The 56655-nt window shown below is 70.4% G+C and carries 54 protein-coding genes (2 of these 54 running past the window's edge); 30 read left to right on the forward strand and 24 right to left on the reverse strand.

Annotation, left to right across the window (positions count from 1 at the left end; all coding sequences use genetic code 11):
• Positions 1-280, forward strand: partial view of an amino acid adenylation domain-containing protein gene (locus AB0I43_RS30870; protein WP_357433053.1) — the final stretch only. It extends 15491 nt beyond the left edge of the window; only the last 280 of its 15771 coding nucleotides appear in the window; its start codon lies beyond the left edge, outside the window; the stop codon is at positions 278-280.
• An 11-nt stretch (positions 281-291) separates the two neighbouring features.
• Here the strand turns inward: AB0I43_RS30870 and AB0I43_RS30875 are convergent, their stop codons facing one another.
• Both AB0I43_RS30875 and AB0I43_RS30880 read right to left on the reverse strand, forming a co-directional pair.
• A complete protein-coding gene (locus tag AB0I43_RS30875) occupies positions 292-750 on the reverse strand; it encodes a type II toxin-antitoxin system VapC family toxin (protein ID WP_356971374.1) in 459 nt (152 codons plus the stop codon).
• Positions 740-1009 carry a type II toxin-antitoxin system prevent-host-death family antitoxin gene (locus AB0I43_RS30880; RefSeq protein WP_356971372.1) on the reverse strand — a complete coding sequence of 90 codons (270 nt, stop codon included), beginning with the start codon at positions 1007-1009 and terminating at the stop codon, positions 740-742. The genes AB0I43_RS30875 and AB0I43_RS30880 overlap by 11 nt, the downstream gene beginning before the upstream one ends.
• Positions 1010-1230: 221 nt before the next feature.
• On the opposite strand from AB0I43_RS30880, the gene AB0I43_RS30885 reads away from it, so the two are divergent.
• Complete coding sequence (locus AB0I43_RS30885) at positions 1231-1671, forward strand: Fur family transcriptional regulator (RefSeq protein WP_356971370.1); 441 nt, start codon at positions 1231-1233, stop codon at positions 1669-1671.
• 38 nt (positions 1672-1709) lie between these two features.
• On the forward strand, positions 1710-3938 hold the full coding sequence (gene katG / locus AB0I43_RS30890; RefSeq protein ID WP_356971368.1) for a catalase/peroxidase HPI: 2229 nt from the start codon (positions 1710-1712) through the stop codon (positions 3936-3938).
• A 64-nt stretch (positions 3939-4002) separates the two neighbouring features.
• On the opposite strand, the gene AB0I43_RS30895 is transcribed toward katG, so the two are convergent.
• The gene (locus tag AB0I43_RS30895; protein WP_356971367.1) at positions 4003-4350 is read right to left on the reverse strand and encodes a DoxX family protein; all 348 of its coding nucleotides are present in this window, start codon (positions 4348-4350) and stop codon (positions 4003-4005) included.
• Between the two features lie 183 nt (positions 4351-4533).
• Here AB0I43_RS30895 and AB0I43_RS30900 point away from each other — a divergent pair, with 183 nt between their 5' ends.
• The 3 genes from AB0I43_RS30900 to AB0I43_RS30910 all read left to right on the forward strand — a co-directional run bounded on the left by AB0I43_RS30900 (position 4534) and on the right by AB0I43_RS30910 (position 6821).
• A complete protein-coding gene (locus AB0I43_RS30900) occupies positions 4534-5124 on the forward strand; it encodes a TIGR03086 family metal-binding protein (RefSeq protein ID WP_356971366.1) in 591 nt (196 codons plus the stop codon).
• 64 nt (positions 5125-5188) lie between these two features.
• Positions 5189-5905 carry a hypothetical protein gene (locus AB0I43_RS30905; protein WP_356971365.1) on the forward strand — a complete coding sequence of 239 codons (717 nt, stop codon included), beginning with the start codon at positions 5189-5191 and terminating at the stop codon, positions 5903-5905.
• Between the two features lie 88 nt (positions 5906-5993).
• Positions 5994-6821 (forward strand): SGNH/GDSL hydrolase family protein, encoded by an 828-nt coding sequence (locus AB0I43_RS30910; RefSeq protein WP_356971364.1) that lies wholly within the window; start codon positions 5994-5996, stop codon positions 6819-6821.
• 9 nt (positions 6822-6830) lie between these two features.
• On the opposite strand, the gene AB0I43_RS30915 is transcribed toward AB0I43_RS30910, so the two are convergent.
• Complete coding sequence (locus AB0I43_RS30915) at positions 6831-7259, reverse strand: MarR family transcriptional regulator (RefSeq protein ID WP_356971363.1); 429 nt, start codon at positions 7257-7259, stop codon at positions 6831-6833.
• A gap of 104 nt (positions 7260-7363) precedes the next feature.
• Here AB0I43_RS30915 and AB0I43_RS30920 point away from each other — a divergent pair, with 104 nt between their 5' ends.
• Entirely contained in the window at positions 7364-7972 is a 609-nt protein-coding gene (locus tag AB0I43_RS30920) for a TIGR03086 family metal-binding protein (protein WP_356971362.1), read from the forward strand.
• 27 nt (positions 7973-7999) lie between these two features.
• Here the strand turns inward: AB0I43_RS30920 and AB0I43_RS30925 are convergent, their stop codons facing one another.
• Together AB0I43_RS30925 and AB0I43_RS30930 are read right to left on the reverse strand one after the other, a co-directional pair.
• Positions 8000-8938, reverse strand: a complete 939-nt coding sequence (locus tag AB0I43_RS30925; RefSeq protein ID WP_357433054.1) for a hypothetical protein — start codon at positions 8936-8938, stop codon at positions 8000-8002.
• A 107-nt stretch (positions 8939-9045) separates the two neighbouring features.
• On the reverse strand, positions 9046-11088 hold the full coding sequence (locus AB0I43_RS30930; protein WP_356971360.1) for a M3 family metallopeptidase: 2043 nt from the start codon (positions 11086-11088) through the stop codon (positions 9046-9048).
• Positions 11089-11206: 118 nt separating this feature from the next.
• Here AB0I43_RS30930 and AB0I43_RS30935 point away from each other — a divergent pair, with 118 nt between their 5' ends.
• Positions 11207-12556 carry a M20/M25/M40 family metallo-hydrolase gene (locus AB0I43_RS30935; RefSeq protein ID WP_356971359.1) on the forward strand — a complete coding sequence of 450 codons (1350 nt, stop codon included), beginning with the start codon at positions 11207-11209 and terminating at the stop codon, positions 12554-12556.
• On the forward strand, positions 12553-14058 hold the full coding sequence (locus AB0I43_RS30940) for a YfcC family protein (RefSeq protein WP_356971357.1): 1506 nt from the start codon (positions 12553-12555) through the stop codon (positions 14056-14058). Before AB0I43_RS30935 ends, AB0I43_RS30940 begins: the two co-directional genes overlap by 4 nt.
• On the opposite strand, the gene AB0I43_RS30945 is transcribed toward AB0I43_RS30940, so the two are convergent.
• Positions 13996-15765: a DUF3556 domain-containing protein gene (locus AB0I43_RS30945; protein WP_356971356.1), complete on the reverse strand. Its 1770-nt coding sequence runs from the start codon at positions 15763-15765 to the stop codon at positions 13996-13998. The genes AB0I43_RS30940 and AB0I43_RS30945 overlap by 63 nt on opposite strands.
• Positions 15766-15950: 185 nt before the next feature.
• On the opposite strand from AB0I43_RS30945, the gene AB0I43_RS30950 reads away from it, so the two are divergent.
• The 7 genes from AB0I43_RS30950 (at position 15951) to AB0I43_RS30980 (ending at position 21251) form a co-directional block, all read left to right on the forward strand.
• Positions 15951-17198 carry a VWA domain-containing protein gene (locus AB0I43_RS30950; protein ID WP_356971355.1) on the forward strand — a complete coding sequence of 416 codons (1248 nt, stop codon included), beginning with the start codon at positions 15951-15953 and terminating at the stop codon, positions 17196-17198.
• A 7-nt stretch (positions 17199-17205) separates the two neighbouring features.
• Entirely contained in the window at positions 17206-17463 is a 258-nt protein-coding gene (locus AB0I43_RS30955; RefSeq protein WP_356971353.1) for a hypothetical protein, read from the forward strand.
• 148 nt (positions 17464-17611) lie between these two features.
• Positions 17612-18550 carry a metal ABC transporter substrate-binding protein gene (locus AB0I43_RS30960; protein WP_356971351.1) on the forward strand — a complete coding sequence of 313 codons (939 nt, stop codon included), beginning with the start codon at positions 17612-17614 and terminating at the stop codon, positions 18548-18550.
• The gene (locus AB0I43_RS30965; protein ID WP_356971349.1) at positions 18547-19302 is read left to right on the forward strand and encodes a metal ABC transporter ATP-binding protein; all 756 of its coding nucleotides are present in this window, start codon (positions 18547-18549) and stop codon (positions 19300-19302) included. Before AB0I43_RS30960 ends, AB0I43_RS30965 begins: the two co-directional genes overlap by 4 nt.
• Before the next feature lie 2 nt (positions 19303-19304).
• Positions 19305-20177, forward strand: coding sequence for a metal ABC transporter permease (locus AB0I43_RS30970; protein ID WP_356971347.1), 873 nt, complete (start codon positions 19305-19307; stop codon positions 20175-20177).
• Positions 20178-20218: 41 nt separating this feature from the next.
• On the forward strand, positions 20219-20617 hold the full coding sequence (locus tag AB0I43_RS30975; protein ID WP_356971345.1) for a hypothetical protein: 399 nt from the start codon (positions 20219-20221) through the stop codon (positions 20615-20617).
• 28 nt (positions 20618-20645) lie between these two features.
• Positions 20646-21251, forward strand: a complete 606-nt coding sequence (locus AB0I43_RS30980) for a response regulator transcription factor (protein ID WP_356971344.1) — start codon at positions 20646-20648, stop codon at positions 21249-21251.
• On the opposite strand, the gene AB0I43_RS30985 is transcribed toward AB0I43_RS30980, so the two are convergent.
• Positions 21167-23032 carry a histidine kinase gene (locus tag AB0I43_RS30985; protein WP_357433055.1) on the reverse strand — a complete coding sequence of 622 codons (1866 nt, stop codon included), beginning with the start codon at positions 23030-23032 and terminating at the stop codon, positions 21167-21169. The two genes, AB0I43_RS30980 and AB0I43_RS30985, sit on opposite strands and share 85 nt — an antisense overlap.
• Before the next feature lie 124 nt (positions 23033-23156).
• On the opposite strand from AB0I43_RS30985, the gene AB0I43_RS30990 reads away from it, so the two are divergent.
• A complete protein-coding gene (locus AB0I43_RS30990; RefSeq protein WP_356971340.1) occupies positions 23157-23609 on the forward strand; it encodes a DUF1801 domain-containing protein in 453 nt (150 codons plus the stop codon).
• 5 nt (positions 23610-23614) lie between these two features.
• Here AB0I43_RS30990 and AB0I43_RS30995 read toward each other — a convergent pair whose 3' ends face one another.
• The gene (locus AB0I43_RS30995) at positions 23615-24205 is read right to left on the reverse strand and encodes a phosphoribosylanthranilate isomerase (protein WP_356971338.1); all 591 of its coding nucleotides are present in this window, start codon (positions 24203-24205) and stop codon (positions 23615-23617) included.
• Between the two features lie 135 nt (positions 24206-24340).
• Between AB0I43_RS30995 and AB0I43_RS31000 the strand changes: the two genes are divergently transcribed.
• Together AB0I43_RS31000 and AB0I43_RS31005 are read left to right on the forward strand one after the other, a co-directional pair.
• Positions 24341-25300 (forward strand): EamA family transporter, encoded by a 960-nt coding sequence (locus AB0I43_RS31000; protein ID WP_356971336.1) that lies wholly within the window; start codon positions 24341-24343, stop codon positions 25298-25300.
• Positions 25297-25803, forward strand: a complete 507-nt coding sequence (locus tag AB0I43_RS31005) for an RICIN domain-containing protein (RefSeq protein WP_356971334.1) — start codon at positions 25297-25299, stop codon at positions 25801-25803. Before AB0I43_RS31000 ends, AB0I43_RS31005 begins: the two co-directional genes overlap by 4 nt.
• Here the strand turns inward: AB0I43_RS31005 and AB0I43_RS31010 are convergent.
• Positions 25778-26440, reverse strand: a complete 663-nt coding sequence (locus AB0I43_RS31010) for a class I SAM-dependent methyltransferase (RefSeq protein ID WP_356971333.1) — start codon at positions 26438-26440, stop codon at positions 25778-25780. The genes AB0I43_RS31005 and AB0I43_RS31010 overlap by 26 nt on opposite strands.
• 84 nt (positions 26441-26524) lie before the next feature.
• On the opposite strand from AB0I43_RS31010, the gene AB0I43_RS31015 reads away from it, so the two are divergent.
• On the forward strand, positions 26525-26821 hold the full coding sequence (locus tag AB0I43_RS31015) for a hypothetical protein (protein ID WP_356971331.1): 297 nt from the start codon (positions 26525-26527) through the stop codon (positions 26819-26821).
• A gap of 48 nt (positions 26822-26869) precedes the next feature.
• Complete coding sequence (locus tag AB0I43_RS31020; RefSeq protein WP_356971329.1) at positions 26870-27811, forward strand: oxidoreductase; 942 nt, start codon at positions 26870-26872, stop codon at positions 27809-27811.
• 81 nt (positions 27812-27892) lie between these two features.
• Here AB0I43_RS31020 and AB0I43_RS31025 read toward each other — a convergent pair whose 3' ends face one another.
• Together AB0I43_RS31025 and AB0I43_RS31030 are read right to left on the reverse strand one after the other, a co-directional pair.
• Positions 27893-28102, reverse strand: coding sequence for a hypothetical protein (locus AB0I43_RS31025; protein WP_356971328.1), 210 nt, complete (start codon positions 28100-28102; stop codon positions 27893-27895).
• Positions 28103-28232: 130 nt separating this feature from the next.
• A complete protein-coding gene (locus AB0I43_RS31030; protein ID WP_356971327.1) occupies positions 28233-30215 on the reverse strand; it encodes an ATP-binding protein in 1983 nt (660 codons plus the stop codon).
• Positions 30216-30573: 358 nt separating this feature from the next.
• Between AB0I43_RS31030 and AB0I43_RS31035 the strand changes: the two genes are divergently transcribed.
• The 5 genes from AB0I43_RS31035 to AB0I43_RS31055 are packed head-to-tail and all read left to right on the forward strand — an operon-like array spanning position 30574 to position 38651.
• Positions 30574-34263, forward strand: coding sequence for a nitrate reductase subunit alpha (locus AB0I43_RS31035; RefSeq protein WP_356971449.1), 3690 nt, complete (start codon positions 30574-30576; stop codon positions 34261-34263).
• A complete protein-coding gene (narH, locus tag AB0I43_RS31040; protein ID WP_356971325.1) occupies positions 34263-35861 on the forward strand; it encodes a nitrate reductase subunit beta in 1599 nt (532 codons plus the stop codon). The genes AB0I43_RS31035 and narH overlap by 1 nt, the downstream gene beginning before the upstream one ends.
• Positions 35858-36490 (forward strand): nitrate reductase molybdenum cofactor assembly chaperone, encoded by a 633-nt coding sequence (gene narJ, locus AB0I43_RS31045; RefSeq protein WP_356971324.1) that lies wholly within the window; start codon positions 35858-35860, stop codon positions 36488-36490. Before narH ends, narJ begins: the two co-directional genes overlap by 4 nt.
• Positions 36487-37218, forward strand: a complete 732-nt coding sequence (gene narI / locus AB0I43_RS31050; protein ID WP_356971322.1) for a respiratory nitrate reductase subunit gamma — start codon at positions 36487-36489, stop codon at positions 37216-37218. The genes narJ and narI overlap by 4 nt, the downstream gene beginning before the upstream one ends.
• The gene (locus AB0I43_RS31055; protein ID WP_356971320.1) at positions 37215-38651 is read left to right on the forward strand and encodes a sugar porter family MFS transporter; all 1437 of its coding nucleotides are present in this window, start codon (positions 37215-37217) and stop codon (positions 38649-38651) included. The genes narI and AB0I43_RS31055 overlap by 4 nt, the downstream gene beginning before the upstream one ends.
• 7 nt (positions 38652-38658) lie before the next feature.
• Here the strand turns inward: AB0I43_RS31055 and AB0I43_RS31060 are convergent, their stop codons facing one another.
• Positions 38659-39708: a glucose 1-dehydrogenase gene (locus AB0I43_RS31060; RefSeq protein WP_356971318.1), complete on the reverse strand. Its 1050-nt coding sequence runs from the start codon at positions 39706-39708 to the stop codon at positions 38659-38661.
• Between the two features lie 184 nt (positions 39709-39892).
• Between AB0I43_RS31060 and AB0I43_RS31065 the strand changes: the two genes are divergently transcribed.
• Positions 39893-40417, forward strand: coding sequence for a gluconokinase (locus AB0I43_RS31065; protein ID WP_356971317.1), 525 nt, complete (start codon positions 39893-39895; stop codon positions 40415-40417).
• Between the two features lie 48 nt (positions 40418-40465).
• Here AB0I43_RS31065 and AB0I43_RS31070 read toward each other — a convergent pair whose 3' ends face one another.
• Both AB0I43_RS31070 and AB0I43_RS31075 read right to left on the reverse strand, forming a co-directional pair.
• Positions 40466-41116, reverse strand: coding sequence for an NAD(P)-binding oxidoreductase (locus AB0I43_RS31070; protein ID WP_356971315.1), 651 nt, complete (start codon positions 41114-41116; stop codon positions 40466-40468).
• Between the two features lie 49 nt (positions 41117-41165).
• Positions 41166-42662: a serine/threonine-protein kinase gene (locus AB0I43_RS31075; RefSeq protein ID WP_356971313.1), complete on the reverse strand. Its 1497-nt coding sequence runs from the start codon at positions 42660-42662 to the stop codon at positions 41166-41168.
• A gap of 193 nt (positions 42663-42855) precedes the next feature.
• On the opposite strand from AB0I43_RS31075, the gene AB0I43_RS31080 reads away from it, so the two are divergent.
• Entirely contained in the window at positions 42856-43923 is a 1068-nt protein-coding gene (locus AB0I43_RS31080) for an alpha/beta fold hydrolase (protein ID WP_356971311.1), read from the forward strand.
• A 55-nt stretch (positions 43924-43978) separates the two neighbouring features.
• Here AB0I43_RS31080 and AB0I43_RS31085 read toward each other — a convergent pair whose 3' ends face one another.
• From AB0I43_RS31085 to AB0I43_RS31095, 3 genes are all read right to left on the reverse strand, one after another.
• A complete protein-coding gene (locus tag AB0I43_RS31085) occupies positions 43979-45172 on the reverse strand; it encodes a lipase family protein (RefSeq protein ID WP_356971309.1) in 1194 nt (397 codons plus the stop codon).
• Positions 45173-45183: 11 nt separating this feature from the next.
• The gene (locus AB0I43_RS31090) at positions 45184-46104 is read right to left on the reverse strand and encodes a class I SAM-dependent methyltransferase (protein WP_356971308.1); all 921 of its coding nucleotides are present in this window, start codon (positions 46102-46104) and stop codon (positions 45184-45186) included.
• 180 nt (positions 46105-46284) lie between these two features.
• Positions 46285-46632 carry a hypothetical protein gene (locus tag AB0I43_RS31095; protein ID WP_356971306.1) on the reverse strand — a complete coding sequence of 116 codons (348 nt, stop codon included), beginning with the start codon at positions 46630-46632 and terminating at the stop codon, positions 46285-46287.
• A 171-nt stretch (positions 46633-46803) separates the two neighbouring features.
• On the opposite strand from AB0I43_RS31095, the gene AB0I43_RS31100 reads away from it, so the two are divergent.
• Positions 46804-48186: a hypothetical protein gene (locus AB0I43_RS31100; RefSeq protein ID WP_356971305.1), complete on the forward strand. Its 1383-nt coding sequence runs from the start codon at positions 46804-46806 to the stop codon at positions 48184-48186.
• 3 nt (positions 48187-48189) lie between these two features.
• Here AB0I43_RS31100 and AB0I43_RS31105 read toward each other — a convergent pair whose 3' ends face one another.
• The 4 genes from AB0I43_RS31105 to AB0I43_RS31120 form a co-directional block, all read right to left on the reverse strand.
• Entirely contained in the window at positions 48190-48891 is a 702-nt protein-coding gene (locus AB0I43_RS31105) for a DUF2993 domain-containing protein (protein WP_356971303.1), read from the reverse strand.
• Between the two features lie 76 nt (positions 48892-48967).
• A complete protein-coding gene (locus AB0I43_RS31110) occupies positions 48968-49528 on the reverse strand; it encodes an EF-hand domain-containing protein (protein WP_356971302.1) in 561 nt (186 codons plus the stop codon).
• A gap of 86 nt (positions 49529-49614) precedes the next feature.
• Positions 49615-50925: a lipase family protein gene (locus AB0I43_RS31115; protein ID WP_356971300.1), complete on the reverse strand. Its 1311-nt coding sequence runs from the start codon at positions 50923-50925 to the stop codon at positions 49615-49617.
• A gap of 125 nt (positions 50926-51050) precedes the next feature.
• The gene (locus tag AB0I43_RS31120; RefSeq protein ID WP_356971299.1) at positions 51051-52199 is read right to left on the reverse strand and encodes an alpha/beta fold hydrolase; all 1149 of its coding nucleotides are present in this window, start codon (positions 52197-52199) and stop codon (positions 51051-51053) included.
• A 235-nt stretch (positions 52200-52434) separates the two neighbouring features.
• On the opposite strand from AB0I43_RS31120, the gene AB0I43_RS31125 reads away from it, so the two are divergent.
• Positions 52435-53673 carry a helix-turn-helix domain-containing protein gene (locus tag AB0I43_RS31125; protein WP_356971297.1) on the forward strand — a complete coding sequence of 413 codons (1239 nt, stop codon included), beginning with the start codon at positions 52435-52437 and terminating at the stop codon, positions 53671-53673.
• Positions 53674-53679: 6 nt separating this feature from the next.
• Here AB0I43_RS31125 and AB0I43_RS31130 read toward each other — a convergent pair whose 3' ends face one another.
• Together AB0I43_RS31130 and AB0I43_RS31135 are read right to left on the reverse strand one after the other, a co-directional pair.
• A complete protein-coding gene (locus AB0I43_RS31130) occupies positions 53680-55302 on the reverse strand; it encodes a BCCT family transporter (protein WP_356971296.1) in 1623 nt (540 codons plus the stop codon).
• Positions 55303-55406: 104 nt separating this feature from the next.
• Positions 55407-56655, reverse strand: partial view of an MFS transporter gene (locus AB0I43_RS31135; protein ID WP_356971295.1) — the 3' portion only. 182 nt of this gene lie beyond the right edge of the window; the window shows 1249 of its 1431 coding nt (coding positions 183-1431); the start codon falls outside the window, past its right edge; the stop codon is at positions 55407-55409.

Genomic DNA, 56655 nt, shown 5'->3' on the forward strand with positions numbered 1-56655 from the left:
CGCCTCCTTCGGCCGCGCCCGTATCGACCGCGTCCTCACCGCCGCCACCACGGCCCTCACCCTCGCCGCCGCCTACCACCCCCGCCACTTCGACGGCGACCTGGTCTTCTTCACCGCCGCCGCCGACACCCCCGCCACCCCACCCAACGCCGCCACCTGGACCCCCGTCATCTCCGGCGCCGTCCACGACCACCCCCTCCCCACCACCCACTGGCACATGACCACCCCCCGTTCCCTGCACCGCATAGCCCAGGTCCTGCACGAATCCTGGCTCCCCTAAGACGCTTCGGGTCAGCGGGCGGCCGGACCAGCCGGCCGCGGCACGGCAACCACGGTCAGCAAACCGTCCAACCCGCGGAAGTCGTCCGGATTGGTGGTGTACAGCGGAAGGTCCTCCGCGACGGCGGTGGCGGCGATCATCAGATCCGCGATTCGGCGGCGCGGTTTGCGACCGACACTGATGACGCTCGCGCAGACTCGGCCGTAAATCCGCGCGGCCTCTGGACCGAACGGGATCGGGTCGAACTCGTTCTCCGCCCGCTGGAGAACATCCAGCCTGCGTGCGCGCTCGACATGTTCGTCGTATTCGGCCTGTTCGTCGTTGCGTCGTACCTCGTGCGGCCCGGCCGAGAGCTCAGCCAACGTGATGGCGCTGATGGCCATCGCCGCGGGAAGCAGCTCCGGATCGATCCAACGGCGCAGGATCATGATGTTGGTATCGAGCAAACCCTGATCGTGCTCACCGGTCATAGGGGTCGCTCTCTTCCTGGTCCGCGGTGACGTCCTGATCTGCGCGGAAGGCGTCGATGGAGATGTCAGGCGCACTCCGCGACATCGCCGCGAACTCCGCCCGGGAAACGAACCGTCGGCGACGGCGTAGCGGAACGAGTTCAGCGATCTGATGCCCGTCCCGCGTGACAGTGAACGCCTGACCCTGCTGAACCGCGTCCATGATCTCCTTGGAACGATTCCGCAGGTCGCGCTGGGTGATCTCGGGTTGTGCGGCCATCTGTCCACACTAACCGCATGTGCCATGCGGTGCCACCGTGTAGCACTGGGTGGGGCGGCAGGCCCGGTAGTGTCCGCGCGGAGTTCTACCGCACAGTGAATAGTTCCGCAGCACAATCAGGGTGCCGGCAATTGGCCGTCGGGTTAGGGTCGACCCCCGGTCAGCGATCACTTTCAGCGAATAACGAGCGTTCTAGACTTGAATGAGTCATAATTAGGAACGTGTCCACCAATTCGGAGTTCGAGCGAATGCTGCGTGCGGCCGGACTGCGCGTCACGGCCCCGCGCCTGGCTGTGCTGAACGTGGTGCACAACCAGCCCCATGCCGATACCGATTCCATCCTGGGCCTCGTGCGCGAGTCCCTCGGCGCGGTGTCGCACCAGGCCGTCTACGACGTCCTGCGCGCACTCACCGCCGCCAAGCTGCTGCGCCGCATCCAGCCCATGGGCTCGGTGGCGCGCTACGAGACCAGGGTGGGCGACAACCATCACCACGTCGTGTGCCGGTCCTGCGGCGCCATCGCCGACGTCGACTGCGCGGTCGGCGACGCGCCCTGCCTGACCGCCTCCGACAACAACGGCTTCGTCCTGGACGAAGCCGAGGTCATCTACTGGGGCGTCTGCCCCGACTGCGCGGCATCCGAGTCGCGCACGCTTGCGTGAATACACAGCCCAACCCCCATCTCGAAAGGAAAGTTGCTGTGGCACAAGAACACCCGCCCATCGCCGAAGCCAACACCGAACCCGCGGAGGGTGGCTGCCCGGTCGGGCACGGTCGTCAGAAATACCCGACCGAGGGCGGCAGCAGCAACCGGGAGTGGTGGCCCGAACAGCTCAACCTGAAGATCCTGCAGAAGAACCCGGCGGTGGCGAACCCGCTGGGCGAGGACTTCGACTACGCCGCCGCCTTCCAGACCCTGGATCTGGCCGCCGTCAAGCAGGACATCGTCGAGGTGATGACCACCTCGCAGGACTGGTGGCCCGCCGACTTCGGCCACTACGGCCCGTTCTTCGTCCGGATGGCCTGGCACGCGGCCGGCACCTATCGCGTCAACGACGGGCGCGGTGGAGCCGGCGCCGGCATGCAGCGCTTCGCGCCGCTGAACAGCTGGCCCGACAACGCCAGCCTGGACAAGGCCCGCCGCCTGCTCTGGCCGGTCAAGAAGAAGTACGGCAAGAAGCTGTCCTGGGCCGACCTCATCGTCTTCGCCGGCAATGTCGCGATCGAGGACATGGGCCTGCCCACCTTCGGCTTCGGCGGCGGCCGCGTCGATCAGTGGGAGCCCGAGGAGGACGTGTACTGGGGCCCCGAGCGGGAATGGCTCGGCGACGAGCGCTACACCGGCAAGCGTGATCTGGAGAAGCCGCTCGGCGCGGTCCAGATGGGCCTGATCTACGTGAATCCGGAAGGCCCCAACGCCAACCCGGACCCGTTGCTGGCGGCCACCGACATTCGCGAGACCTTCGCGCGCATGGCGATGAACGACGAGGAGACCGCGGCGCTGATCGTCGGCGGCCACACCTTCGGCAAGACCCACGGCGCCGGCCCGGCCGATCACGTCGGCCCCGAGCCGGAAGCCGCTCCGCTGGAGGAGCAGGGCCTGGGCTGGAAGAGCTCCTTCGGCACCGGCGTCGGCAAGGACGCCATCACCAGCGGCCTCGAGGTCACCTGGACGCCGACCCCGACCAAGTGGGACAACACCTTCCTCGAGGTCCTCTACGGCAACGAGTGGGAGCTCACCAAGAGCCCCGCCGGTGCGCACCAGTGGACCCCGAAGGGCAGCGACTCCCCGGTGCCGGACGCCTTCGAGGCGGGCAAGACCCGGCAGGCGGGCATGCTCACCACCGACCTCTCGATGCGCGTGGATCCGATCTACGAGCGGATCACCCGCCGCTGGCTGGAGCACCCGGAGGAGCTGTCGGAGGCCTTCGCCAAGGCCTGGTACAAGCTGACCCACCGCGACATGGGCCCCAAGGTCCGCTACCTCGGCGCGCTGGTGCCCGAGCAGACCCTGCTCTGGCAGGATCCGATCCCGGATCGGGATTACGACCTGATCGATTCCGCCGACGCGGCCGCGCTCAAGCAGCGCATCCTGGAGTCGGGTCTGTCGGTGGCGCAGCTGGTTTCGACCGCGTGGGCGGCGGCGTCCTCCTTCCGCGGCAGCGACAAGCGCGGCGGCGCCAACGGCGGCCGCCTGCGGTTGCAGCCGCAGCGCGGCTGGGAGGTCAACGAGCCCGATCAGCTGACGCTGGTCATCCCGGTGCTGGAGTCGATCCAGGAGGCGTTCAACGCCGAGCAGACCGGCGGCAAGCGGGTCTCCTTCGCCGATCTGGTGGTGCTGGCCGGCAACGCCGCGGTCGAAAAGGCCGCCGCCGACGCGGGTTACTCGGTCGAGGTGCCCTTCACCGCGGGCCGCACCGACGCCACCCAGGAGCAGACCGATGTGGAGTCCTTCGCGGCGATGGAGCCCAGCGCCGACGGCTTCCGCAACTACCTCGGCAAGGGCACCCGCCTCTCCGCCGAGTACCTGCTGATCGACAAGGCGAACCTGCTCACCCTGTCCGCCCCGGAGCTGACCGTCCTGGTCGGCGGCCTGCGGGTGCTGGGCGCGAACCACAAGCAGTCCGCGCACGGCGTCTTCACCGACACCCCGGGTCAGCTGACGAACGACTTCTTCGTCAACCTGCTCGACATGGGCACCGAGTGGAAGCCGGCCCCGGCCGAGGACGGCACCTACTTCGGTACCGACCGCGCCACCGGCAAGGACCGCTGGACCGGCACCCGCGTGGATCTGGTCTTCGGCTCGAACTCGCAGCTGCGCGCACTGGCCGAGGTCTACGCCGAGGACGATTCGAAGCAGAAGTTCGTCGACGACTTCGTCGCCGCCTGGTCCAAGGTGATGGATCTGGATCGCTTCGACGTCGCCTGATCCGGCCCGAACAGCACAGCACCCCGCGCACCGATTCGGTGCGCGGGGTGCTGTTTTCGTAGGTCTAGGCCGCGACGCCCAAGCCCAGCGCGACCGCGACCGGTGCCAGGTAGAGCACCGGGAACGCCACCGTCTTGTACGAGTGCGCGCGCAGCACGGCGACCACCGCGCCCAGGAAGTACAGGATCAGGCCGATCGCCGCGGCCACCCCGATCGCGGGCAGGAACAGACCGGCCAGCAGTCCGACGGCGCCGGCGGCCTTGGCCAGCCCGAGCGGCGTCCACCACGACCGCGGCACGCCGTACTCGACGAGCGGGTCGACGACGAAGGGGGCCCGGCGCAGCAGCGACACCGCCGAGAAGCCGACCCAGGCGGCAGCGGCGATGGTGACGAGGACGTAAGCGGTGTGCATGGCGGTCTCGGTTCTCTCGGTCGGCCCGTTGGCCGGGTTCGCCTGAGTGACGACGCAGCCCGGCCAGGTGTGACATCGGCGGGCGGAAACTTTCTCTGAATTTCTATTGGAATGAAGCATTCCGTTCTGTTAGAGTAGAGTCAACACGCCACAGAGTGTGGTTCCCGAAGAGAGGCGAGACCGATGAGCGAGAACACCGTGACCGACTGGACCGTCCTGAACGAGGCGCACGCCGCGCTGCTGACCGTCGTGCGCGGGCTGACCGCCGCCGATCTGGACCGCAAGACGCCGTGCGCGGAATGGACTGTGACGCAGGTGATTCAGCACGCCGCGGGCGACCAGCTCGCCTATGTCGCCGCCCTGGGCGCGGGCGAGGGCCCGGCCGAGAACCCGTTCGCGCCGTCCGGCACGCTGACCGGATCGCCCGCCGAGCTGGTCGAGCCCGCGGTCGCCGCGGCCGCCGCGGCCTGGGCGGCAGTGCCCGCCGACGCCCAGGCGGTCGCGGTCCCGCTGCCGCCGCACACGATGACCGCCGAGCTCGGCGCCGGCGCGTGCGCGCTCGACGCGGCCGTGCACGCCTGGGATCTCGCGGTGGCCTCCGGCCAGTCCTCGCCGCTCACGCCGGAGCTGGCCGCGCGGCTGCTGCCGGTCGCGCACGCCATCGCCGATCCGCTGCGCGGCTTCGCCTTCGCGGATGCGCTGAGCGGCAACGGCTCCGACGAGGTCGGCGCGCTGCTGCGCTACCTCGGCCGCGATCCGCACTGGCAGGGCTGAGGAATTCGGTCGGTCCGGGCCAGTCGGGTAGGTCGTGCCGGAAGTTTGCTACATAATTGCTGGCATGTGCCTCTCGATCAGTCGTCGCGGTCTGCTCGGTCACGCCGGAGCCGTCATGGGGCTCGGAATCCTCACGGCCGCCGGGAGATCGGAGGCGCAGCCGGCTACGCCGGAGGCGCCGAAGCCCGGGCAGACGACAGCGCTGGCGGTCACCGCCGCCGGCGGCACGCTGGTGGTGAATCTGCCGCCGCCCCTGCCGCCGTTGCGGTTCACCGGGACCCGGGTGGTGCGGGTGCTCGACGGCGGAACGGATTTCGTGAGCCTGCGGGTCACCGACTTCCACGCGGAGGCGGCGCATCCGCTGTTCGGAAAGGTCACGCTGAGACAGCCGGAGGTCGACCCGGGTCCGCAGAGCGTCCTCGCGCTGTCCCCGAGCCGCCTCGGCCTGATCGAAACCTGGCACCAGCACCTGAGAGTCACCTTCGAGCGGTGCGGCGACTGCCCCGGCCCCTTCCGTTTCCAGACCCTCGAACCCGCCGAATGGACCGCCGAACTCCAGCAGTTCCCGCCGTCCGCGCTGAGCACCGGCCGCGACGGGAAATCCGCCGGCGGCGCGCACTATCGCATGACCCGCCCGATCCGCCTCGGCCGGCTGTCACCCGCCGCCGTCGCGCACGCCTCCTGCGACCAGTGCGCCCTCCAATCCCCGCTGCCGAGTGGCGCTTCGGAGTACGCCCGCATAGAGAACCTCGACTTCGCTCAGGGTCGCGTGCCGAACTGACCGCCACCGGTGATCCGGCCGCGGGGGTTGTGCGCCCCGCGTGCGGATGTGATCCTGACCCGGGGTGGGCTGAGGCGGAGGAGTTCTCGTGAAGGTGCAGCACTGCTTGCCGGTTCTGGCGATCGCCGCGGTGATGACGGTCTCGTGCCCGGCCCAGGCGGCCGGGCAACCGTATGTGGCGCTCGGGGATTCCTATGCCGCGGGTGTCGGGATTCCGACCGTCATCGATCAGGGCTGCGACCGATCCGATCGCAACTATCCGCATCTGGTCGCCGCCGGGCGCGGGTATCAGCTCACCGATGTCACCTGCGGCGGGGCCACCACCTCCGATGTCGCCGCGATCCAGATGGCGGCGGTCACCCCGGCCACCGAGGTGGTCACACTCGGGATCTCGGGCAACGACATCGGCTTCGGCGAGATCGTGCGCAGCTGCGTGATCCTGCTGGGCGGCGCCGGATGCCGCAACGAGTATCCGGACATGCCGGAACGAATCGCCAAGGCGGGCGCCGCCGTCGGCAACCTGCTCGACACCATCCGCGAGCGTGCGCCCAAGGCGCGGATCCTGCTGGTCGGCTACCCGAAGATCGTTCCGGACGACGAGAACAGCTGCACCGGCGTGCAGCCGTTCGCGGCCGAGGATCTGGCGTGGGCGCGCGACACCGTGATCGAGGGCCTCAACGCCATGCTCCAGGGGCACGCCGGCGACCGCGTGACCTACGTCGACACCCAGGCCGCCACCACCGGTCACGACATGTGCCGCCCCGCCGCCCAGCGCTGGATCAACGGCGCCCAGGTGGAATCCGGCAGCAACGGCCGCACCATCCATCCCAACAGCGCAGGGCACGAGGCCATGGCCGGTCAGGTCCTGGCCCGCCTGAGCGACCCCGGCGTCCCCACCGGCAGTTTCGGCTCCTGAGCCCTGCCTCTAAGGGCTCACGTGGGCCGCGAGGGTGCGCAGTGCGCGCAGGAAGGCTTTGCGGTCCGCGGGGGTGAGCTGTTCGAGTAGTTCGTTCTCCTGCTGCTGGATTTCGCGCTGTGCACGGTCGCGGACGGCGCGTCCGTCCGCTGTCAGGGCGACCAGGTTGACCCGGCGGTCGGCCGGATCCGGGCGGCGTTCGATCAGGCCGCGGTGCTGCAATTCGTCCAGCACGCCGATGATCCGGGTCTTGTCCGCGCCGATCGCCTTCGCCAGGGCGGCCTGGGTGTGCACGGGCTCGCGGCCGAGCCCGAGCAGGACCGCGTAGCCCCACATGGTCAGCCGGTGGCGCTCGAGGATCGGAATTTCCGCCGCCATGAGCGCCCGGCCCAGCGGCGCGATCATCGCGGCCAGATCGGGGCGGCGGGTTGGCTCCATGGCTAGAAAATACCGTTCGGACAGATAGTAAGCAGTTGCATATCGTACGCATGCGCGTACGATTGGGTGGGTCGGCGACCGACGCCGAGAGCGAGAGGATCACCATGACAACAGCTTCCGAGGCCCGGACCGACCTGCGGGCCCTGCACGCGCGCGTCATCCAGGTCAGCATCGATGTGATCGACGAGGTCGGCGCGGCGGACCTGGCCAGACCCACCCCGTGCGCGGACTGGACGCTGCACGGCCTGCTCACCCACCTGATCGCCCAGCACTACGGCTTCGCCGCCGCCGCCCGCGGCGAGGACGACCTGCGCCGGTGGAAAACGCGCCCGCTCGGCCCCGATCCGGCCGCCGACTACCGCGCCGCCGCCGGCCATCTGCTCGCCGCCTTCGCCGAGCCGGACGTCCCGTCCCGCGAGTTCCCGCTCCCGGAATTCGGTCCCGGCGTCCGCGTGCCCGGCGCGCAGGCGATCGGCTTCCACTTCGTCGACTACGTGGTCCATTCCTGGGACGTGGCAAAGACTCTGGGCTTCCCCGTGCACTTCGACGCCGAGGTGCTCGCCGTCGCCCACGAGGTCGCGGCGGCGGTGCCCGGCGGCGAGCTGCGCCGCGCGCCGGGTGCGGCGTTCGGTCCGGTGGTGCCCTGGCCCGACGGCGTCGGCCTCGACGCCGTCGTGGCCGTGCTCGGTCGCGAACCCGGCTGGACGCCCTGAGCGCCCGTCTCGCCGAGGCGCGCTCGATCAGGGAGTGGCGGTGCGTGCGTTCGGGTCGAAGCCGCCGGGGATCTCGAAGATCGCACCTGTGAAGGTCGCGGCGAAGAGCCGGCCCGCCGCGAAACCGCCACCGCCGCGGCCATAGCTGACCACGCTGGTCAGCGGGCCGGAGGTGCCGAGCAGGCAGCTCTGGCCCGGGGCGTCGATGCGGATGACCTGGCCGGAGACGTTCAGCGGCACCACCGGGCGGTCCAGTGAATCCAGGGTCAGCCCGTCCGGCGCTTCGGAGCCGAGTTCGAGCAGGGACTGCGGCGCGTCCGGCCGGTCGACCGGAATGCGGCTCACCCCGGGGTTGACGAAGGTCCGCGAGACGTAGAGGTAGCGGTCGTCGGCGCCGAGCACCGCGCCGTTGGCGCTGGGCAGCGCCGTCCAGTCCGCCTGCACCACGCCGCCGGGGTAGACCCGGCCGATCAGGCTGCCGAAATCGTTGGTGGCGTAGACGATGCCGTCGGCGGCCACGTCCATGCCGTCGGCCGCGCTGAGCCCGGCCGCGAACGGCGTCATCGCGCCGGTGTCGGGATCGAGCCGGACGATGCCCGCGTGCCGGATCGTGTCGCCGATCAGGACGCGCGGATCCGCGCCGTAGCCGACCAGCAGCGCGCCGTCCGGGCTCCAGGCCAGCGCGCCACCGCCGCCGCTGGGCACCGTCGCGATCGGCACGGCGGGCGCGCCCGGCGCGTCGATGCGGAAGACGCGGCCGGTGAGAATATCGGTGGTGTAGGCCCGTCCGAGCGGGTCGACGGTCAGGCCCTCCAGGGCCGCGCCGGGGACGGCGGCGACCTGGACGGTGGGCTGCCCACCGCCCGGGCAGGCCGGGGCGGCACTCGCGGCCGGCGCCACGGCCGTGCCGAGGACGGCGAAAGCCGTGGCGGCCAGTACGGTTCCCACCTTGCCGATGGTTGTCATTGCCTACCTCGCTGTCAGGCGGTCCGATGTGCCCCTCCGACCACGCCGCCAAGATAGCCGACCACCCGGCCGCCTCCGAGGGAACTCGCTGAAGGCGGCGGTTTCGGTCAGTTCGCGGCGGTCAGCCCGCGCCGCCGCAGCAGCGGCCCGATGTCGGGGGCGCGGCCGCGGAAGGATTCGAATGCCGCCATCGGGTCCACGGCGCCGCCGCGCGAGAGCAGGGCGGCCCGGAACGCGGCCCCCTTCTCGCGGATCGTGGCGGCGCCGTCCTCGAACCAGTCGACCGTGTCGGCGTCGAGCACCTCGCTCCAGATGTAGGAGTAGTAGCCGGCCGAATATCCGCCGGAGAAGATGTGCGCGAAGTAGCCGGTGCGGTAGCGCGGCGGGATCACCTCCACGGCGACACCGGCTTTGCGCAGCGCCGCCTCCTCGAACGCGGCGGCGTCGGTCTCGACCGGCGCGGTGATCCGGTGCCAGGCCCAGTCCAGCAGGGTCGCGGCCAGGTACTCGACGGTGCGGAAGCCCTCGCCGAACTGTTCGGCCGCCGCCATCCGCTCGATCAGCTCCACCGGGATCGGCGCACCGGTCTCGGTGTGCCGGGCGTAATTGGCCAGGATCTCCGGGCGGGCCATCCACATCTCGTTCACCTGGGACGGGAACTCCACGAAGTCGCGCGGCACCTCGGTGCCGGAGAAGCTGGGAAAGCGCACATCCGAGAACAGCCCGTGCAGGGCGTGGCCGAACTCGTGGAACAGGGTGCGCACGTTGTCCCAGGTGAGCAGGGCCGGTTCGCCGGGGGCGGGCTTGGTGATGTTGAGGTTGTTGACCACCACGGCCTTGGTGCCGAAAAGCCCCGACTGGCTGACCAATTCGTTCATCCAGGCGCCGCCGCGCTTGGACGGGCGGGCGAAGAAGTCGCCGAGGAACAGGCCGAGTTCGCTGCCGTCGGCGTCGAACACCTCGAAGACCCGCACCTCGGGGTGGTACCCGGCCAGGTCTTTCCGTTCGGTCAGGGTGATGCCGTAGACCTGTTCGGCGGCGTAGAACACCCCGTCGCGGAGCACGCGTTCCAGCTCCAGGTAGGGGCGCAACGCGTCGGCGTCGAACGAGAAGCGTTCGGCCCGGATCTTTTCCGACCAGTACAGCCAATCCCAGGCGCGCAGCTCGCCCGCCTCGGGGTCGGCCGCGGCCATCGCCGCCGCCAGTTCGGCCTGCTCGCGTTCGGCGTTGGCGACCGCGGGCGGCACCAGCCGCCCGAGCAACTCCGCCACGGCCTCGGTGGTCTCGGCGGTCTGCTCGGCGACGACGTAACTGGCGTGATCGGCGTAGCCGAGAAGCGCGGCGCGCTCGGCGCGCAAGCCGGTGATCCGCACGGCGAGCGCGGCATTGGGCTGCGGGGGCAGGCCGCGCTCGAGGGAGGCGCTCAGCACCCGTTGCCGCACGGCGCGATCGGCCAGTTCGGCGAGGATCGGCTGGTTGGAGACATTCTGCAGGCTCAGCGCCCACTTGCCGGCGTGCCCGCGGGACTCGGCGTTCCCGGCCGCGGCGGTGATCGCCGCGGGGCTCAGCCCGGCCAGCTCGCCGGCGGTGTCGAGCAGCACCGTCGCGGCGTTCATGGCGGCCAGATTGTTCTGGCCGAATTCCGTGGCCGCCGTCGCCAATTCGGCGTTGAGCTCGCGCAACCGGGCCTGCCCGGCGGCGTCGAGGCGCGCGCCCGCGCGCAGGAAGCGGGTGTGGTGCTCCTCCAGCAGCCGCAGTTCCTCGGGCTCCAGGCCGAGGTCGAAGCGTTCGCCGTGCAGCGCCGCGATCCGGGCGAAGAGCTCCGGGTTCAGCAGGATGGCATCGCGATGCGCGGCCAGCCGCGGGGAGATCTCGGCCTCGATGGCGTCGGTGCCCGGCGTGGAATCCGAGCCCGCGACATTGAAGAAGACGTTCGTGACCCGGGTCAGCATGGTGCCCGAACGTTCCAGCGCCACCACCGTGTCGGCGAAGCTCGGCGCGCCCTCGGTGCTGGTGATGGCGGCGATCTCGGCCAGCTGCTCGCTCATGCCGCGCTGGAAGGCGGGCAGGTAGTGCTCCTCGCGGATCTCCGCGAACGGCGGCAGCTGGTAGGGGAGCGCGGAGGGCTCGAAGAACGGATTGCTGGTCACCCTTCGAACTCTAGGCCGGAAACGGGCCCGCGTGCGGTGGACCTGCATTCGGGTCTCGCTTGGATAAAGGTGGCCAGCAAATAACTGATCTCCGGGTGCCGGGTGGTTGCATGGCCCCATGACTTCGAGCGGGAACCTGTCCGGCCGTGTCGACGGTTTGCGGCCCGAGCTGACCGATCTGTTGAAACAGCTGGTGGCGATCCCGTCCATCGCGTTTCCGGGCTATCCGCCCGAGAATGTCCAGCGCGCACACGACTTCGTAGCCGATCAGTTGCGAATGTCCGGTGTCGAGGATCTGCGAGTGCTGGACCTGCCGGACACCGCCCCGGTCGTCTACGGCCGCATCCCGGCTCCGCCCGGCGCGCCGACCGTGCTGCTGTACGGGCACTACGACGTCCAGCCCGCGGGCGACGAATCGCTCTGGCGCACGCCGCCGTTCACGCCCACCGAGCGGGACGGCGCGCTCTACGGCCGCGGCGCGGCCGACTGCAAGGCCAACGTGATCGCGCACCTCGGCGCGCTGCGCGCGCACGGCGGCAAACCCCCGGTCGGCATCACCGTCGTCATCGAGGGCCAGGAGGAGTACGGCTCGGCCCTCGACGATTACCCGGCCGCGCATCCCGAACTGTTCCAGGCCGACGCCCTGCTGATCTGCGACGCGGGCAATATCCGCGCGGGCACTCCTACGCTGACCACCGCGCTGCGCGGCGTCGCCGACGTCTTCGTGGAGGTCCGCACCCTCGCCGCGCCGGTGCACTCGGGCCAATTCGGCGGCGCGGCACCGGACGCGCTGCTCGCGTTGCTGGCCGCGCTGAGCACCCTGCACGACGCCGAGGGCAATGTCGCGGTCCCGGGCCTGCGCCGCGACACCTGGACCGGCGCGGACTTCACCGCCGCCGAATTCGCCCGGATGACCGGCATGGCGCCCGGCATGCCGCTGCTGGGCACCGGGCCGATCGGCGAACGCATCTGGTACGGGCCCGCCATCACCGTCATCGGCCTGGACGCGCCGCCGACCGCGACCGCGGCCTCGGCGGTGGTGCCCTACGCCAAGGCGGCACTGAACGTGCGGGTGCACCCGGATCAAGATCCCGTCGAGGGACAGCGCGCCGTCATCGAGCATCTGGAACGGGTGCGGCCCTACGGCATCGAGTTGCAGGTCACCGGCGGCGAGGTCGGCGCCGGCTACTCCGCCGCGACCACCGGCCCGGCCTACGCGGCGATGCGCGAGGCCATGCGGCGCGCCTGGGGCGCGGAGGTCGTCGACTCCGCCATGGGCGGCTCGATTCCGCTCACCAACGCCCTCGCCGCGGCCAACCCGCGGGCCGAGATCCTGCTGCTCGGCGCCGAAGACGCCGAGTGCAACCTGCACGGCTACAACGAGCGCGTGCTGCTGGACGAGTTGTGCAGGGTCGCGCTGGCCGAGGCCGAGTTCTTCCAGCTCTTCGCCGAGCGGGCGGGCCGATGAACGCGGCGGTGACGGCCGAGCCGGAACAGCGGAAGCACTGGTTTCCCTCGACCTACACGATCCTGGCGGGCGTGACGCTGGCGGTCTGGCTGCTGGCGTTCCTCATTCCGCCGGGCGCGTACCGAACCGACGATCGCGGCCGGCCCGTGGCGGGCAGCTACCACCGGCTGGAAGAGACGAAGTCCTTCGGCGCCCGGCTGCGCGATCTGTTCCTCGCGCCGGTCAACGGGCTCTACGGGATTCAGGATCCGCAGACCGGTCAGGTCGGCCCGGATCTGACCGGTGAGCTCTACGGCGCGGCCGCGGTGTTCCTGTTCGTGCTCGCCGTGGGCGCGTTCATCACCGTCGCCTTCGCCACCGGCGCGCTCGATCGCGGCATCGGCCGCCTCTCCTACCGCCTGCGCCACCGCAGCCTGCTGCTGATCGTCGGGATCATGGTGGTGTTCGCGATCGCCGGCACCATCGAGGGTTTCGCCGAGGAGACCCTCGGGTTCTACGCGCTGCTGGTGCCGCTGACCCTGGCGCTGGGCTACGACCGGATGACCGCCGCCGGCATGATCATCTGCGGCGCGGGCGTGGGCGTGCTGTGCTCGACGGTGAACCCGTTCGCCACCGGCACCGCCTCCTCGGCGGCCGAGATCCCGCTCGGCCAGGGCATCGTGCTGCGCGTGGCCATGCTGGTGGTGCTCACCGCCGCCACCATCGCCTACGTGCTCTGGTACGCCCGGCGGGTCGGATCCGATCCGGCCAAGTCCTGGTCGGGCTGGCTGCCCGGCGACCGGGACGTGCAAGCCGAAGAGCACGAACCGGATCCGCTGACCGGACGGCAGCGGACGGTGCTGTGGCTGGTGGTGCTCACCTTCGCCTTCATGATCTTCGCGATCATTCCGTGGGCCGAGGTGATCAGCGGGCCGGACGCGAAATCCTATCTCTGGCAGCTGGATTGGTTCTTTCCCGAATTGACCGCCCTGTTCCTGGTGGCGGCGGTGGTGATCGGCTTGGTCGGGGGCCTGGGGGAGACGCTGATGACCGAGTCGCTCGGCAAGGGTTTCGGCGACTTCGTCGGCGCGGGCATCGTGATCGTGCTGGCGCGCGGCGTCACCGTCATCATGAACAACACCCAGATCACCGCCACGGTGCTGCACGCCTTGGAGGGCGTGGTCCGGGGCAACTCCTCGGCGGTCTTCGCGGTGGTGGTCTACCTGGTGAATATCCCGCTGGCGCTGCTGATCCCGTCCACCTCCGGGCACGCGACGCTGGCCATGCCGGTGATGGCGCCGCTGGCCGACTTCGCGAACGTGCCGCGCTCGCTGGTGGTCACGGCCTGGCAGTCGGCTTCGGGGTGGGCCAATCTGGTCACGCCCACCACGGCCGTGGTCACCGGCGGCCTGGCGCTGGCGAAGGTGCGCTACGACCGCTACGTCAAGTTCGTCGCGCCGCTACTGGGCATCCTGTTCGTCCTGACCTGCGTGTTCCTGGTGGGCGGGGCGCTGCTCGGATAGCACGCGCACCGGCACGTCGTCCTCCCAGGGCTGGCGGGTCACCATGTCGGCGACCCGCACCTCGCCGTGCTCGAATTCGCCGGTGGCGGCGTCGACCAGGCGGTAGCGCTGGGTGGGCCGATGGATGGGCTGGGCGTCGAGCAGCACCACCCGCACCTCGCCCGGTTCGAACCGGCAGCGCCGCTGCATGGCGGCGATGAGCTGTTCGTTGTGCAGGTGCCCGTCGCCGAAGTTCCAGCCGACGGCGGTGCTGCACAGGCGTTCACCGTCGGTGAGCACGTAGTCGCTCTCGCGGCCGTCGGCCATGGCCCGGTGCACCAGCGTGAACAGCGCGCGGCCGTGGGTGTTCATGGCGCGGAAGGCGTATCCCATGAACATCGGGATCTCCATGCGGTCCTTGCCGTAGAAGCGTTCCAGCTGCGCCTGCGGCATGCTGGCGATGGCGACGATGTGCTGCTCGATCTTCGCGGCGGCCGACGGCTTGACGCACCACAGGGTGGTGTCCCAGTTGCCGGCGTAGTAGCGCATGCCGGGCAGGAAGGAGATCTTGCGCGGGAACAGGTTTCCCGCGATCACGATGCCCGCGATCAGCAGGAACAGCAGGGCCACCGGCACCGGGTGGAGCAGATCGCCCAGACCCGAATCGGCGTGGGCGACGAACAGGGTCAGCAGCCCGAAGATCATGAAGACGTTCCACTCCAGCGGCACGCCCATCGGGATCGCGGTCAGGATCGCCAGGTGCAGCAGCACCAGCAGCACGGCCGCGACGGCGGTCGCCCGCCCGCCGGAGCTGAACAACAGCACCACCGGCGTGATCAGCTCGACGGCCGTGGCGCTGTGCGCGACGACCCGGGACCAGCGGCCGGGCCGCAGGTCGTCCGGGAAGTTCTCGAAGAACTTGCGCTTCATCGGCTTCCAGCGCACCACCGGGCTGTTCGACATCATCGTCGAGATCACGAACGGGAAGTGCTTGTTCAGCTTCGAGGTCGCCGCGCCCATCCAGATCACCACGAACACCACCTTCGCGGCGACGATCATGTCGGCGCCGAACAGGAAGGTGACGGTGAGCGTGGCGTACACCTCGCCGCGCGCCGCCAGGAAGATCACCTTGTCGCGCACGCCGAGGACGGCCAGCAGTCCGAGAATCAGCACGATCGGCCAGACCGGCAGCAGGCCCACCGTGGTGTCCAGCGCCGGGACCGGCCCGGTGCCGTCGAGGAACAGCGTGACCGCGGTGGCCAGCAGCAGCGCCGCGTACAGCGCGGCGTCGACCGGCGTGCGGGTGTCGCCCGCGGTCAGCGGCACCCGCCCGGGCCACGGCGGCAGCCGGATCGTGCCGGGCCGCAACCAGTACAGGATCGAGCCCATCGGGGGAAAGAACCGGTTGTTCAGCGGTCCGAAGCCGCAGCCCAGGCCCAGCACTTCGAACAGCAGCGTGTACAGCACCAGCTTCTGGAACACGATCGGCTCCGACCACCAGTCGCCGACCCGGGTGAAGCCGTCGATGCCCGCGGTGCTCAGCGCGATCAGCCAGGCGCCGAGCAGGTAGAGCAGGATCTTGGCGACGTAGAACAGGTGCAACGCCGCGGGCGAGCCGAACCCCACCTCGGCCCAGTGCCGCGCCATCGGCCGGATCCGTTCGCCGCGTGTGCCTTTGCGCCACTCCGCCAGGTCGACCACCGGCAGTTCGGGCTGAAGAAACCCCATCGCGCACGCTCCGATCCGAGACTCCCCGGGCGTGGACGGTCCGGGTTTTCGACACGGTGGCAGCGGTGCCGCGGTCCGTCAATCGCCAGTCCTGCACGGTGGGACGGGGACTTGCCGCGGGGATGGCGGGTGGCGGCGGCACTGGCCTACGCTGGCCCGATCGCGGATCGAGGGTGGAGACATCGGTGAAAAACGTACTGATCAAAGGGCAGAACGGCGAACTCGCCGCGGCGCGGGTCGTGGTGGCACTGCGGGCGGGTGTGGCCGCGGATCTGTCGGCGCTGCTGGTGACCGCGGCGGGCAAGGTGCGCTCGGACGCGGATTTCGTGTTCTTCAATCAGCCGAGCGCCCCGGGCGTCGAATTGCGCTCGGGCGCACTGTCGGTCACGCCGGACGGCCTGCCCGGGGAGATCGACCAGCTGCGTGCGGTGCTCACCCTGGACGACGCGGGGGCCCGTTTCGGCGGGGGCGCGCCGCCGGTGGTCACCGTCGCCGACGACACCGGAAACCTGTTGTACGAGTACGTCGTCGAGGGTTTGGACACCGAGTCGGTGGTGATCGCGCTGGAGCTCTACCGGCGCGGCGCGGGCTGGAAGGTCCGCGCGGTCGGGCAGGGCTACGCGGGCGGATTCGCCGATCTGGTCACCGATCACGGCGTCAGCGTGGACGACGAACCGCAGGCGCTCGAAATCCGCACGGTACCGGGCGAAGCCAAGCTCTCGCTGGACAAGCGCGAGCGGCTGGATCTGCGCAAACGCGCGGTGGTGGAGGTGCTGAGCAGCCGCGACGCCGCGGGTGCGCGGGCCCGGGTGGTGCTGGTGATCGACAAGACCGGCAGCATCGCCAAGCAGTACAACACCAAGGTGGTGCACCGCGTCGTGGACCGGATGATCCCGATCGCCACCCAGCTCGACGACGACGGCACGCTGGAGGCGTACCTCTACGCCCTGCGCTTCCTGAAGCTCCCGGATATCACCGTCGCCGACAGCGAGGCGTGGTCGGCGACCTATTTGCACCTCACCGGCACCCACGCGGGCCTGGACTACGACGAACTCGGCCTGCGCAACGACGAATTGCCCATCATGCGCGCTCTGATCGACACGCTGCGCCCGGGCGCCGGCCCGACGCTGGTGCTGTTCTTCACCGACGGCGGTTTCAAGCAGAAGTGGCACATCACCGAGCTGATGCGGGAGGCGTCGCGGCTGCCGGCGTTCTGGCAGTTCGTCGGGCTGGGCAAGGCGAATTACGGTGTGCTGCGCAATCTGGACGAGATGGACGGCCGGGCCGTTGATAACGCGGGCTTCTTCACCACCGACGACATAGATCACATGGACGACGCCGAACTGTACCGACGGCTGCTGGGCGAGTTCGCCGAGTGGTTGCACGCCGCCCGGTCAGCAGGCATCGTGGCACCCGCTCTCCCGACCCGATAGGAACGACATGCGCTCTTTCAAGCTCGGCATCCTCGCCTGCGCCCTCGCCGTCGCCACCCTGGGCGCCGCCGCCCCGGCCTACGCCGCGGAACCCGAGGAGAACGTTACCCTCGACATCAACCTGCTGGGTTGTTCACTCAGCGCGGGCCTGGGCGGGGAACTGCTGGCGGCCTTCGGAACCGGGTCCAGCAGCGGGTCCAGCGGCAAGATCTCCACCGGCCTGGCCACCCGCCTGCGCCTGGCGGGATGCCTGCCCTGGCGCTGAGGACGTTGCTTCAGCTTGGTCGCAGTGCGGTTTCACGCACTCGGCGACCGGTATCCGGCGGTGAAACCGGCTTCGGGGCCGTTCAGTACGGTCTGTTCGTAATACCCGGACTTGTAAGTTAGGTTAACCGAACTTATCATTCAGGCGTATGAAGGTTTGGTTGCACACTGATCGGCGTGTCCCCTTGCGTGCGCTGGTCGCGGCCCTCGCCGCGGTCACCGCCCTGGCGCTCACCGGCTGCGGCGGCAGCACCGCGCGCGACGGCAAACCGGTGGTGCTGACCACCTTCACCGTGCTCGCCGATATCGCCCGCAATGTGGCCGGTCCGCACCTGACGGTCGAGTCGATCACCAAGGCCGGCGCGGAGATCCACGGCTACGAACCCACCCCCGGCGATATCCGCACCGCGGCGAAGGCCGATCTGATCCTCGACAACGGCCTGAACCTGGAGGCCTGGTTCGCGCAGTTCGTCGGCGACGCGCGGGTCGAGCACGTCGTGGTCAGCGAGGGCATCACCCCGATCCCCATCGGCGAGGACGCCTACCGGGGCAAACCCAACCCGCACGCCTGGATGTCGCCGCTGAACGTGCAGATCTACGTCGACAACATGGTGCGCGCCTTCGAGAAGCTGGCCCCCGCGCACGCCGCCGACTTCCGCGCCAACGGCGCCGCCTACAAGACCCGGTTGCAGCAGGTGCACACCGATCTCACCGGTACCCTCGCCGCGCTGCCGCCCAACGAGCGCGCGCTGGTCACCTGCGAGGGCGCGTTCTCCTACCTGGCGCGCGACGCCGGCCTGACCGAGAAGTACATCTGGGCCGTGAACGCCGAGCAGCAGGCCACGCCGCAGCAGATCGCCTCGGTCATCGAATTCGTCCGCGGCAACCAGGTGCCCGCGGTGTTCTGCGAATCCACCGTCTCCGACGCACCGATGCAGCGGGTCGTCGAGGCCACCGGAACCCGGTTCGGCGGAACGCTCTACGTCGATTCGCTGTCGGAGGCCGACGGCCCGGTGCCCACCTATCTGGACCTGCTGCGCCACGACGCCGACACGATCAGCGCCGCACTGACGGGAAGAAAGCCATGACCATCGCCATCGAAGTCGACGCCGTCACCGTGCACTACGGCGACGTGCTCGCCCTGGAAGACGTCTCGATCACCGTGCGGCACGGCCGGATCTGCGGGCTGGTCGGGATGAACGGCTCCGGCAAGTCCACGCTGTTCAAAACCATCATGGGCATGGCGGCCCCGGATCGCGGGACCGTGCGCATCGACGGCGGCTCGCACGTGGCGGCGCGGCGGGCGGGCACGCTCGGCTACGTCCCGCAGAGCGAAGACGTCGACTGGAGCTTCCCGCTGTCGGTGCACGACGTGGTCATGACCGGGCGCTACGGGCACCTGGGTTTCACCCGCAGGCCGCGCCGGGCCGACCGCGCGGCCGTCGCGCACGCCCTGGAACGGGTCGAGCTGACCGACCTGGCGCACCGGCAGATCGGCCAGCTCTCCGGCGGCCAGCGCAAGCGCGCCTTCGTCGCCCGCGGCCTGGCCCAGGGCGCCACCATCCTGCTGCTCGACGAGCCCTTCGCCGGCGTGGACAAGCGCTCCGAGGCCACCATCACCGGCGTGCTGCGCGAGCTGGCCGCCGCCGGAGCGGCCGTGCTCATCTCCACCCACGATCTGCATTCGCTGCCCGACCTCGCCGACGACGCGATCCTGCTGATGCGCGGCGTGCTCGCGCACGGCGACCCGCACGAGGTGCTGCGGCCGGAGAACCTGGCGCGCGCCTTCGGGATCGACGTGCTCGACCGCGGCCCCGACGATCTCCCGAAGGCCGGATGACCATGACCCCCACCGAATTCCTGATCGAGCCGCTCGGCTACGACTTCATGACCCGGGCCCTGCTCACCTGCGTCATCACCGCCGTGGTGTGCGCGGTGCTGTCCTGCTGGCTGGTGCTGATCGGCTGGTCGCTGATGGGCGACGCGGTCTCGCACGCCGTGCTGCCCGGCGTGGTGCTCGCCTACATCGTGGGCGCGCCGTTCGCCGTCGGCGCCGTCGTGTTTGGCTTTCTCGCCGTCGCGCTGATCGGCGTGGTGCGCAGCACCAGCCGGGTGAAGGAGGACGCCGCGATCGGCATCGTCTTCACCACGCTGTTCGCGTTCGGTCTGGTGCTGGTGTCGGTGACGCCCAGCCAGACCGATCTGAACCACATCATCTTCGGCAACCTGCTCGGCGTCAGCCGGTCCGAGCTGGCGCAGGTGGCGATCCTGGCCGTGATCGTGCTGGCCGCGCTGGTCGCCAAGCGGCGCGACTTCACCCTCTACGCCTTCGATCCCACGCACGCGCACGCCCTCGGCCTGCGCCCGCGCCTGCTGGGGGCGGCGCTGCTGGCGTTGCTGGCGCTGACCGCCGTGCTGGCGCTGCAGGCCGTCGGGGTCATCCTGGTGGTCGCCATGCTGATCATTCCCGGGGCCACCGCCTACCTGCTCACCGATCGCTTCGGCCGGATGCTGCTGATCGCGCCGACCGTCTCTGCCACCTGCTCGGTCGCCGGGCTCTATCTCAGTTACCACCTCGACACCGCGCCCGGCGCGATGGTGGTGCTCGTGCAAGGTGCGGCTTTCACGCTCGTTTATCTCTTCGCTCCGCGCCAGGGCGTGCTCGGCAAGCGGCTCGCCGCCCGCCGCCGCACCGCGCTCGCGGCCAAGGCCTGAAAGTTCACCGCCTACTCCCGCGCATCGCGCAGACTGGTGGCGTGGCGAATGACCGGACTCAGTTGATCGTGGTCGATGCGGCGAACGTCGTCGGCTCCAAACCCGATGGGTGGTGGAAGGATCGGGCCGGCGCGGCCCGCCGGCTGCTGCTGAAGATCGCGACGCTGAACGAGCGTCCCGGAGACGTGGTGGTCGTGCTGGAGGGCGCGGCGAAGGCCGCGATCACCGGCGACACACCGGAATCGGACGTGCTGCGGGTGGTCTCGGCCGACGGGTCCGGCGACGACGCGATCGTGCGGGTCGTCACCGCCGCCCGGGAAGCGGACAGCAAGCGCTCGATCATCGTCGTGACGGCCGACCGCGGACTGCGCGACCGGGTCGAGGCGCTGGGCGCCGGCACCGTGGGCCCGCGCTGGTTGCTGGACCGCTTCGAACCCTGAGCCGGCCGCGAATCGGTTTAATTGAGCGGTGATTCGTGTGCTGGTGGCCGAGGACGTGCGGATCCTGCGGGAGGCGCTGATCGGGCTGCTGACGCTGGAGCCCGACATCGACGTGGTGGTCAGCCTGGACGCCGGTGGCGGGATCGTCGACGCGGCGCTCGAGCATCGGCCCGATATCGCTGTACTGGATATAGAGCTGCCCGAGGTGAACGGTCTGGACGCCGCGCGCGAACTGCGGGAGCGGCTGCCCGGCTGCCGGGTGCTGATCCTCACCGGCCTCGGCCGGCCCGGAAACCTGCGCCGGGGCATCGCCGCGGGTGTCGCGGGCTTCCTGCTCAAGGACTCCCGGCCGCAGGATCTCACCGACGCCATTCGCACCATCGCCCGGGGCGGGCGGGTCCTCGACCCGCAATTGGCCTATGCGGCGCTCGAGGTGGCGGGCAGCCCGCTGACCGATCGGGAGACCGATGTCCTGCGCCTGACCGCGACGGGCGCGCCGCCGCGCGAGGTGGCCGCCCGGCTGCACCTGAGCTATGGGACGGTGCGCAACTATCTCGCCTCCGCCGTCAGCAAATTGGGCGCGCGCAACCGGGTGGACGCGGTGCGGCTCGCGTCCGAGGCGGGCTGGCTCTGAGGCTGCGGCGGCGCGAGCGCGGTCAGCGTGAAGGTGTCGCCGGTGCGCTGCGTGCCCAGCGTCCCGCCCACCGCGCGCAGCCGCGCGGTCAGATTGGGCAGGCCGGACCCGGGCGGGCGCGCGGCGGCGGCCGCGCCGTCGTTGGTGACCCGCAGCCGGACCGTGTGCTGGTCGGTGGTGAGCGCGATCGCGGTGTGCTCCGGCGTCGCGTGGCGCACCACGTTGGTGACCGCCTCACGCAGCACGACGGCCAGGACGTCGTGCTCGGGCGGCGGCGTCAGCAGCTCGACGGTGACCCGGGAACCGGCCGCTTCCAGCACCTTTCGCGCGCTGATCAGTTCCTCGGCCAGCGACAGCCCGGTCGGGCCCGCGGCGATCGAACGCAGGTCCTGCAGGGCCCGGTCCGCGAGACCGAGCAGTTCGCGCGTCTTGGCAGCGGGGTCGGGCGGCGGGCGGCGGGCCGCCAGTTCGGCGTCCAGGGTGATCGCGGTCAGGGTGTGGCCGAGCACGTCGTGGATATCGCGCGCGACGCGCAGCCGTTCGGCGAGCACGGCCATGCGCAGCGCCGCCGCGCGCGTGCGCCGCAGGCCCGCGGCCACTTCGGGAACGCGGCACAGCGCGTACACCGCGATCGAACCGGTGAGGATCACGCTGGCCCAATAGACCCGCACCGCGGGCGAGGCCGGAATGCCCCAGGACTCCATGGTGAGCGCGAGCAGCACCGCACCGGCCGCCGTGAACACCCACGACCACACCGTGCGCAGCCGCACCAGCACGGCGCCGAAGAACAGCAGGAACGGCGCGAACCCGACGGAGTCGGGCCAGGGCGGCAGCACGAGCGCGAGCAGGCCCACCGCGCCGTGCAGCGCCAGCGTCCACGGCCAGGCGCGGGGCGCGCCGCCGTCGGCGCGCGGAGCGCCGTGATAGAGCTGCAAGCCGCAGGCCAGCACCATCAGACCGGCGAACAGCACGAACTGCGGCCGCTGGTTCGCCTGCACCTGAAGCAGATTGGACAGCGCGACCGCGGAGTAGTTGAACACCATGGCCAGGACGAACCACCACGCGAACGCCGAGCCGTGCTCGGGCGTCGACGTCGCGGCCGGGTTCGGGACCGGTTCGCGCCGGGTGCCCGCGATGGACCGGGCGGTGGCCGAGGCCCGCCGACTGAGCTCGGCGACCCGGGCGAACTCCGGGCCGCTCGGTGGCCGCCGGAGTTCGCGCAGGACCGCCCCCAATTCGGCGCCGAGGGTCTCACGCAGGCGCGCGGCGGTGTGCAGGCGTTCGGCCTCGACCGCCGCGGTCGCCAATCGCGCCTGCTCCCTTGCCGTTTGGTCGAGCTGGCGGGCCAGATAGGGGATGGCGAAGAACATGAAACCGACATTGAGGCCGAGCGCCGCCGCCACGGCGCCCTCCAGCGGGCCGCGCAGCAGCCCGGACACGACCGAGTCGGCGAGTACGACGAGGCCGAACAGCGGCCAGGCCAGGCGCGGGCGCAGCGTGAGGGCCAGGCCGGCGGCCGCGATGCCCGCGATCGGGCCCCACGCCGCGCCGAAGACGATGTACGGCAGGAACGTCAGCGCGACCAGCGGCACCAGCAGCACCCGCGGCCACCAGCGCCCGACGATGACCAGCCCCTGCACCGCCATGATCGTCACGATGATCGCGGCGCCGGCGAGTGCGAACCGGTCCGGCGGTGCGAAAGCATAGAAGGCGGCGAGCCGCGCCGTCGTCTGCCCGAGCAGCAGCACCGCGACCAGTATCCAGCCGGGCTGCCGAACCACCGCGCACCTCCGAAACCCCTACCCATGCATTCTGCACGCAGGTCGGTGCATCAGGCACTACAACCAGGCTTTTCCGCGACGGAGACTGACAGGACGGAAATCCGCCACGGGAGAGAAGGAACCCATGACCGCCACCGAAAAGGCTTCTGTCGCATTCTCGGCCGAGGAACGCGCCGCGATGCGAGAGCATTCTCAGGAGCTGAAAACCGCCGCCCGGCGCGGCGCCAAGGCCAGCAAGGCCGACGGCGAGAGCGACGTGCTCGCCAAACTCGCCGAGATGTCGGACTTCGATCGCACGCTGGGCGAGCGGGTGCACGCGCTGGTGAAAGCCGCCGCGCCGGAACTGATTCCGAAGCTCTGGTACGGCATGCCCGCCTACGCCGACGCGACGGGCAAGATCGTCTGCTTCTACCAGTGCTCGGACAAGTTCAAGGCCCGCTACGCGACGTTCGGCTTCAACGATGTGGCGCAGCTCGACGACGGCGCCATGTGGCCCACCGCCTACTCGCTGACCGGGGAGATGACCGCGGCCGACGACGCGCGGCTGAGCGAGCTGGTGCGCCGGGCCCTCGGCTGAGGTCGCTACGCCCGTGCGTGGCGGACGAATTCGCGCATCAGCGCGTGGTCCTTCACGCCCCGGGTGGACTCGACGCCGCTGGAGACGTCCACGCCCCAGGGCCGGGCGGCCGCGATCGCCGCGCGCACGTTCGCGGGGGAGAGGCCGCCCGCGAGCAGCCATTGCCCGCTCGGGCGCGCGGTGTGCAGCGCGGCGAGATCCCAGCGCTCACCCGACCCGGCCACCGGCGAGTCCAGCAGCAGCCACTCCTCGCCGTAGGCGCCGGTCCGCACCTCGGTCTCGGCGGTGAGCGCGGTGGCGCGCAGCAGCCGCAGCCCGGCCAGCTCGGCGAAGGCTGCGCGCGGATACGCCCCGTGCAGTTGCAGCGCGTCCACCCCGGCCGCCCGGGCCAGCGCCCCGGCCTCGGCCGCCGGAATGCCGTGCACCACACCGACGGACAGCACGTGCGCGGGCACACCCGCCAGCAGCCGCCGCGCCGCCTCGACCGAGATCCGGCGCGGACTGGTGGTGAAGACGAATCCCACCGCATCCGCCCCGGCGTCCACCGCGGTCGCCACATCCTCCTCGGTGCGCAGACCGCACAGCTTCACGAACATGCCGGAAACCCTATGCGACCTGCTCGGTCGCTGTGCCGGAGGCCACAGGTCGGCGGCGAGAACGCCACGCGGCCAACGGCATTCAGATACCGCTCAGTCTTCTTTGCGTTACTTAGCGCACCTATCTTTCCGGCCGTGAAGGCACCCCAGGACGCCCTCGTCCCCGCCCCCTTGCTCGCTGTGGCCGCGATGGTCAGCATCCAACTCGGCTCGGCTGTGGCCAAGCACCTCTTCGATCTCCTGGGCCTCGGCGCCACCGCGAGCCTGCGGCTGCTGCTCGCGGGCGCGCTCGCCCTACTGCTGTGGCGACCCGCACTGCGGCTCGAAAGAAGTTCTCTGCCAAGTATTCTCGGTCTGGGTGCGGCCATCGCGGGGATGAACTTCTGCTTCTACGCCGCCATCGATCGCATCCCGCTCGGCATGGCGGTCACCATCGAATTCCTGGGCCCGCTGACCGTCGCCGCCCTCGGCTCCCGCCGCCCCCGCGACATCCTCTGGGTACTGCTCGCGGCCCTCGGCGTGCTCCTGCTCACCGACTCCGCCGGCCCGATCGCCTGGACCGGCGTGCTCTTCGCGATCGCGGCCGGCGCCTGCTGGGGCGCCTACATCGCCTGCGGCACGATCGTCGGCAAGCGCACCACCGGCCACGACGGACTCGCCCTGGCCATGGCCTGCGGCGGCATCCTGACCCTGCCGGTCGCGCTCGGCACCGCCACACCGGCGCTGTTCGACCCGCTGGTCCTGCTGAGCCTGCTCGCCGTCGCGCTGCTCTCCTCCCTGCTGCCGCACGCCCTGGAAATGACCGTGCTGCGCCAGATTCCGGCCGCCACCTTCGGCGTGCTGATGAGCCTGATGCCCGCCGTCGCCGCCGCGGCGGGCCGGGTCCTGCTCGGCGAGACCCTCGACCTCACCCAGTACGCGGGCATCGCGGTGGTGGTGGTCGCCGCCGCGGGCGCGGCCTACCGGCCCACTCCCGGTGGTGAATTCCCACCCCCGCGGCGGCGCGCAGCCCGCCCCAGGGTGTCTCGTGGACCGGCCGTTTCTGCTCGAACATTGGTGCTCACCGGCCCTTCCCGTAGAGAGACCCCGCCGTGAAACACCTCGTCAGCACCCTTATCCTCGCCGCAGCCGCCCTGCTCGCCGTGCCCGCCACCGCGCACGCCGAACAGGCCGACGACGTCGTCACCATCCAGCAGGTCTCCAGCGGCCGCTATCTCGACGCCTGGGCCGACGGTACCCACGACTACAACGTCGTCACCCGCCCGAACCAGGGCGACACCAGTCAGCAGTGGCGCATCGACTGGGACGACAGCGGCACCGGCACCGGCACCATCCAGCAGGTCAGCAGCCACCGCTATCTGGACGCGCACGAGATCGATTCGCTCGACTACCACCTGGTCACCCGCCCGGCCCAGAACAACCCGACCCAGCTCTGGCGCATCACCTCGATCGGCAACGGGCGCTACACCATCCAGCAGGCGTCCAACTCCCGCTACGTCGACGCCCACGAAATCGCCGACAAGGACTACGGCGTCGTCACCCGGCCCGCGCAGAACAACCCCACCCAGCAGTTCATTCTGGTGGTCGTCGGCCACTGACCGGCTTGTCGTAGACCAGCGCATACCGCCAGAACAGGCGGCGGCGGAGCCGGGCCCCGGGCAAGGACTCCGCCGCCGCCGCGCGTATCTCGGCGAGCGTTTCCCGCGGGGCCGCGACCGGCGCGGTCATCGCGACCGGCGGCCGGTCCACACCCCGCGGATGCGCGCGCAGGCCCCTCGCCAGGTTCGCCACCAGCGCGATCAGTCCGATCGCGCCGTCGGCCGGACCCGACTCCCGGAAACAGCCCACGACGACCAGCCGTCCGCCCGGCGCCAGACACCGGTCCACCGCGCGCAGCGTCTCCGGCAACGGCAGGTGGTGCAGGCTCGCGACCATCGTGATCGCGTCCCACGCGCCCGTCGTGCGAGCCGGGTCGAACCGCGTCTGCTCGATCACCACCGCCGGGTCGCCCGCGAACCTGGCCGCCGCCAGTTCCGCCACCCGCGGATCCGGCTCGAGCCCGGTGATCTGCCGGTTTCCGTTCCGCAGTCGATCGATCAGATTGCCGGTGCCGCAACCGATATCGAGCACCCGCCGGGCCGCACCGACCTGCCCGGCCACCCACGGACCGTAGAAGTCGTTGTGACTCCACGGATGCCGCCTGTTGAACCGATCGATTCGCGCGCGCAAGCTCACGCCACCACCGTAACGAGCGCGCACCGGCGAAACGGCCTGCCGTGTTCGCTCCAGATGTCGGACACCCCTCCTATGGTTGGACCTATGACCGACATATCGCCGCTAGCCGCCTCGGCCCGGGCAGTCTTCGGTGAGCCAGGGGTGCACGCCGTCGTCCGGTCCGGATCCACCGTGCACGCGGTCACCCTCGGCCACTGGGTGGGCGGGGAGGAAGTGCCCGAACTCATCTGCCGGACCGGCGTGGCCGGCTGGTCCCCGGATGCCCTGGTCCCCACGCGCGCCGCCCTCACCTGCGCCCGCTGCCTGCGCCGCCTCGGCGTCAGCTCCGGCGCGCAGTCGCGCCAGCTCCCGCTGTTCGAGGCGGCCGCCGACCTCGGGTGAGCTCGCGCGCTTGACTTGGAGCGCACTCCAGCTCCTACCGTCGCTCGCATGACACTCACCCGGCAGCGCGCGATCGGTTCCCCCTTCGGCGCGCACAGCACCGCCGAACAGGTCCTGTCCGGAATCGACCTGTCCGGCAAGACCGTCCTCATCACGGGCGGCTACTCCGGCCTCGGCAAGGAGGCGACCATGGCGCTGGCCCGCGCCGGCGCCACCGTCCTGGTGACCGCCCGCCGCCCCGATGCGGCCCGCGCCGAATTGCGCGGCGTCGCCCGTACCGAGGTGCACGACCTCGATCTCGCCGACCTCGACAGCGTCCGCCGCTTCTGCGATCGATTCCGCGACACCGGCCGCACCCTCGACATCGTCCTCTGCAACGCCGGTGTCATGGCCTACCCGCGGCACCGCCTGGCCTCCGGCTGGGAGGCCCACTTCGCCATCAACCACCTCGGCCACTTCGCGCTCGTGAACCGGCTGCGGCCCACGCTCGCGCCCGGCGCCCGCGTGGTCGCCGTCGCCTCCGCGGGCCACTTCCTGTCCGGCATCCGCTGGGACGACCCGCATTTCAGCGCGGACTACGACCACTGGCTCGCCTACGGGCAGTCCAAGACCGCCAACGCCCTGTTCGCCACCCACCTCGACACGCTCGGCGTCCGCGCCTTCGCCGTGCACCCCGGCAGCATCCTCACCCCGCTACAGCGCAACATCCCGCACGCGGACCAACTCGCGCAGGGCTGGCTCACCGCCGACGGCCGCCCCGCGGACGGCTTCAAAACACCGGCGCAGGGCGCGGCGACCGCCGTCTGGGCCGCCACGTCCGCGCTGCTCGACGACCTCGGCGGCCGCTACTGCCAGGACTGCGAGATAGCCGCCCCCGCCCAGTCCGATGACATGCTCGTCGGCGGAGTGAAACCCTGGGCCGTCGACCCCGACGCCGCCGCCCGGCTGTGGACCCTGTCGAGCGAACTCACCGGAGTGAACGGGTTCTGACCGGCCGCGCCGGTGCCGCTCGTAACGGCGAACGGCCGCCGCACCGAATCGGTGCGGCGGCCGTTACTCGGCGAACTCGCGCTACTTCCCAGCTTTGGACCCGCTGCTGAGCGCGGAGGAACCCGCCGACAACAGGTTCCCGAGCTCGTGGAACCAGCTGCACCCACCGGGCGGGAAGGTCACGCAACCCGAGACCGGAGCAACCGGTTCGGCCTCGGCGGCGGTGGCGGTAGCCATCGGAGCCAGCATCAGCGCACCGGCCAGACCAGCCGCGGCAAGTGATCGTCTCATCGAAATCCTTCTGCTCAACAAGTTTCGGACAGCCCACTGCGTCCGAACCAGTGCCGATCACGCTATGCAACCCCGGCCGCACTCCACAGACCCCGGTTCCCTGGCCCATACCGCCGGGGGCACGCCGCCGCTACCGCCCGGCGTGCTGGGGTTCGGGTGCGGCGGTGAGGGCGGTGGGGACGAGGACGATGGCGCGGACGCCGCCGTAGTCGGATTCGGTGAGGCGGACCGTGACCCCGTGCCGTGCGGCGAGTTTCGCGACCACGAACAGGCCCAGGCGGGCGTCGCCGGAGAGGGCGGCGACGCTGAAGTCGGGCGGGCTGGACAGCAGGGCGTTGCGGGCGGCGAGTTCGGCGGGGGACATGCCCAGGCCCTGATCGGTGATCTCGATCGCCACCCCGCGCCCGACCGGGCTGCCGTTGATCTCGACGCGGGAGTCGGGCGGGGAGTAGGCGGTGGCGTTGTCGGCGAGTTCGGCGAGCAGGTGGATGACGTCGGCGACCGCGCTGCCGGCGACGTGGGCCTCGGGCAGCCTGCCGACCTGAATCCTGGTGTAGTCCAGGCTTTCCGCCACCGCGCCGCGGATGACGTCGAAGAGCGGCACGGGGTTGCTCCAGCGGCGGCCGGGTTGCGCACCACCGAGAATGATCAGGTTCTCGGCGTTGCGGCGGGCGCGGGTCGCGAGGTGGTCGAGCTGGAACAGCAGGTCCAGGTAGGCGGGGTCCTCCTCGGTGCGTTCGGCCCGGTCCAGCAGCGCGAGCTGGCGGTGCACGACGCTCTGGGAGCGCTGGGCGATGGTGAGGAACACCGCGTTGACGCCGTCGCGGGTCTGGGATTCGGCGACCGCCGCCGAGACGGCCGCGAGGTGCGCGCGATTGAAGGCGTTGGCGACCTGACCGACCTCGTCTGTGCCGTAATCCAGTTCGGTCACTTCGTCTTTCGACTCGATCTGCCCGGCGGACAGCCGCCGGATGGTGGCGGGCAGACGCTCGTCGGCCAGTTCCAGGGTGTCCCGCCGCAGCCGGCGCATCCGGGCGACGAACCGGTTCGCCAGCACCAGCGCCGCGACGAAGGCCAGGGCGGCCAGGGAGAAGATGCCCGCGCCACCGAGGTAGGAGTTGACCAGCACCTCTTCGCCGTGTTCGGCGGCAGCGTGGTGACTGTCGGCGCTCTGGTCTTTCCACAGCTGCATCAGGTCGGTGCGCACCGTGCCGGCGACACGTTGCCACCCGGCCAGGTCCAGCGGTAGCTCGGTGGTGGATTGCCTTGCGCGCGAGCTGGTTTCCGTGCCAGGGTAGGGTCCGCGCTCGATGATCGCGTTCTCCATGGCGACCAGCTGCTGCCACTGCGCGCTGCCGGTGATCGCCTGCAACTGCGCCAGGCGTGCGCCCTGGAGCGTCGACCCCACATAGGCGACCTCCCCGCGGCCGTCCCCGATGTAACCGCCGAGCTCGGTGAGCAACTGCGGCGACACCTCCTCGGTGAGCAGCGCGACGGCCCCGAGACTGCTTGTGCGGGAGACGGATTCGGCGGCCCGCAGGGCGTGCACCGCCTTGTAGAGCTCGACCGCGACCCGCGCCTCCGGCGCCACCTCGGCCACGTGCAGGGACGCGCTGGTGACGGTGTGCACGATCTGGCTGAACGCCGCGAAGACCTGCTGCGCGGGGACGGCGCGCGCGTCGATGCCGCCGCGCAGCATCGGGAGCTGCTTGTAGAGCGTGCGGTAGCCCTCGATGGGTGCGGTGAGGTCGGGGCGCAGCTCCTGCATGGTCGCGCTGGTGGAGACCAGCGCCGCGAGTGCGGCGTCGGAGTGGTCGCGGGCGGCGGGCAGCGCCGCGGCGGCGGTGCCGTCCCCGGCGAGGTGCAGCAGCGAGACCCGGCGCTCCTCCTGGAACGACTCGACCATGAGGATCGCGGGAGAGATTGCGGAGGCGGACAATTCGGCGAATCGGTTGGCCTTGCGCCCGTCCTGGATGAGGTAGACCGAGCCGCCGATCCCGGCGGCGAGCAGGGCGATGCTCGGGATCAGGACGATGGCCAGCAGCCGGGCCCGGACGCCCGCGATTCGCCGGGCCCAGGGCAGCGTGAAACCGGGAAACTTGGTGCCGCTCACCGAAAATCTTGCCTACTTCCGGGCACCGCTGCCCCCTGACCACTGGGTGCAGGCAACGTAACCGGTGCGATTGCCCTTCGCAAGCAATTGCTTGGTATGGCAGGTGCCCGCAGTTTGCCCGCAAATTCCCAGCTAGATCGAATTGCTGTAGGTCTGCTGAATGCCCGGCGAGGTCCGATCCCGTCCGGCGTGGCCCGCGAATACCGGCATACCCCTGTGTTTCACTCGACTGTCGAGTCCTTTGCTGATCACTTGCTGGCGTTCGAAGCGGGCATTCGCGGTACGCCGAGGGAAAGGAAATGATGGGGATGGGTCAGACACGGTGGTCCGAGGCGGCGAGCCGGGCGGCCGCCCGGTGATGCGGGAAGCGCCCGGTCCGGGCGAAACCGGCGAACTGCTGCTGCGCTCGGCCCGGTACTTCCGCCCGGGCACCCCGGCGGCGGATCTGCACAGTGAGCAGATCGTCGGCGGCCGGGACGGCGACGTGTTCTACCGCGACCGCTGGAGCCACGACAAGATCGTCTACTCCACCCACGGCGTGAACTGCACCGGCTCCTGCCGGTGGAAGGTCTACGTCAAGGACGGCATCATCACCTGGGAGACCCAGGCCACCGACTACCCCTCGGTGGGCCCGGATCGGCCTGAATACGAACCCCGCGGCTGCCCGCGCGGCGCCTCCTTCTCCTGGTACACCTACTCGCCGACCCGGGTGCGCTACCCGTACGTGCGCGGCGTGCTGCTGGAGCTGTATCGCGAAGCCCGCGCCCGCCTGGGCGATCCGGTCCTGGCCTGGGCCGACATCCAGGCCGATCCGGAACGCCGGCGGCGCTACCAGCAGGCGCGCGGCAAGGGCGGCCTGGTCCGCGCCACCTGGGACGAGGCGATCGAGATCGCCGCCGCCGCGCACGTGCATGCGATCAAGACCTACGGCCCGGACCGCGTCGCCGGGTTCTCGCCGATCCCCGCCATGTCGATGGTCTCGCACGCCGCCGGCGCCCGGTTCATGGGTCTGATCGGCGCGCCGATGCTGTCGTTCTACGACTGGTACGCCGACCTGCCGGTCGCCTCGCCGCAGGTGTTCGGCGACCAGACCGACGTTCCCGAGTCCGGCGACTGGTGGGACGCCGCCTATCTGATCATGTGGGGCTCCAACGTCCCGGTGACGCGCACCCCGGACGCGCACTGGATGGCCGAATCCCGTTATCGCGGACAGAAAGTCGTGGTCGTCGCCCCCGACTACGCGGACAACGCGAAGTTCGCCGACGAGTGGCTGCACCCGCATCCGGGCACCGACGCCGCGCTGGCGATGGCGATGGGGCACGTCGTGCTCAAGGAATGCTTCGTCGACCGCGAGGAACCGTTCTTCGGCGACTACGTGCGCCAGTTCACCGATCTCCCGTTCCTGGTCACCCTGACCGAACGCGACGGCGCCTACGTGCCCGGCAAATTCGTGCGCGCGGCCGATCTCGGCGACACGGGGGAGGGTGCGCAGTGGAAGACCGTGCTGCTCGACGAGACCAGCGGTGAACCGGTGATTCCCAACGGCTCCATGGGTTTTCGGTGGACCGAGTCCGGTGCGGGCCGGTGGAACCTGGATCTGGAGCAGGTCCGCCCGCTGCTGTCGTTGCACGGGCGCGGCGAGGGGGTGTCGGTGCTGCTGCCGCGCTTCGACACCGAGGGCGGCGAACACGGCCAGAGCCGGGGCGAGACCGTGCGCCGCGGCGTCCCGGCCCAGCGCGTCGGTGGTCAGCTGGTCACCACCGTCTTCGACCTGCTGCTGGCCCAATACGGCGTGGCCCGAACGGATCTGCCCGGCCAGTGGCCGAGTTCCTACGACGACGCCGCGGCCCCGGGCACGCCCGCGTGGTCGGAGCGGATCACCTCGGTGCCCGCGAATCGCACGATCAAGATCGCCCGCGAATTCGCAGCCATCGCCGCCGAATCCCGGGGCCGCTGCATGATTCTCATGGGCGCGGGCACCAATCACTGGTTCCACTCCGAGACGATCTACCGGGCCTTCCTGTCGCTGCTGCTGCTCACCGGCTGCCAGGGCCGCAACGGCGGCGGCTGGGCGCACTACGTCGGGCAGGAGAAGTGCCGCCCGGTCACCGGCTGGGCGACGCTGGCCTCGGCCAACGACTGGTCCCGGCCGCCGCGCCAGATGATCGGCACCGCCTGGTTCTTCACCAATACCGACCAGTGGCGCTACGACAGGTTCACCGCCGACGTGCTGGCCTCCCCGCTGGGCACCGGCCGGTTCCAGGGCATGACCGGCGCCGACGTGCTGGCCCAGTCGGCACGGATGGGCTGGATGCCCTCCTACCCCACCTTCGACCGCAATCCGCTGGATCTGGCCGACGAGGCCCGCGCCGCCGGCAAGCCGCCCGCGGAGCACATCGTCGACGAATTGCGCAGCGGCCGTTTGGGTTTCGCCAACCAGGATCCGGACGCGCCGCAGAACTGGCCGCGCGTGCTCACGCTGTGGCGGTCGAACCTGCTGGGCTCCTCGGCCAAGGGCGCGGAGTATTTCACCAAACACCTTCTGGGAACCCAGTCCTCGCTGCGCGCCGAGCCCGCGCCGCCGGAGGTCAGGCCCCGGGACGTGGTGTGGCACGAGGAGGCCCCCGAGGGCAAGCTCGACCTGCTGCTCACCCTGGATTTCCGCATGACCTCCTCGACCATGCTCTCGGATGTGGTGCTGCCCGCGGCGACCTGGTACGAGAAGCACGACCTGTCCTCCACCGACATGCACCCCTACGTGCACTCCTTCGCGCCGGCGGTGGACCCGCCGTGGCAGGCGCGCACCGACTTCGAGGCCTTCTACGATCTGGCCGCGCGCCTGAGCGAACTGGCGGCCGGGCACCTCGACACCCGCCACGACGTGGTGGCCACGCCGTTGCAGCACGACACGATCGCCGAGACCGCCCAGCCCGGCGGCCTGGCGCTGGACTGGCGAGCGGGGGAGTGCGAACCGATCCCGGGTCAGACCATGCCGGGCCTGGCGGTGGTGGAACGCGACTACACCGCCATCGCCACCAAATTCGCCTCGCTGGGCCCGCTGGCCGAGAAACTCGGCCTGCCGGCCAAGGGCATCATGCTGCGCCCTGACGAGGAGATCGACTATCTGCGCGGGATCAACGGCGTGGTGGCCTCCGGCGTCGCGGCCGGGCGCCCCGCGCTGGACACCGCGCTCAAGGCCGCCAACACCATTCTGGCGCTGGCGGCGACGACCAACGGCCGCCTGGCCGTGCAGGGCTTCGAGACCCTGGCGCGGCGCACCGGTCAGCACATGGCGCACCTGGCCGCCGAGAAGGAGGGGGTGCGGATCACCTACGCCGACACCCAGGCCGCGCCGGTCCCGGTGATCACCTCGCCGGAATGGTCCGGCAGCGAATCCGGCGGGCGGCGCTACGCGCCGTTCACGCTGAACACCGAGCATCTCAAGCCCTGGCACACCCTGACCGGGCGCCAGCACTTCTTCCTCGACCACGACTGGATGCACGAGCTGGGCGAGGCGTTGCCGGTGTATCGGCCGCCGCTGGACATGAAGCGGCTCTTCGGCGAACCGGCGCTGGGACCCGACGGCCAGCGCGAGGTCACGGTGCGCTACCTGACCCCGCACAACAAGTGGTCGATCCACTCCGAGTACCAGGACAACCTGTTCATGCTGTCGCTCTCGCGCGGCGGACAGGCGATCTGGATGTCGGTGCCCGACGCCGAGGCGATCGGCGTCGCCGACAACGACTGGATCGAGGCGGTCAACCGCAACGGCGTCGTCGTGGCCCGCGCCATCGTGTCCCCGCGCATGCCGCGCGGCACGGTGTACATGCACCACGCGCAGGAGCGCACCGTCAACGTCCCCAAATCCGAGACCGACGGCCGGCGCGGCGGCATACACAACTCGCTGACCCGGGTGCTGCTCAAACCCACCCACCTCATCGGCGGCTATGCCCAATTGTCCTGGGCTTTCAACTATTTCGGGCCGACCGGCAATCAGCGTGACGAAGTCACGGTGATCCGCCGCCGGGCCCAGGAGGTGACGTACTGATGCGCGTGATGGCACAGATCGCCATGGTGATGAATCTCGACAAATGCATCGGCTGCCATACCTGCTCGGTGACCTGCAAGCAGACCTGGACCAACCGCTCCGGCATGGAGTACGCCTGGTTCAACAACGTGGAAACCCGTCCGGGACAGGGATATCCGCGCCGCTACGAGGACCAGGAGCAGTGGAAGGGCGGCTGGACGCTGACCCGGCGCGGCAAGCTCAAGCTGAAACAGGGTTCGCGCGCCTGGAAGCTGGCCAGCATCTTCTCCAACCCGGTGCTGCCCACCCTGCGCGACTACTACGAACCCTGGACCTACGACTACCGCAACCTCACCGACGCGCCCCTGGGCGGCGACTACCCGGTCGCGCCGCCGCGCTCGCTGGTCACCGGCAAGCCCATGTCGATCGAGTGGTCCTCGAACTGGGACGACAACCTGGGCGGCGCCGCCGAGCACGGGCCCGAGGACCCGAACGTGGTCCGGATGCGCGAGGAGGTGGGCGAGCGGATCCGGTTCGGGTTCGAGGAGAGCTTCATGTTCTACCTCCCCCGCATCTGCGAGCACTGCCTCAACCCGTCCTGCGTCGCCGCCTGCCCGTCGGGCGCGATCTACAAGCGCGCCGAGGACGGCATCGTCCTGGTGGATCAGGACCAGTGCCGGGGCTGGCGGCAGTGCGTCACCGGCTGCCCCTACAAGAAGATCTACTTCAACCATCAGACCGGCAAGGCCGAGAAGTGCACCTTCTGTTATCCGCGGGTGGAGGTCGGCCTGCCGACGGTCTGCTCGGAGACCTGCGTGGGCCGGCTGCGCTACCTCGGGGTCATGCTCTACGACGCCGACCGGATCGCCGCCGCCGCGGCCACCACGGACGAAAAAGACCTCTACCGTGCGCAATTGGAATGCTTCCTCGACCCCGAGGACCCGCAGGTGCGCCGCGCCGCCGAACGCGACGGCATCTCCCGGGAATGGCTCGACGCCGCCCGGCGGTCCCCGGTGCACGCGCTGATCAGCAAGTACCGGGTGGCGCTGCCGCTGCATCCGGAATACCGCACCATGCCGATGGTCTGGTACATCCCGCCGCTGTCCCCGGTCGTGGACGCGGTGGCGGGCAGCGGATTCGACGGCGAGGACGCCGGCAACCTGTTCGGCGCGATCGACGCCCTGCGCATCCCGGTGCAGTACCTGGCCGAACTGTTCACCGCCGGCGACACCGTTCCGGTGCGCGCCAGCCTGAACCGGCTGGCCGCCATGCGATCCCACATGGCCGACCTCAACCTGGGCCGCACCGTGACCGAGGACAAGGCCGCGGCGGTCGGCATGACCGCCGCCGAGATCGAGCAGATGTTCCACCTGCTCGCCATCGCCAAATACGAAGACCGGTACGTGATTCCGACCGCCGCCATGGCCGAGGCGCACAGCCTGGAGGAGGCCGCGGTGGGCGGGTGCAGCCTCGACTACGAGGGCGGGCCCGGCATGGCCGAGGACGGCGCCTTCGGCGGCGGCTCGGGCCGTAAATCGCTGCCGCTGGTCACCATCGAGAGCTTCCAGGCCATGCGCGATCAGCAGACCGCCGACGTCCCCCGGGAGCCGCAGCCGTGAAACCGATCGACGACGAGGTCGCGATCGTCTACCGGGTGGCCGCGGCCTGCCTGGCCTACCCGGACGACGAATTCGCCGCGGACCTCCCCGCGTTCGACCGAGCCCTGGCCGGTCTGCGGCATCCGGGTGCGGCCCTGCTGCGCGAGTTCCTCGGCGTCAGCGCCGAACTCGGCCCGGACGCGCGCACGGCCGCCTACGTGGACACCTTCGACTTCGCCAACCGGCACAGCCTCTACCTCACCTGGTGGACCGACGGCGACACCCGCAACCGGGGCGCGGCACTGGTGCGGTTCAAGGACCGCTATCGCGCCGAGGGCTTCGATTTCGACGACGACGAACTGCCCGACTTCCTGCCCGCCGTCCTGGAATTCAGCGCGCTGGCCCGCACCGGCGCCCTGCTGCTCGAGTACCGGCCCGCCCTGGAGCTGCTGCGGATCGCGTTGCGCGAGCGGCGCGATCCCTTCGCCGCCGTGCTGAGCGCGGTGTGCGCGACCCTGCCCGGCGCCGGCCCGGCCGACCGGGCCCAGGCCCGCGCGCTGGCGCGCAGCGGCCCGCCCCGCGAAACCGTCGGCCTCGAGCCCTACGGCCACCTCGGACTGCTTCCCCTGCTGACTGGAGACCAACGATGAGCATCTTCCTCTGGGGTGCCCTGCCGTATGTCGTCATCGGCCTGCTGGCCACCGGCCTGGCCTGGCGCTACCGCTACGACAAGTTCGGCTGGACCACCCGCTCCTCGGAGCTCTACGAATCCCGGCTGCTCAACATCGCCTCGCCGATGTTCCACTACGGCATCCTGTTCGTCTTCGTCGGGCATCTCATGGGCCTGTTCATCCCGGCCTCCTGGACCGACGCCGTGCACTTCGACGAGCACGCCTACAACCTGCTCTCGCTGCTGGGCGGCACCGCGGCCGGGGCGCTGGCCGTCCTGGGCATCGGCATGCTGATCTATCGCCGCCGCACCAACGCCGCGGTCTTCCACGCCACCACGAACAACGACAAATTCATGTACCTGGTGCTGGTGGGAGCCATCGTCAGCGGCATGTACGCCAAGCTGACGCACTCCAGCTTCGACGAGGGCTACGACTACCGGACGACGATCGCGCCCTGGGCGCGCAGCGTTTTCACCCTGCGACCCGAGGTCGACCTGATGGCGCAGGCGCCCCTGGCCTTCCACATCCACGCCGTGATCGGCATGGCGCTGCTCGCGCTGGTGCCGTTCACCCGGCTGGTGCACATGTTCAGTGCGCCGGTGCAATACCTGTTCCGGCCCTACATCGTCTATCGCAGCCGGGATCCGAAGCGGCTGTCCGAGCGCGCGCCGCGGCGCGGGTGGGAACGAATCGACTCCGGGCGATGAGCGACCCGCGCGTGCGACGGCCGCATCCCGACGCCAACGCCAACCCCGGAGCCCTCGGCGCGAACGTCGTCTTCGTGGCCGCCGCGGCGGCCATGGGCGGCTTCCTGTTCGGCTACGACTCCTCGGTGATCAACGGCGCGGTCACCGGCATCCAGCACGACTTCGACGTGTCCTCGGGCACCATGGGTTTCGTCGTGGCCGCGGCGCTGCCGGGCGCGGCCGTCGGCGCGCTGGCCGCGGGCTGGCTGGCCGACCGGTTCGGGCGCACCCGCGTCATGCAGATCAGCGCGCTGCTGTTCGCGGTCAGCGGCGTGGGCAGCATGTTCGCCTTCGGTGACGTCGATCTGACGGTGTGGCGCTTCCTCGGCGGCATCGCCATCGGTCAGGCGTCGGTGGTGGCGCCGGCCTACATCGCCGAGGTCGCGCCGCCGAGCTATCGCGGGCGGCTGGCCTCCTTCCAGCAGCTGGCGATCGTGCTCGGCATCGCGGTCGCCGCGCTGGTCAACTACCTGATCGCCATGGCGGCGGGCGGATCGAACGAGGCGGAGATCGGCGGGCTGGCGGCCTGGCGCTGGATGCTGGGCGCGGAGGTGGTGCCCGCGCTGATCTACGGCACCGTGGCCTTCCTCATCCCGGAATCACCGCGGTACCTGATCGCGAACGGGCGCGAGGACGAAGCCCGCAAGGTGCTCGCGGAGGTGGAGAACGACGACCCCGATCACCTCGACCAGCGGGTCGCCGAGATCCGCGCGGCCATGGCCGGGGAGGTGCGTTCCAGCCCGAAGGATCTGCTCAGCCACAGTCGCGGCTTCCTGCTGCCGATCGTGTGGATCGGCATCGGCGTGTCGGCGTTGCAGCAGCTCGTCGGCATCAACGTGATCTTCTACTACTCGTCGCTGCTGTGGCAGCAGGTCGGCATCGATACCTCGAATTCGCTGCTGGTGTCGATGATCTCGTCGGTCATCAATATCGTCGGCACGATCATCGCCATGTCGCTGGTGGACCGCGTCGGCCGCAAGCCGCTGCTGCTCGTCGGCTCCGCCGGCATGACGGTGACGCTCGGCCTGTGCGCCTGGATGTTCACCTATGTCGGCGGCACCTCCGACGATCCGTCGATGCCCGAGGTGCCCGGCACGGTCGCGCTGATCTCGGCGAATCTCTATGTGCTGTTCTACGCGCTGTCCTGGGGCGTGGTGGTGTGGGTGCTGCTCGGGGAGATGTTCCCCAACCGCATCCGCGCGATCGCGCTGTCGGTGGCGGCGTGTGCGCAGTGGCTGGCCAACTGGCTTGTCACCGTGTCGTTTCCGACGCTGTCGGCGTGGAGCCTGGCCGGGGCGTACGGGCTGTACGCGCTCGCGGCGCTCGTCTCCATTCCCTTCGTGCGCCGCCTGGTGCGCGAGACCAAGGGCCGCACACTGGAATCGATGGGCTGAGGTCCGGTCAGCCCAGGTCGATCACGACCTTGATGTCGTCGTGGCCGGAGGTGAAGGCGTCGAGGGCTTGGTCCAGCGGGAGCCGCCGGGTGATCAGGCCCTCGAGCCAGTCCGGGTCCGCCGCCGCGAGCGCCTCCGCCGCCTGCCGATAGTGCCGTTTGTTGGCGTTGACCGAGCCGAAGATCAGGTCGTTCTCCAGCACGATGTTGCGATTGGCCGCGCCCGCGTCGAAGGTGACCTCCCGGCCGACGGGGGAGACGCCGGTGAGGCAGACGATGGCGGCGGAGGCGTTGTGCGTCATCGCGTCCACCGCCACCTGCGCCGAGCCGGTGGCCTCCACGATGAGGTCGGGCTCGATCTTTCCGGCCACGGTGGGCAGCGGGTCGCTGTGGTAGGTGGCGCCCAGGGCACGGGCCATGGTCGGCTGGACGCCGTCGTCCCCGAGGGCGAGCACGTGCACGTCCAGGCCGCGTTGCCGGCCGATCATCGCGGCCAGCAGGCCGATCGGCCCGGCGCCGGTGACCAGCACCCGCTTGTGCTCGTACCAGGCGCGCCGGCTGACCAGATCGATCTGCTCCCAGGCCTTGGCGACGACGGTGGTCGGTTCCATCAGCACCCCGGTCCGGGCGAGCGCGGGATCCAGTTTCACCGCGTAGTCCGCCTCGACCCGCCACAGCTCCGAGGCGTAGCCGTCGATTTGCTTGATGCCGCGCTCGGTGTACTGGTTGTTGCGGCACATATCGAACTCCCCGTGCGCGCAGGCGCCGCACGGCACCGGGTCCGGCCGGCGCACGATGCCCACGACCAGATCGCCCGCGGCGAACCCGCTGTCCGCGGGCGCGGTCAGCACCCGGCCCAGCGATTCGTGGCCGATGACCAGACGCTCGTGTCCGCCCGGGGCCCAGCCGTACTCGCCCCGGGCGATCTCGCGGTCGGTGCCGCAGACGCCGACGGCGACACCCTGTACCAGCAGGTCGCCGGGTCCGGCCACGGCGTCGGGCACCTCGGTGACCGCCAGCGATCCGGCCTGCTCGGGAACGACGGTGAGTGCACGCATGTGACCTCGATTCCGCGGCGCGGCCCGCACGCCTGCCTCGGGGATTGCTCAGTGGATGCCGTCAATCCATCGTGCCTACGCGGGCGCGCGCACAGCCAAGGTTTCGGGTCAACGATTCGATCTCGATCACCGCAGTAAGGTCGAGACGGGCATACGCCCGCAGGTCATTGCCGAGGAGGATTCGATGTCGAGCGCAGGCCCCCGGATCGTGGTCGTGATGGGGGTGTCCGGGTCGGGCAAATCCACCGTGGCGAAAACACTGGCCGACGAGCTGGGCTGGGTGATGCTCGAGGGGGACGAGCTGCACCCGCCCGCGAACGTCACCAAGATGGCGGCCGGTCACCCGCTCACCGACGCCGATCGGTTGCCCTGGCTGGAAACGATCGCGCACTGGATCGCCGAGCGCGCCGCCGCCGGCGAATCCGCCGTCATCGCCTGCTCGGCCCTCAAACGCGCCTACCGCGACATCCTGCGCAGCGGCGTGACCGGCCACCCCGAGGCGACACTGACCTTCATCTACCTGCGCGGCACCCACGAGGAACTCGCCCACCGCGTCACCACCCGCCACCACAAATACATGCCCGCGTCCCTGCTCGACTCCCAGCTCGACACCCTCGAGGAGCCGACCGACGAGCCGGACGCGGTCACCATCGACATCGAGCGGCCGCCGGGCGAGGTGGCCGCGGCGGCGCTGGCCGCGCTCGGCTGAGGGGGCGGTTCGGCGGCCGGTGTGCCGGATGGCTGCGGCTGCGGATGATCAGCGGGTCAGCTGGGCTGCTGCGTCGGTGACCGGGGTTTCGCCGGTGGTGAGTTCGATGATGGCTCGGCTCACGGCCGGCTCGTGCAGCACCGCGGCGAGGAAGGCGGCTACGTCGTCGCGGGGGATCGAGCCGTACTCGATCGCCCAGCCGGCGGTGACGCGACCGGTTCCTGTCTCGTCGACCAGCGTGCCGGGCCGGACGATCACCCAGTCCAGGTCGGTGTGGGTCAGGTAGACGTCGGCGGTCTTCTTGACCCGCATGTAGTGCTCGAATCCGGCGGAGGTGTCGCGGTCGCGTCCGGCTTCGGGGAACACCGAGACCAGCACGAAGCGCGGTACACCGGCGCGGGCCGCGGCGTCGGCGGCCTTTTCCAGGCCCTTGCCGTCGATCAGCGTGGTCTGATCCACGCCGGTGCCGTGCGCACCGGCGGAGAACACCACGGCGTCGTGCCCGGCGATCTTGCCCGCCAGATCTTCGACCGAATCGGCGATGAGATCGGCGGCCAGGGGCGTGGCGCCGGTCGCGCGCACCACCTCGGCCTGCTCCGGTTTGCGGTACATCCCGGTGACTTCGTCGCCGCGTTCGGTGAGCAAGCCGCTGAGCCTGCGCCCGACGCCACCGGCGGCTCCGATCTGGAATACCTTCATAGCGATCCACTGTAGAGAACGGCCGGACCACCCGGCGGTGGCGCTGAGATCATCCGGGCCACTGATGCACCCGGGTCTGCGGCACGGGTGCGTTCCCGGTGTTGGGGCTCGCTGGTTGCTGCACGGGCGGCGGTACGTACTGCTGTGTCCGCGGGGCCGGGGCGATCGACTCGTGTGATTCGGCCGGTGGCAGGGTGTCGACGGGTTGCGGCGCCGGGACCGGCGTAGTCGTCGGAGGCAGGGTTGTAGCGGTATTCGGCTGCGGTGCAACAGTTGTCGTGGTCGGGCTACTTTCCGGCGCCGTGTCCTCGCGCATGGAGAACGCCGCACCCACGATCACCCCCACTCCGGCCAGCAGCAGACCCGACACCATCGCCATCCGCCGCCCTCGCGATGTCCGCAGGGCGGTATGCGTGTCGGCGCGGCCCGGCGGGGATGCGTGGGCGTCGGCAGGAAGATCTCCAGCTGCCCCGACATCGGCACGGTGTGCCGACTCGGTCTCGGCCCGCCCAGCGTTTCCGGTCGCAGCGGAGGACCACCCCGGCCCGCCCTCGGCGTCCAGCGGCGGGCCGGGGTGGTCCGCGCCCGGCGTGGGCGTCCAGCGGACGACGGTCGGCACCAGGGACTGGTCCGGCGGTGCACTCGAAAAGTATACGGCCCCTGCGTCTTCCAGCTCATCGGGCGATCCGGCGGCACCGTCGGGCGGCGCCGGTCGCGGCAGCGCGGCGGCCGCGGCTTCGGCGAGATCCGTGCAGCTGGCGTACCGATCCCGGGGAGATTTGGCCAGGGCGGTAGCGATCACCTCGTCCAGCTCGGCCGGTAGCCCGGGCCGCCGGTCGCGGGGCGCGGGCGGTGCGGTGTTGAGGTGCGCCCCGATCACCGCGGCCTGGTCCTTGCGCGGGAACGGCGGCTCACCGGTCAGCAGCTGGAACAGGGTGCAGCCCAGCGAGTAGATGTCGGCCCGGTGATCGGCGGCGGCTTCGGTGAACCGCTCCGGGGCGGCATAGGCGAAGGTGGCCGCGATCCCGGAGAGGGTGACGGTGTCGTCGAGCGTGCGAGCGATCCCGAAATCGGTGAGCACCGCCCGCTCGCCGTGCCGGGGACTGTTCTCGATCAGCAGGTTCGCCGGCTTCACGTCCCGGTGCAGCACGCCCTGCCGGTGCGCGTAGTCCAAGGCGTGCGCGGCGTCGCTCAGCAGGCGCACGGCCCGGGCCGGTTCCAGGCCGCCGGGGTGCGCGTCGAGCAACGCGGCCGCGTCACCGCCGTCGATGTAGCGCATCGCCAGCCACAGCGCCGGATCGTCCCGGTCGCTGCGGTCGTAGACCGAGACGATGTTCGGGTGCTCGAGCCCGGCGGCGACGGTGGCTTCCCGATCGAACGCGGCGCGCGTCTTCTGGTCCGCGACAAAGGCATTCGCGAGCACCTTGAGGGCGACCGGCCGCCGCAGGCGCGGGTGCTGGCCCAGATACACCGTGCCCATGCCGCCCACCCCGAGCGTCCGCTCGATGGTGAACCCGGCGAATCGGGCCCCCGGCTGCAAACTCACGACGTTCCTCCCCGGCACACCGGCCCGCACACCCGAAACGTGCTGCGACCCTGAGACAATCTAGCCGACCCGGCCGGACGGGGCCCCGGCTCGCCGGTCCCGGCGCGAGTCCGTACACGGCTGTATGTTACTGTTTGTTACATCTATTTCGGGGCGGCCGCGACCGCCATTCGCCGAGAGGAACCGACCCGCGATGACGTGGCTCGTCACCAGCCTGCCACCAGCGCTGCGCAACGGCTGGGCACTGACCTTCGGCAACGGCATCGAAATGCCCACGCGCACACCGTCGACCGTCCTCTACGACCGCCCGCACCGGCAGCTGCGCCGCTTCGATCGCGACACCCCGGCCACCGGCAATCCCGTCCTGCTGGTGCCGCCGCTCGCGGTGGACGCCTCCTGCTACGACCTGCGCCCGGGCCAGAGCCTGGCCCAGTTCCTGCTCGACACCGGTCGCCAGCCGTATGTGATCGACTACGGCCGCATCACCGCCGCCGACCGCGACCTGGGCCTGGAGGAGTGGATCGACGACATCGTCCCCACCGCCGTCGCCCGAATCAGCGCCGAGCACGGCGGTGCGGACGTGGACGTCATCGGCTGGTCGCTGGGCGGCATCATCAGCCTGCTCACCGCGGCCGACCACGCCGAGCTGCCGCTGGCCTCGGTCACCACGCTCGGCTCGCCCCTCGACTTCGGCAAGAACATCCTGCTCAAGCCGGTGCGCATGTTCGCCAAGTTCACCGGCGGCCGGGAAATCTCCTATACGACACACCTTTTCGGCGGCATCCCCGGCTACTTCGTGCAGGCCGGCTTCCGTGGCATGTCCCTCTCGCGCGAGCTGACCCGCCCGCTGTTCATCGCCCGCAACGCGGGCGACACCGAGGCGCTGGCCCGCATGGAGGCCATCGACCGATTCATCGACGCGATGCCCGGCTACCCGGGCCGCCTCTACCGCCAGACCTACCGGCAGCTCATCGTAGGCAATCAGCTCGCGCGCGGCCGGGTGCGGCTGAGCGCGGGCCGCGACATCGATCTGACCAAACTCAGCTGCCGGGTGCTGCTGCTGGGCAGCAACGGCGACACCCTCGCCCCGTCGGCCACCATCGCGCCCGGGGTGGACATCCTCAGCGGCGCGGCCGAAGTCGAGTTCGCCGACGTGCCGGGCCTGAACCACCTGGCGCTGATCGCCGGGCCGCAGGCCCGCACCACGACCTGGCCGCTGATCGACGACTTCCTGACTCGGCAGCCGCCGCGCCCGGTCTGACGCACGAAAACGCCGCCCGGCGCGCGTGGCGTCGAGCGGCGTCCGGTGGGTCGGATCAGCAGTTGGAGGGCGCCCCGAGCCCGGCGAACCGGTCCGACAGGTAGCCGACCGCCCGCATGGCCCCGGGGAACATCGCGGTGGCGTGGTCCGCGCCGGGAATGACGTCGAACTGGACGGGCGTGCCCGCCGCGCAGTAGCGGCCCGCGGTGGCCTGCGCCAGATCCAGCGGCACCTGATCGCTGCCGCCGTGCCACTGATAGACCGGCACCCGCGGCACCTGCGGCACGATCTCCAGCGCGTTGGCGTGCATGGTGGCGATCAGCACCGGATCGTTTTCCATGCCGCGATGGAAGATCTCACCGATGGAACGTCCGTTGCCCGCCGAGATGATGTCGTCCACACAGGAGTTGGCGATACGGTCGCGCAGCGCGAAACCGGCCGGGGTGAGCGCCCGGTCCAGCGGCATCTCGCCGGGGTACTCGCGCTCGATCCCGAGCGCGACGGCGAACCCGAGGCCGAACAGCGGGTGCGGCGCGTCGCCCACCTGCAGCGCCATCTTGCCGGGGTTGACCGGCACACCGCCCTGCGCGACGCCGACGATCGGCAGTTCCGGCGCGTATTCCGGCGCGAGCGCCGCCGCGAAGCCGGTCGACATCGCCCCGCCCGAGTACCCGGCCAGGCCCACCGGCGAATCGCCGAGCCCGGCGGGTGCGAACCGCTTGGCGGCGCGGATGCCGTCCAGCGTGATCTGACCGCCGAGCCGCGCCGCGCCGTAGGCGCTGGTGGGGCCGAGGTGGTCGGGCACCGCGATCGCCCAGCCGCGTGCCAGCAGCAGATTGAGCGCGGCGGATTCCTTGAGGCCGCCGTCGAACAGCGCGTGCGACGGCGCGCACTGCAGGCCGAGCGAATTCACGAACGGCTGGTAGGAGACCAGCGGCCGGGCGCCGCCGCCGGGCGGCACGATCAGCGTGGTCACCGCGGCGATCGGCGCGCCCGCGGAGTTGGTGGAGCGAAATGCCAACTGCCACACCGTCGAACCCGGCCACCCGTGTGCGGGAACGAGCCGCGAGCGCAGCACGTCGCCCGGCGCGTAGTTCTCCAGATCGCCCGGCCCGTAATAGAACCCGTCGGGATCGGCGACCGGGTAGACGGCCGCCGAAGCGGCCGGGGTGAGGGTGCTCAGCAACGCCGTCGACGCCACGGCGGCGACGAGCACTCGAACCAGCACCTTGCCTAGCGGTAAGCGCATCTTCGGTCCTTTCACGGGAGCACGGTGTCGGTTGCGTTCGGAAAAACCTGTGCACGAGCGGGTTTGGTGCAGGTGAATTGCATGACGTCGAGATGTCCGGAACGAAAGTGCGCGGCGCCGTCCAGCAGGTAGCGCAGATAGGTGTCGTAGGTGGCGGTGTCGGTGAGCGCGACGGCCCGGTCCCGGTGGTCGATCAGCGCGGCGGCCCAGTGGTCCAGCGTCTTGGCGTAGTGCGCCTGGAGCGGCTGGATCCGGGTGACGGCGAAACCGGCGTCCTGCGCGAATTCCCGGACCCCGCGGGGAAAGGTGCCCAGCGGCTGCGGCAGCCGGCCGCCGGGAAACACGGCCTCGCGCAGGAACCGGATGAACGAGGTATCCGCGCTGCTCAGCGAAATCTGATGGGCGCGAAGGTGGTTCAGGCCGTACATGACCATGGTGTGCAGCAGCATGGTGCCCCCGGCCGGCAGCGTGGCGTGCGCGAACTCGAAGAACGCCTCGTGGCGCTCGGCCCGGAAGTACTCGAACGCGCCGATGCTGACGATCCGGTCGGCCCGGCCGGTGAAATCCTCCCAGCCCTGGAGCCGGACCTCGGCGCGGCGACGGCCGGGTGCGCGCCGCGCCAGCTGGGCGCGCACGTACTCGTACTGACGGGGGCTCACCGTCAGGCCGATCACGTCGATGTCGTAGGTGTCCAGGGCGCGCAGCATGGTCGAGCCCCAGCCGCAGCCGATGTCGAGCAGCGTCATTCCCGGTCGCAGATCGCATTTTTCGAGGGCGAGATCGATCTTGGCCAGCTGGGCCTGTTCCAGCGTGTGGTCCGGCTGGGTCCAGTACGCGCAGCTGTGGGTGCGGGTCGGATCCAGGAAGAGCGCGAAGAACTCGTCGGGCAGATCGTGGCGGGCCTGTGGGTACAGCGGGGCGCAGCGACTCATTCACATACCTCCGGGTGGACTGGCAGTGCTCGGCGTCGATCTCAGTTACTTCGCACAGCAGGTAGCCGGGGGTTGGCCAGGCCAAGTGATGTGTATCACAGGTATGTCAGATTCGCGGGTAACCCTCGCGGGATCTCATGTCGCCGCGCCCAGGCGGCAATCTCACAGCGACATCGGGTGTCAGCCCCAGGTCGCCTGATTCGGCACCGTGGACGGGAAGACCACATAGAAGAACTGCCCGGGCGCCAGCTCGTTGATGTCGTGCCAGCCGCCCTGCGGATCGCGCTGATAGAACCGCCGGATCCCGGTGCCGTCGTCGTAGCAGACGATGTTCGAGGTGCCGAACGGGCTCCAGTACACCCCGGCGCCCGGACGCGGCGCCTCCAGCGGTGTCCGGAAAAGGTGGCCGCACGGCGTGATCACCGGGTGGTAGATGGACGGCTGGGCGGCCGCGACCGGGGCGAATCCGAGCACCCCCGCGGTGGCGAGTGCGGCGGCGGACAGTGCTCGGCGAACAGTGCGACGCATCGATGCGGCTCCTCACTGGCGGACGGGGTTTCGCCTGCGTTTCGGCGATCCGGGCCGAACGTTACTCGCTGCCGGGCGCCGGAGGCGAGGCGCGAGGACGAGGTGATCGCCTGCGAGTTGGTCCGCGCGGGAAGATTGCCCCTCGGGTGCGAACAGACGATTGTTATGGGTGTGTGGCGACGTCGCGATGCGCTCGAGACGGCAACGGTGTGCCTGGCGGCAACGGTCGCCGGGGTGACGGTGATGGTGCCGATCGACCCGGTCGTAGCCGGGGCGGAGTTCTCCTCCGCCTGGGTCGACCTGGCGGTATTCAATGTTCCGCGGGCTACGACGGCCGCCGCCTTCGTCACCGTGCTGGCCGCCGCCTTCGCGGTGATGATGAGTGCCGCCTTCGCCTGGACCACCGTCACGGTGTTCGCGATGCTGCTCTTGACCGATCAGTTGCTTTGGAATAGCCACCTGGGTTCCGCCGCCGGGCTCACCTACATCGATTCGCTGCTGGCCGGCACCATCATGGGGATCGTGGGGACGCTGGCCTGGTCCCGCCGGGCCACCGCGAGCGGGTTCCTCTTCGGCGCGTTGACCGGCATCCTGATCGGTGACTTCACGCCCGCGCCGCAACCGGGCGTGCCCGTCTCGTTCGTCGACCGGTTCCTGCTCGACTCGCCCGCCCTCCCGCTGGGGGTGCTGCTCGTCGCGGCCGCCATGGCCTGCGCGCTCGCTAATTGGTATCGCTCCGCGCCGGTTCGCCGGCTGGCCGACGTGATCCCGTTGCGCTCGATCGTGTCCGCGGGCATCATCTTCCCCACCATCCTGCTCACCTCGGAATGGTTCGCCCGCGACGGCAACGACCTGCTCGTCCAGATCGTGGGCGTGGTCCTGATCGTGGGCGCGAGCCTGCTGGCGGCGCTGGCCCTGCCCGGCCGCGACGGCATGCTGCTGCTGTTGATGGTGGCCTTCGCCGCCGCCGGCAGCACGCCCACCACCCTGCCCCGGCCCGATTGGGCGAGTGCGCTTTTCGTCGTCGCGATCGCCGCCGGCCTCTACACCGGCTATCGCCGCGGCCTACCCCTGCTGGCCGCCGCCGCGACCGCGGGCCTGGCCGTGCTCTCGATCGTGACCGCCCTGACGGGCGCGCACGGCACCCCGCTGGCGGTATCGAGCGGCCTCGCGGTCGCCTTCGTCGGCGGCTACTGCCTCGGCGCGGCGGCCCCGCTGTTCCCGACCGTCCCCGCCCTCTGCCTCGCCGTCCTGTTCGTGCCCTCGGCCGCGGTCGCGCTGTGGGGCCGCGATTTCGAACGCGTCGCCTACTCGCCCGCCTGGTACCGCGCCACCGAACCGGCCCGAGCCCTGGCTCCCGGCCTCGTCGCCCTGGCCATCACCGCGGGCTGCGCCGCCGCCATCGCCCTGCTCTACCGGCTGCGCCCCACCAGCCGCGAAGCCGTCCGCACCCGTTGGGCCCACCTGCGCACCGCGGCCGAATCCATCGCCACCCCCACCGCCCTGATCCGCCCCGCGCGGCCGCTGCGGCCCCGCCGCGACGCCCTCGGCTGACGCTCAGGCTTTCGGCAGATCCGAGAAGTGCACGTCGTGGGCGACGGCCGTCACCAGCAGGCCGTCCGCGCTCGGGGTGATGGCGGTGAGGCGGGCGCCGACCGGCAGTTGCCGCAGCGGCACCACGAAGGTGAGGTTGTTGCGCAGCAGGGCCAGCGAGATCGTCGGCCCGCCGACCGCGGACTGCACCGAGATCGGGGTGATCTGGATGCCCTCCTCGGTCGGGGCGACGGTCACCACGACCGTCGCGGGCACCGGAATCCCCTCGATCGAGAAGGTGCCCTTGGCGCGCAGCCCCTCCGGGCTGTAGGAGAGCGACTCCACGCCCGACGGCGCGAAACCCTGCACGGTGTCGTAGGGCACCAGCGCCGTCGCTGTCGCGGTGGCCGCCACCAGGTTCGAGGTGCGGCTCTCCAGCAGGTCGTTCAGCGGCGCGGTGACGTCGCTGAGCCGGATGTCGAGATCGCGGACCGAGATGTCCTGGTCGGTCCAGGCTCCGATCTCGATGTCGACCTGGCTGTAGCGGCCCTCGACCGCCTGGGTCAGGAACGGGAAGCCGCCGATCCGCACCTGCGGCTCCTGCGGCAGGGTGTACTCGGCGGCGATCTCGCGCCCGATCTCGTTCTGCGCCAGCACGACCGCGACCCGGTCGCCGGCCACCAGCGCGATCGCCAGCACCAGGATCGTGATCAACAACGCGCGCATACGCTCACCAGCTCGGTCATTCCACCATCATGCTGTGCTCCGGGCCCGGCGGTCGACCGCTGGGCCCGATCGCGTGTCAGCCGGGAAGTTTGCCCAGCAGCCAGCTGCCGGCGCCTTCGGGGTCCTCGTCGAAGTAGTAGTCGTGGATGGCCCGCAGCAGATCGTCGGTGCCGATGAATCCGTCACCGTCGGTGTCGAGCCGGCGGTGGATCGCGCGGGCGTCGTCGGCGGGCAGGTGCATGAGTGCGCCGGTCCAGCGGACGTGCTCCTCGGCGTTCAGTCTGCCGTCGCCGTCGGTGTCGGCGATGTCCATGATCGCCGTCAGGAACGGCCGATACCCTTGGTCGAAGGATTCCCGGGTCACCAGCAGACCCTCCGCGAAGGCCTGCTTGTACTCCGCCAGGTCGACGGATCTGTCGATGTTCACATCACCGGCCGAGGCCAGGCGGCCCCACAGCTGCACACTCAGGTGCAGCAGACGTTGCGCGGCGGGCGAATCCGGCGCGTGACCGAACTCCGCGGCCACCGCCTGTGCCGAATTCTCGAAGTCCTCGCGTTCGATCCGGCCGTCCCCGTCGAAATCGAAGGTCTGGAACCGGCGCTCCAGTTTGCGTGCCGTGAACTCGCTGATCTCCATGGCTGGAACCCTTCCTGCTCGTAGCATCCCCGGGCGATTCTCTCGCGAGTGCGGCCGTGGCACGCCGGGAACTCCGGGGAACAGGCTCAGCGCTGGGAAATCGTTCTGCCGGTCAGCATTCGGAGAAACAGCGCGGCGAAGCGCAGGTGCGCGCGCACCTCTCGCGCGCCCCAGGCGACCGACCAGACCGTCCGGGTCGTGCTGGGCGGCAAGGGCTTGCCGTCGAACCGATCCGCCAGCCAGTTCATGGTCAGGGGCGTGCCGAGATAGAGCAGGGCGAGATGCAGGCTGAGCCGGTCGCGGATGTAGTGGATGTGCGCGCCCGCGTCGCGGTAGCGCTCGACGTGCCGGTCCACGTCCCGCACCGCGATCAGCTCGTCGTTGACCCCTTGCAGGACCAGCATCGGCATCGCGGGCGCGGTCACGCCGGGGCGGATATCGTCCAGGACGCGCCGCATTTCGGGGTGGCCGAGCAACTCGGCGAAGGTGGAGTCGCAATATCGGTCGAGGTTCTTGCCGGCGAACCGGGGCACCAGCGACAGGGTGGTGCGGCTGGCCGCGTCGGCGAGCAGGGCATCGAACTCGGGTCGCGCGTGCGCACGCAGGAGCCGGGCCAGCTCCGGGTACGCGCGCCGCAGCGCCGCCACGCAGACCGCCGAGAACCCGGACAGCAGTGAGCCGTTGAGCCGGAGGAAGGCCGCGCGCGGGTCGCCCACGGGCGAACCCGCCACCGCTCCGACGATGGTCAGCTCCGGCGCGTACCCGGCGGCCAGCTCCGCGGCCCACGCGGTCGCCAGCCCGCCGCCGGAATAGCCCCACAGCCCGATCTCGGTGGACCGCGACAAGCCGAGGGGCGCGAAACCCAAGGCGGCCCGGGCGGCGTCGAGGGAGCGGTAACCGGGCTCGCGCGCGACGCCGAAATTCCCGCCCATGCCACCGTGATCGGGAATCGACACCGCCCAGCCCCGGGCCAGCGCCTCGGCGATGACGGGCAACTCCAACTGGGGGATCGCGCCGAGCGCCCGCGCGCCACGGCGCAGCGCGTAGGAGGGGAAGCAGTTCGAGCTGACGCCGTCGATCGCGCACTGGAACGAAAGCAGTGGCCGGTCAGCGACTTCGGCCCCCGCCGGCAGCAGCACCGTAGTCACCGCGACATCGGGAATCCCGTGCAGATCGCTGGTGCGGTAGAGCAGCTGCCAGGCCCGCAGCCGCTGCCGCACCGCGCCGAAGAGCGCGAGCTCGGCGACCCGGGTGCGCAGGATCGTGCCCGGCGGACGCAGTGCGAAACCCACTGGCGGGCAGTAGAAATCGTCGTGCTCCGGGCGTAACGGCCCGATCATGACCGGGTGGTCGGTGACGACCGGCGGTGCGGCATCCGAATCGCAGGGCAAGCTCATCCTGGTGGTCCTTTCGCGCGCCGCACGGTCGCCTGCGCCCTCTCAACCTAGCCCCGATGATTCTCGGAAGTAATTGTCGTGCAACATAATTGGTGGTTCACAAGTTGCTCTCGGGAGAGCAACCGTCACAGCTTTCCGCTGCCGCCGATCAGCCACGGATTGAACGCGCACACCAGTGGCCCCGCCGCCGCCGGATCCAGCGCCGCCAGCGCGATGCTCGCCGCGCGCGGCGAGTACATCAGGGTGAGATGGTCGGACAGATCCTGATCGCAGCCGTCCTGCAGGGTGATGTTGTGCACCGTCGCGCCCGGGCCCGCGCGCAGGAACGTCAGGTCGTAGGGATTGGTGACTTCGTCCCAGCGGGAGCCGACCACGGTGTAGTCCACACCCGGCACGGTGTCGCCGCCGGCGTTGAGGGTGGCATAGAACGGCGATCCGGCCGCCTGCTGGATATTCGACAGCCCCACCAGCGGTTCGGCGAAGCCCATGATGTCGACGCCGAGATTGTTGATGAATCGCCCCAGTGTGGCGATGCCCAGCAGCGCCGTGCCGTGATGGGTGGCACCGAACGTCACCAGCTTGCCGACCTTGTCCGCGCCACCGTCGAATTTCAGGTAGTGGTTGGCCACGGTGCCGCCCTGGGAGTGGCCGATGATGTCCACCTTCTCGGCACCCGTGGCCGCGCGCACCCGCTCGACGAATTCCGCCACCTGGAGCGCGGATTCCTCCATCGGCCCCACGCCGTAGCGCCCGGGCAGCACCGAGCCGAGGCCGCCGCCCTCCATTAGGCCCGAGCGGCCGAAATTCAGTGCGTACACGCAATATCCGGCCCGGGCCAGCTGCGGGGAGAGGGCGGCGAAGGTGTCGAAGGAGTTGAGCCAGGTGCCGTGCAGCAGCACCACCGGGCGCGGATGCTCCGGGCCGGGCCGGCAATTCCAGTTGTTGGCGCCGGCCGGCGCGACATCCGGATCGAAGAGCCCGTAGGCGAACGCCGCCAGCGGCGCGGTCAGTTCCGGGCCGGTGCCGACGGCGGCCGCGGCCGAGCTGCGACCCCAGGCTGCATTGCCGCCCGAGCCGCTGTCGAGGACGGCCTTCGGCTGCCTGCCGTCGGCGGCGGGCGCGAGCCCGGCGGAGAGCGTGTCCGCGAAGGCGGACAGGTCCGTGGCGGGAGCGGCGCGCACCGAGCCGGGCCCGGTGCCCAGGGTGAGAATCGCGGTGGCGGTCAGGGCGGCGCACGCCGTGGCCCAACGTCTTTGTCGCGGCTTTGCAGACACTTTCGTACTTCCCATCGAATCGTCGCCGGGTCACCCGGAAGCTATGGCGCAGAACACAATGCGCCGGAATTGTGAGATGCGACGCGGCGATACAGCGAGTCTGGCCCGGCTGCACGGCGGCGTCACTGCACGCACGAACGAAGTACGGCTCGCCGCTGTTGTCTTCGGAGACAAATTTGCTCGCTGCCTGTTCGCTGGCTTGCCGCGATTCCCTGTCGCCGACGACAATCGCCCTATGTCTGCCGCTCCGCCGCTGTTCGCCGCAGAAGCCTCGCTGCTCACCCGTCTGCTGACGCGATGGCCGCAGATAGCCGAACGAATGCTGGCCGCCGGTCTCGGTGCTACGCCCGCCGCCGCGGATCTGCCCGAGGGACACTTCCGCCCGGAGGTACTGCCCGCCATCTACGCCTGCGGACGGGCGGTGTTGCAGGCCATCTCCGAGGACCGCACACTCAGCCGCGCCGAGGTCGCCGCGTTCGTCGCCCCGGTCGCCGAACGCCATGCCGAGGACCGGTTTCCGCTGTCGCTGCTGATGGAGGCGATCCACGGGTCGGCGCAGTCGGTGCTCGCCGAGGCCGCCGCCCTGGCCACGCCCGAGGAGACCGAGCAGCTGGTCGTCATCGGTTCGGGCCTGCTCGATCTGCTGATGAACATCAACATCACCGTGACGCAGACCTACACCGAGGTCGGTCAATCCATCCACCACGCCGATCGCGAAGCCCGCCGCGAACTCTGCTCGGCGCTGCTGCGCGGGCGACCCGCCGAGGCGCTGTCGGCGCGCGCCGACGTGGCGCTGGCCGAGCGCTACACCGTCCTCGCCATCCACGCCAAACCCGAGGAATCGGCCAACCCGGCCGCGGACCTGCTGGCGCGCAGGCGAATTCGGATTCTGCACCGTGCGCTGGACGGCAGCACGAACGGCGCGGCACTGCTCACCTTCGACGGTTCCACCGGCATCGCCCTGGTACCGGTGCATTCCGACGCCGCCCCGGTCCTGCGCACCGACCGCTTGGCCGCGCACCTCGCCGAGAAGCTCGGTGTGGCAACCTATCTCGCCGAATCCGCGGCGGTGCCGCGCGCGGAGCTACCCGCCGCCGCGGCCGAGGTGACCGAACTCGCCGCGCTCGCCCGCGGTCTGGGCCGCCCGCCGGGCCTGTACCGGCTCGATGATCTGCTTTTGGAATACCAGCTGACCCGACCCGGCGTCGCCCGCGACCGCCTCGCCGCCCGCCTCGATCCGCTGCTGGGCACACCGCACCTGCTGGAGGCGCTGGAAGCCCACCTGCGCTACGGCGCCGACCGCAAGACCGCCTCCGCGCACCTGCACGTGCACCCCAACACCCTCAGCTACCGCCTGCGCCGCGTCGGCGAGCTTACCGGCATCGACCCGGCCGAGCCGAACAACTCCCGCCTGCTCGCCGCCGCCGTCACCATCCATCGCCTCTACGCGCCGGCCCGGGGCCCGGAGAGCTGAACGCGCTCACCGTGCGGGCGTGCGCCGGGGCCGGGACGCGTCGCGTTCGCGGATGGCCTCGCCGACCATGGCGCGCACCGCGTCCGGCAGGCCGTAGAGCGGCGGGTGGGTGGCCGGACCCGCGCCCGGGTCCTCGCGCAACTCCTTGAGCAACGCCCAGCACAGCGCCAGCATGACCAGGACGAACGGCAGGGCGACGAGAATGGTCGCGGTCTGCAGCGATTTCAAGCCGCCCGCGACCAGCAGGACCGCCGCGACCGCCGCCATCAGCACGCCCCAGGTGACCACCAGCCAGGACGGTGGATGCAGCGCCCCGCGGCTGGTCAGCGAACCCATCACCAGCGACGCGGAATCGGCGCTGGTGATGAAGTAGGTCATCACCAGGATCATCGAGACCCAGGAGGTGACGGTGCCCAGCGGCAGCGCGTCGAGCATCCCGAACAGGGAGGCTTCGGCGTCGGTGGCGTACTCGGCGAGATCGGCCCGGCCGGTCGCCGTGAGCCGGATCGCGCTGCCGCCCATGATGCAGAACCAGACGGTGGTCACCGCGCTCGGCACCAGCAGGACGCCGATCAGGAACTCGCGAATCGTGCGCCCCCGCGAGATCCGCGCGATGAAGGTGCCGACGAACGGTGCCCACGACACCCACCAGGCCCAGTAGAAGATGGTCCAGGCACCGAGCCAGTCCGAGTCGGCGTAGGCGCTGGTGCGGGTGGCCATGGGCAGCAGATTGAACAGGTAGGTGCCGATGCTGGCGGGCAGACTGTCCAGAATATAGACGGTCGGGCCGAGAACCAGCACGAACAGCATGAGCAGCGCCGCCAGCCCGATGTTCAACGTGGACAACCACTTCACGCCCTTGTGCAGCCCCGAGAACGCCGAGATCACGAAGGCGGTCCCGAGCGCGGCGATGATGATCAACTGCACGGTGACGGTGTCCGGCACCCCGGCGGTCAGGTGCAGGCCCTTGGCCACCTGCAGCGTGCCCAGCCCGAGGCTGGTGGCGGTGCCGAAGACGGTGGCGAAGACGGCCAGCAGATCGATGCTCTGGCCCACCCAGCCCTGGGCCCGGCGGGCCCCGATCAGCGGGACGAAGGTGGCGGAGAGCCGATTGCTGCGCCCCTTGCGGAATCCCGCGTAGGCGAGCGCGAGGCCGACCATGCCGTAGATGGCCCACGGCGTCAGCGTCCAGTGGAACAGCGAGTACCGCAGCGCCGTCTCGGCCGCGGCGGTGGTCTGCGGCGCGATGGCGGTCCCCGGCGGCGGAGAAACGAAGTGCTGCAGCGGTTCCCCCACGCCGTAGAACATCAGCCCGATGCCCATCCCCGCGCTGAACATCATCGCGATCCACGCCAGATTGCTGAACTCCGGTTCGGAATCGTCGGCGCCCAGCCGGATCCGCCCGAGCCGGCTGACCGCGATCACCACCCCCAGCACCAGAAAGACATCCGCCGCCACCACGAACAGCCAGTCGAAATTGCCGAGCACCCAGCTCAGCGCGTTGCCCGATACGGTCTCGAAGCTGTCCGTGCCCAAGGCCGCCCACGCCGAAATCGCGATCACCGCGCCGACGCCGACGCCGATCAGGCGGAAGTCCGGCGTGCGCTGGTCGAACTGCTCGGTACTCATCACGCCCACTATCCCCGGCGGCTAACGGTTAGCTAATTCGGCGCGCCGAGCGGGCCCACACCGGCGGACCCGTCCCCGGGCGGGGGACGGGTCCGGGTGGCCGATCAGCCGACGGGTACCGGCGCGGGTGTGGCTGCGGTAGCGGTGCGGCGCAGGCCGAACGCCGCGATGACGACCGCCAGCGCCGCCGCGAGCACCGGCACCAGCAGCGCGGTGCGCAGTGCGTCCACGCCGGCCGCGCCCGCGGCCTGCGCGGCCACGTGCACCGCGGTGACACCGGAGATGCCGAGCGCGAACCCGAATTGGATGGCGGTGTAGAGCAACCCGCCGGCCAACCCGTGCTCGGCCTCCTCGACGCCGTCGGTGCCCGCGATCGTCAGCGGACCGTAGACCAGTGCGAAGGAGACGCCGAGCAGCAGCAGCGCGGGCAGCATCGCCGCGTAGGCGCGGTCGACCTCCAGCGGCAACAGCAGCAGGTAGGCCACCGCGGCCAGCGCGACGCCGCCGAAGACCACCCGCGCGTTCCCGAACCGCTCCACCAGTCGCGGTGTGAGCAGCGGCGCGAGGAGCGCGTCGATGCCGATCACCGCCATCGCCAGGCCGGTCTGCACCGTGCTCCACCCGCGCACCTCCTGGAAGTACAGCGCCGCCAGGAACTGGAAACCGGCGAACGATCCGACGAAGAGCAACGCGATCACGTTGGTGCGCACCAGGTTCGCCGAACGCAGGATGCCGAGCCGAACCAGCGGTTCGGGCACCCGCCGCTCGTTGATCACGAACACCGCGAGCAACAGCAGGCCGGCCCCGAACACCGCGGCGGTCACCACCGGCCGGTCCCCGGCGTGCTCGAGCCGGACCACCCCGTACACCAGCAGCATCATCGCGCTCGTCACCGCGAGCGCACCGGTCACATCGAGCTTGCCCCGAACCTGTTGCGGCCCTTCGGCATCGCGCACCAGCGGCACCGCCGCCGCCAGGATCAGCGCGGACAGCACCACCGGCGCGAAGAACACCCAGCGCCAGCCCAGCGCGGTCAGCAGGCCACCGGCGACCATGCCCAGCGAGAAACCGCCCGCCGCGACACCGGAGTAGACCAGCAGCGCCCGGTTGCGCACCGGCCCCTCGGCGAAATTGGTGGTGATCAGCGACAACCCCGCCGGCGCCATGAACGCCGCCGCCACACCGGTGACGAACCGCGCGGTCAGCAGCATCCACCCGCTGGTCGCGAAGCCGCCGAGCCCGGAGAACACGACGAACACCGTCAGCCAGAACAGGAACACCCGCCGTCGCCCGAACAGATCCGCCACCCGTCCGCCCAGCAGCATGAAACCGCCGTAGCCGAGGACATACGCC

Source organism: Nocardia sp. NPDC050435, from assembly GCF_040655395.1.
In the GTDB taxonomy this organism is placed as follows: Bacteria; Actinomycetota; Actinomycetes; order Mycobacteriales; family Mycobacteriaceae; genus Nocardia.

Coding starts and splice junctions, on each gene's coding strand:
- AB0I43_RS30895 (WP_356971367.1), bottom strand. CDS start 4,350: ATGCACACCGCTTACGTCCTCGTCACCATCGCCGCTGCCGCCTGGGTC.
- AB0I43_RS31060 (WP_356971318.1), bottom strand. CDS start 39,708: ATGCGTGCACTCACCGTCGTTCCCGAGCAGGCCGGATCGCTGGCGGTC.
- AB0I43_RS30995 (WP_356971338.1), bottom strand. CDS start 24,205: ATGTTCGTGAAGCTGTGCGGTCTGCGCACCGAGGAGGATGTGGCGACC.
- AB0I43_RS31125 (WP_356971297.1), top strand. CDS start 52,435: ATGTCTGCCGCTCCGCCGCTGTTCGCCGCAGAAGCCTCGCTGCTCACC.
- AB0I43_RS30945 (WP_356971356.1), bottom strand. CDS start 15,765: ATGGGGTTTCTTCAGCCCGAACTGCCGGTGGTCGACCTGGCGGAGTGG.
- AB0I43_RS31020 (WP_356971329.1), top strand. CDS start 26,870: ATGACACTCACCCGGCAGCGCGCGATCGGTTCCCCCTTCGGCGCGCAC.
- AB0I43_RS30990 (WP_356971340.1), top strand. CDS start 23,157: ATGACCGCCACCGAAAAGGCTTCTGTCGCATTCTCGGCCGAGGAACGC.
- AB0I43_RS31095 (WP_356971306.1), bottom strand. CDS start 46,632: ATGCGTCGCACTGTTCGCCGAGCACTGTCCGCCGCCGCACTCGCCACC.
- AB0I43_RS31065 (WP_356971317.1), top strand. CDS start 39,893: ATGTCGAGCGCAGGCCCCCGGATCGTGGTCGTGATGGGGGTGTCCGGG.
- AB0I43_RS30920 (WP_356971362.1), top strand. CDS start 7,364: ATGACAACAGCTTCCGAGGCCCGGACCGACCTGCGGGCCCTGCACGCG.
- AB0I43_RS30925 (WP_357433054.1), bottom strand. CDS start 8,938: ATGACAACCATCGGCAAGGTGGGAACCGTACTGGCCGCCACGGCTTTC.
- AB0I43_RS30900 (WP_356971366.1), top strand. CDS start 4,534: ATGAGCGAGAACACCGTGACCGACTGGACCGTCCTGAACGAGGCGCAC.
- AB0I43_RS30940 (WP_356971357.1), top strand. CDS start 12,553: ATGAACGCGGCGGTGACGGCCGAGCCGGAACAGCGGAAGCACTGGTTT.
- AB0I43_RS31105 (WP_356971303.1), bottom strand. CDS start 48,891: ATGCGCGCGTTGTTGATCACGATCCTGGTGCTGGCGATCGCGCTGGTG.
- AB0I43_RS30915 (WP_356971363.1), bottom strand. CDS start 7,259: ATGGAGCCAACCCGCCGCCCCGATCTGGCCGCGATGATCGCGCCGCTG.
- AB0I43_RS31115 (WP_356971300.1), bottom strand. CDS start 50,925: ATGAGCTTGCCCTGCGATTCGGATGCCGCACCGCCGGTCGTCACCGAC.
- AB0I43_RS31090 (WP_356971308.1), bottom strand. CDS start 46,104: ATGAGTCGCTGCGCCCCGCTGTACCCACAGGCCCGCCACGATCTGCCC.
- AB0I43_RS30875 (WP_356971374.1), bottom strand. CDS start 750: ATGACCGGTGAGCACGATCAGGGTTTGCTCGATACCAACATCATGATC.
- AB0I43_RS31070 (WP_356971315.1), bottom strand. CDS start 41,116: ATGAAGGTATTCCAGATCGGAGCCGCCGGTGGCGTCGGGCGCAGGCTC.
- AB0I43_RS31130 (WP_356971296.1), bottom strand. CDS start 55,302: ATGAGTACCGAGCAGTTCGACCAGCGCACGCCGGACTTCCGCCTGATC.
- AB0I43_RS31025 (WP_356971328.1), bottom strand. CDS start 28,102: ATGAGACGATCACTTGCCGCGGCTGGTCTGGCCGGTGCGCTGATGCTG.
- AB0I43_RS31080 (WP_356971311.1), top strand. CDS start 42,856: ATGACGTGGCTCGTCACCAGCCTGCCACCAGCGCTGCGCAACGGCTGG.
- AB0I43_RS30965 (WP_356971349.1), top strand. CDS start 18,547: ATGACCATCGCCATCGAAGTCGACGCCGTCACCGTGCACTACGGCGAC.
- AB0I43_RS31055 (WP_356971320.1), top strand. CDS start 37,215: ATGAGCGACCCGCGCGTGCGACGGCCGCATCCCGACGCCAACGCCAAC.
- AB0I43_RS30955 (WP_356971353.1), top strand. CDS start 17,206: ATGCGCTCTTTCAAGCTCGGCATCCTCGCCTGCGCCCTCGCCGTCGCC.
- AB0I43_RS30905 (WP_356971365.1), top strand. CDS start 5,189: ATGTGCCTCTCGATCAGTCGTCGCGGTCTGCTCGGTCACGCCGGAGCC.
- AB0I43_RS31015 (WP_356971331.1), top strand. CDS start 26,525: ATGACCGACATATCGCCGCTAGCCGCCTCGGCCCGGGCAGTCTTCGGT.
- AB0I43_RS30880 (WP_356971372.1), bottom strand. CDS start 1,009: ATGGCCGCACAACCCGAGATCACCCAGCGCGACCTGCGGAATCGTTCC.
- AB0I43_RS30970 (WP_356971347.1), top strand. CDS start 19,305: ATGACCCCCACCGAATTCCTGATCGAGCCGCTCGGCTACGACTTCATG.
- AB0I43_RS30935 (WP_356971359.1), top strand. CDS start 11,207: ATGACTTCGAGCGGGAACCTGTCCGGCCGTGTCGACGGTTTGCGGCCC.
- AB0I43_RS31085 (WP_356971309.1), bottom strand. CDS start 45,172: ATGCGCTTACCGCTAGGCAAGGTGCTGGTTCGAGTGCTCGTCGCCGCC.
- narI (WP_356971322.1), top strand. CDS start 36,487: ATGAGCATCTTCCTCTGGGGTGCCCTGCCGTATGTCGTCATCGGCCTG.
- AB0I43_RS31110 (WP_356971302.1), bottom strand. CDS start 49,528: ATGGAGATCAGCGAGTTCACGGCACGCAAACTGGAGCGCCGGTTCCAG.
- narH (WP_356971325.1), top strand. CDS start 34,263: ATGCGCGTGATGGCACAGATCGCCATGGTGATGAATCTCGACAAATGC.
- AB0I43_RS30960 (WP_356971351.1), top strand. CDS start 17,612: ATGAAGGTTTGGTTGCACACTGATCGGCGTGTCCCCTTGCGTGCGCTG.
- AB0I43_RS31035 (WP_356971449.1), top strand. CDS start 30,574: ATGCGGGAAGCGCCCGGTCCGGGCGAAACCGGCGAACTGCTGCTGCGC.